The following is a 57,671-nucleotide window of genomic DNA, read 5'->3' as shown; positions in this document are numbered from 1 at the left end:
GAGCCTTCCAGGCGTTCCGCGTGTGATCCATGTCACAGAGGTTTGGTGATTGGGTAATGCGACGGGCGGATAACTCCGCAGTGGCCGAACGGAGGGCATGATGACCATTCCGGCACAACCGGTGGAACCGGTATTCCCGCAGCCCCTGCTGGACGCGCTGGCGCGCGAACCGGAACAGCCGGCCTTTGAGTTCGAGGGCCGCCCGGTGCCGCGCGGCGAGCTGCTGGAGCTGGTCCGGCGCTGCGCCGGGCAGCTGGCCGCGGCCGGCGCCGGCCCCGGCGGCGACGCGGACGGCCAGACGCCCGTGGCGGTCACCACCGCCGTCACGCCCGCCGGCTTCGCCGCGCAGATCGCCGCCCACCTGCTCGGCTGCCGCGTCACGGGCCTGCGGCCCGGCCTGACGGACCGCCAGCTGCACGACGTGCTCGCCGGCAGCCCCGGCCTGGTGCTCGCCGACGCCACCACCCGCACCGAGGCCCTGGTGTCCGCCGCGAAGGCGGCCGGCTCCACGCTTCTGGACGTCGACCGCGACCTGGTCGCCGCCGGCTCACCGCCGGGACCCGTGCCCGACCGGCCCGCAGCCCCGCTGCCCGCACCCCGCGGCCGGGCCGCCGACGTCGCCCTGATCACCCTCACCAGCGGCAGCACCGGCCGCCCCAAGGGCTGCGCCCAGACCTACCGGGCCCTCAGCCGCGCCTGGTCCTGGGGCCCGCGCGAGAACTGGAGCGACCGGGCCCGCGAACTCGCCGCCGGCTACCGGCGGTTCCTGGTCTTCGGCACCCTGACCAGCGCCGTCATGCTGGAACACCTCGCGCTCAGCCTGATCGACGGCGGCACCGCCGTCATACCCGAAGGACCGGTGTCCTTCCCGCACACCTGGCAGCGCCACCGCGTCACCGGCTGCCTGTGCACCGTCCCGCGCCTCTACCAGGTCCTCGACACGCTGCGGACCGAGGACGTCGACACCAGCGCGCTGCGCGCCCTGCTCGTCGCCGGCTCGCCCCTGCCGCCGCACCGCCTCGCCGAGGCCACCGCACGGCTCGGCCCGGTGGTCTACCAGGGCTACGGCCAGACCGAGACCGGCATGCTCACCCTGCTGACCCCCGGCGACCAGCGGGAGCTGGGCGAGCGGGCACTGGACGCCGTCGGCAGCCCGATGCCCGGCGTGGACCTGGAGGTCCGCGACGCCGAAGGCCGCCCGCTGCCCGCCGGCGGGGTCGGCGAGGTGTGGGTGCGCACACCCGGCGCCATGTCCGGCTACTGGCAGGACCCCGAGCAGACCGCCGAGGTCGTCCAGGACGGCTGGATCAGGACCAGGGACCTGGCCGCCCTCGGCGAGGACGGCTTCCTGCGGCTGGTCGGCCGGGCCCGCGACGTCGTCTTCGTCAACGCCATCCTGTACTACGCCGGCGCCATCGAGTCCGCACTGGCCGCCCACCCCGACGTCGACCAGGCGTACGTCGTCGCCGCGCCCGACGAGCACACCGGGGAGGCCGCGCACGCCTTCGTCGTCCCCGCCCGCCTCGGCGCCGCCCCCGACCCCGACGAGCTGCGGGCCGCCGTCCTCGCCGAACTCGGCGCCGGCGCCGTCCCGGCCACCATCACCGTCCTGGACACCGTCCCCGTCGCCCCCAGCGGCAAGCCCGACAAGAAGGCCCTCCTCGCCCGCCTCACCGCACCGCCGGCGGACCCCGCCTGAACCAGAGGGGCCGCGCCGGTCAGTCGCCGGGCTCGGCGGCCGGCCGGCCGGGCGGCGCGGCCGGCGGGACGAGCTCGCGGGCCAGCAGCGTCGCGCCGGCGACCGCGCCGGGCATCAGCACGACCGCCGCGAAGGGGACGAGGAACGCCAGCGCGAGCGGCACGCCGAAGCCGAGGACCAGCGGGAGGCGGGCCCGCATCAGGCGCAGCCGGGCCCGCAGGGCGATGTCGCGGCGCTGCATCGGCACCGCGGCGAGCTCCACGGTGAGGAAGAAGCCGGAGACGCAGAAGCCGAGGGCGGGGACGACGGTCTGGCCGACGGCGGGCACGAAGCCGAGCGCGAACAGCACGACGGCGAAGGCGGCGACCCGCAGCAGGACGCGCACGCTGTCCCGTACCCCGGTCCACAGCTCCCGCAGGAACGGGCGGTCCGGCGGATCGGGCGCGTCGCCCTGCGAGACGTCCACCCGGTGGGCGAGGGATTCGTAGAACGGCTGCCCCACCAGCAGTGTCACCGCCGTGAAGGACAGCACCGCCAGCAGCAGCCCGCCGCCGATCACCACCGCGGTCAGCAGGTCGCGGAACAGCCCGCGCCACACCGCGGCCCAGTCGTCGGCGAACGGCGTCGCCCACCGCGCGAGGTCGTCCGACCAGACCACCAGCGCGACCAGCGCGGCGACGTAGCCGGCGAAGGCGATGAGCGCCGGCAGCATCCCGAACCGCCAGTCCCGCCCGTGCCGCAGCACCCAGCGCTGCCCGCGCACCAGCAGCGCCAGGCCCCTCCCGAGATCGCCCATGCCGCGGATCCTATGGTGTACGCCCGTTCAGCCGCGGGCGGCCACCGACTCCACCAGGCGCACCAGGTCGTCGAGGTCGGCGGCGAACTCCGCGTCCCAGTCGACCGGCGGGTCCAGCCAGGCGGCGACCCGCGCGTGGCCGGGCAGGCCCCCCTCGGGCAGCCGGCCGCGGCGGCCCCGCGGGTCGAGGGTGCCCGGGCCGAACCGGCCGCCGGCCTCGGAGGCGATCCAGCCGAGCACATACGTGCTCACCAGCCGCTCCACCCGCGGCACCTGGGCCGGCGGCACGCCGGCGTCGAGCAGCGCGCGGTAGAGCAGGTCCACCAGCAGGACCGCGTCGGGCGTCACCGCGGGCCGGGAGAAGAGCAGCGTGGTGGCCCACGGGTGGCCGGCCGACAGCCCCCGCGCGGTGTCGGCGAAGGCCCGCAGCCGGGTGCGCCAGTCGGCGGCACCGGCCATCTCCGGCGACGCCTGCGTCACGGTGGACAGCAGCCGGCCGAGCATCGCGTCGAGCAGCCCCGCCTTGTCCCGGACGTGCGGATACAGGGCCATCGGCGTGACGCCCACCGCCTGGGCGACCGCCCGCATCGACACCCCCGCCAGGCCCCGCTCGTCGGCGAGGGCCAGGGCGGCGTCCAGGATCTCTTCCCGTTTCCCGGTCATGGCTCTACACTGTAGATCTATACGGTGTAGATCATTTAGCGGACGGGTTCACGGACGGGGAGGTGGCCGCGCGATGCTGACACTGCGCGACCTGCGCAAGACGTACGACGGCCGGCCGGTGCTGGACGGCTTCGGCCTGACGGTCCGGCCGGGGGAGGTCGTCGGGCTCATCGGGCACAACGGCGCCGGCAAGACGACCGCCGTCGAGATCGCCACCGGCCTGACCCGCGCCGACAGCGGCAGCGTGCGGGTGTGCGGGATCGACGCGCTCGCCCGGCCCCGCGAGGCCCGCGCGCTGCTCGGCGTGGCCCCGCAGGAACTGGCCCTCTACCCCGGCCTGACGGTGCGTGAGCACCTGCGGCTCTTCGCCGGCCTGGCCGGGCTGGGCCGGGCGGCGGCGGTGCGCGCGGTCCGGCGGACCGCGGCCGAGCTGCTGCTCACCGACGTCCTGGACCGCCGCTGCGGGGTGCTCTCCGGCGGGCAGCGCAGACGCGCGCAGGCCGCCGCCGCGCTCGTCGGCGGCCCGCCGGTGCTGCTGCTCGACGAGCCGACCGCGGGCGCCGACCCGCAGACCCGCGCCGCCCTGCTGGCCGCCGTCAGGGCCCGCGCCGCCGAGGGCGCCGCCGTCCTCTACACCACGCACTACCTGCCCGAACTGGTCGACCTCGACGCGACGCTGGCCGTCGCCCGGGCCGGCCGCGTCGTCGCCAGGGGCTCGCGCGCCGAGCTGACCGCCGCACTGCCCGGCGAGATCCAGCTGACCCTCGACCCGGCGCTGCCCCGCCCGGACCTGCCCGCCCCGCTCGCCGCCCGCACCCGGCCGCTCGGCGCGGACCGGCTGCGTATCGCCACCCGCAACCCGCCGGCCGACCTCGCCGCGCTGCTGGCCGCCGGCTGCGCCCCCACCGCCGTCGACGTCCGCCGCCCCGACCTCGACACGCTGTACGCGTCGCTCGCCGCGGCCACCCCGCGGGAGGCCCGCGATGCGGCCTGACGCCCAGCCCGGACGGGGCGGGCCGGGCCGCGCCGGGCTGCTGGTGCGGCACAACACCCTTCTGCTGCTGCGCGACCCCGGCCCGCTGGTCGGCCGGCTGGTGATGCCCGTCGTGGTGATGCTCGCCCTGCGCCCGCTGTACGTCGCCGCCGAGGGGCCGGCCGGGGCGGGGCAGGCAGCGATCGGGGCGCTGGTGACCTTCTCGCTGCTGGCGCTCTCGATCGTGGGCGGCTCGATCCTGTCCGAGCGGGTCTGGCACACCTGGGACCGGCTCCGGGTGGCGCCGGTGCGGCCGGTCGAGCTGCTGGTCGGCAAGGCGGTGCCGGTCCTCGGCGTGCTCGCCGTCCAGCAGGCCGTCGTCCTCACCGTGGGCGTGGCCTTCTGCGGGGTGAGCGTCCGCTCGCCCGGCCTGCTGGCCGCCGCCTGCGCCGCCTGGGGCCTGACGCTGCTCGGGATGGGCAGCGCCGTGGGCGTCACCGCGCGCAGCTTCGGCCAGTTGAGTGCGACCTTCGACGTCGGCGGGTTCTGCCTGACGACCGTCGGCGGCGCCATGGTGCCGCTGGCCGTGCTGCCCGGGTGGGTCCGGGACATCGCCCCGGCCTCGCCCGGCTACTGGGCGGCCACGACCATGCGGCACGCCGCGGCGGGCCAGGCGGCGCAGACGCTGCGGGGGGTCGCGGTGCTGCTCGCGGTCGCCGCGGCCTGCGGGGCCGTCGCCGTATGGCGGGTCCGCCGCGGCTGGGGACGGGCGCAGGCGGGGTAGGTGGGGAGTCCCGCGGCGGCGACCCGGGCCGGGGGCTCAACGGCCGCTCTGCTGCCGGCCGGCGTCCCGCTCCCGGCCTGGTCCCGGGCCGTCCGCGCCCTGCGGGACGTTGGACGGCCCGGTGAAGACGTCGGTGAGGGCCACGGCGAGCGCCAGCACCGCAAGGCCCGCCGAGGTCAGCAGGCCCGTCTTGAAGCCGGCGGCCCAGTCGGGGTGGGCCCCGCCGGCCTTGGAGAAGAAGACCGAGCCGACCGCGGCGATGCCGATCGCCGAGCCGATCCGCTGCGCGGTCTGGAGCACCCCGCCGGCGCTGCCCGCCCGGTCCACGGGCACCTCGCTGAGGGTCAGCGTCTGGTTCGGCGAGATCGTCAGCCCGCTGCCGACCCCGGCGAAGAGCAGCGGCAGCGCGATCGCGAAGCCCACCGACCGGTTGTCGTCCAGTTGCACCGCGAGCGTCGCGCCGAGCAGCCCGACGACCACCATGCACAGCCCGCCGGCCACCAGCGGGCGCCCGATCCGGGTCACGATCCGCCCGCCGACCGCCGCCGCGGCGCCGGACCCCAGGGCGAACGGCATGATCGACAGGCCCGCCTCCAGGGCGCTGTAGCGCATCCCGTTCTGCAGGAAGAGGGTCAGCACGAAGAAGATCGCCGTGAACCCGGCGAAGTACAGCAGCGACAGCAGCGTGCCCAGGCCGTACGAGCGGCGGCGGAAGAGCGCGAGGTCCACCAGCGGCTCCCGGCGCCGCCCGTGGTGCCGCTCCCAGCCGACGAAACCGGCCAGCACCAGCACGGCCGGCACGAGCAGCAGCCACTTCTGCGTACCCGGCCACTCGCGCTGCTGGACGAACGGCAGCAGCAGGACCACCGTCCCGGCGCCGAGCAGCAGCACCCCGACCGGGTCAAGGCTGCCGCGGGCGCCGCGCTCGCCCCGGCCGGCCGCGTGGCGGGGGAGCAGCCGGTGGGCCAGCGGCAGCAGCACCAGCCCGATCGGCAGGTTGACGTAGAACACCCAGCGCCAGCCCTCGTGCGCGCCGAAGAGCTGGATGAGCACCCCGCCCAGCAGCGGCCCGAGCGCCGTCGACACCCCGACCGTGGCGCCGAGCATGCCGAAGGCACGGCCGCGCTCGGCGCCGCGGAACATCTGCTGGATGAAGCCGGACACCTGCGGCACCAGCAGCCCGCCGGCGACACCCTGGAGCAGCCGGGTGCCGACCAGCCAGACCTCGTTCTGCGACGCGCCGGCCAGCGCGCTCGCGACGGTGAACAGCGACAGCCCGACCAGGAACATCACCCGCCGGCCGTGCAGGTCCCCCAGCCGCCCGGCCGGCACCAGCATCAGGCCGAACGCGAGGGCGTAACCGGACAGCACCCACTGCAGACCGCTCTGCGACGCCCCGATCCCGGTGCGGATGGACGGCAGCGCGACGTTGACGATGCTGACGTCCAGCAGTGTCATGAAACTCGCCGTCAGGCACACCGCGAGCGCCCGCCACCGGGAGTCGCCGCCGCTGCCGTCCTTGTCCTTGTCCTTGCCCTGCCGCGCGCCGCGGCCTCCTCTGACACGGATCGAGGCCACCGGGCGGGTCCCCTCTCGTCGCACCACTCGTCGGATCGTCGCCACGTCCCGCCCGCCGGCCGCCACTGCGGGACGAGCCACCGGCCCGGCGCGGCATCCGCCGCATCATATGCGGAAAGTCCGGATTTTACGGGTCAGGCCGGGCGATGGCGGCCCGGCGCACATGCGACGCGTCGACGAGGAGTGCTCGGGGGTGCCGGGGTGTGCAGGGGAATGTCAGGGCGTCAGGATCCACAGGGCGAACGAGCCGGCGGGGCCGGCCAGGCAGGAGAAGTTGACCGCCTGGCCGCTGGTCACCTTCTGGTTGCCGACGTAGACGCAGATCCAGTCCAGCGGGTAGGTCTCGCCGGTGTTCACCCACGCGCCGGTGGCCGGGCGCGCGGTGGCGGCGGGAGGTGCGACCGTCGCCGCGCCCGCCGTGGCGGCGAGGCCGCCGGCGGCCACCGGTGCGGCGGTCAGTGCGAGGGTCAACGCGGTGGCAGTGCTGAGTCTCCGCATGGCGATGAGCCTTCCGTGAGGGGGATGTCCGGGGACTTTGCCGGGAGGTGCCACGTGCCCGCCCAGGCTAGCCGAGAGCGCTCTCACGCAGAACGCCCCCGGCGCCGCCCCCGCCTGACGCCGGGTCCGGGAGCCGGCCCGCCGGGCGCGGCACGCTCCTGTGTTACGAACGGCGCTCGAAATTTTCGGACGCCCGATCCGCTGACCATCCGGAAGTTTCCGCTGCCGGTGACGGCCTCTTTCGCGGTGACGGGCGGCATCGGGTGATCCGAGGCGGTATTGACACCGTGTGGGATTGCTCATAAGTTGCCGCTCGCTGTCGGAATCATTCCGAAAGTTTCGGCTCGCCGGTGTGCCCGGCGCGCCGAGTCCCGAGCATGTGCGCCTCCGCGCACTTCCACGCACCTCCCCCTGCACCTCTCCGCACCTCCACGCATCTCGCGCACGGCCGAACGCACCCCCCACGCTGCCCGACCGCACGCAAGGACCTCACCGTGTCACCTAGGTTGCGCATCCCGCCCGCACTCGCCGGAACGGCCGCCCTGGTGCGGCTGCTTCCCCGGATCAGCCGCACCAGGGCCGCCTGGGGCCTGGCCGGGCTGGTGGTCGTCTCGCTGCTGCCCACCGTCGTCGCGGTGGCGACCGGCCTGCTCATCGGCGCGGTGCCCGACGCGCTGCGCGACGGGCTGTCCTCGCCCGCGGGGCGGCACCTGTTCACCCTGCTCGGCTTCACCGGCGCCCTGGTCGTCCTCCAGCAGTGCCTGCCGCCGCTGGTGAGCGCGCTGGCCGACACCCTCGGCCGCGACGCCGACCGGTTCCTGCAGCAGGAGGCGCTCGCCGCGGTCGGCCGCCCCGACCGGGTCGACCACCTGTCGGACCCCGGCGTGCTGGCGGCGCTGCGGGTGGTGCGCGGCCTCGGCGTCGCCGACAACGGCCGCCCCAGCCAGGCCGTCGCCGCGCTCGCCTATGTGCTGCCCGCGTGGCTGCGGGCGCTCACCGGCGCGGCCGTGCTGCTCGCCTTCCACTGGTGGCTCGGCCTGCTGTGGCTCGCCGCCTGGCCGCTGGCGGTGCACTTCATGCAGCGCGAGTACTTCCGGGTCGGCGAGCTCGCGTTCGGCCGCAGCAAGGCCCTGGAGGAGGCCGAATACCTGCGCGACCTCGCCGTCACCGCCGGGCCCGCCAAGGAACTGCGGCTGTGGGGCTTACTGGAATGGCTGACGGCCCGCTTCGAGACGACCTGGCGCTCGGCCATGGAACCCGTCTGGCGCGGACGCCGCCCCCGCGCCCGGCTCATCGCCGCCACCACCGGCATGCTCGGCGCGGTCAACCTGCTCTCGTACGGGCTGCTCGCGTGGGCCGCGGCCCACCACCACCTGGGCCTGGCCGCCATCGCGGTCTACACGCAGGCCCTCGCGCTCGCCAACAACTACACCGCCTTCGACGACCAGAACGCCCAGCTCGCCTTCGCCGCCGCCGCTGTCCCGCACGTCCTGGCGCTCGGCGACCGCGCCGAAGACGACCCGCAGCCCGGCCCGGCACAGCCCGGCTCCGCGCGGCCCGCGCCCCCGCCCGCCGAGGCCATCCGCTACCGCGCGGTCGCCCTGCGGTATCCCGGCACCGACCGCAGCGCCCTGCGCCGGGTCGACCTCACCATCCCGGTCGGCCGCTCGCTCGCGATCGTCGGCGACAACGGCGCCGGCAAGAGCTCCCTGGTCAAGCTGCTGTGCGGGCTGCACGCGCCGACCGCGGGACGTATCGAGGTGGACGGCCGCGACCTGCGCGACATCGACCCGCGGCAGTGGCGCCGGCATGTCAGCGTGCTCTTCCAGGACTTCGCCCGCTACCACCTCAGCGCCGCCGACAACATCACCCTCGGCGCGCCCCACCGCGCCGCCGACCGCGACCTCATGCGGGCCGCCGCCGACAGCGCCGGCATCCTGCCGCTCATCGAGTCGCTGCCCCACGGCTGGGACACCGTGCTGTCCCCCGGCTACACCGGCGGCACCGACCTGTCCGGCGGGCAGTGGCAGCGCGTCGCCCTGGCCCGCGCCCTGTTCGCCGTCCAGGCCGGCGCCCGCGTCCTCGTCCTCGACGAACCCACCGCGGCCCTCGACATCCGGGCCGAGGCCGAGATCTACGACCGCTTCCTCGACCTCACCGCGGGCCTGACCACCGTGCTGATCTCGCACCGCTTCTCCACCGTGCGCCGGGTGGACAGGATCGTGGTCCTGGACCACGGCGAGGTCGCCGAGGAGGGCAGCCACGACGAACTCATGCTGCTCGGCGGCACGTACGCCCGGATGTTCCGCATCCAGGCCGAGCGGTTCGCCCGCCCCGAAAGCCCGGAGAGCCCCGAAGGCCCGGACGACCCCGGCAGCACCGACAGCCTGGACGGCCCGGACGACCCCGGCAGCCCCGGCGCCGCCCCCGTCACCGTCCCGGACGCCGTGCCGGCCGGCGACGCCCTGGACGCGGAGGCCCCCCGTGCGTGACACCTTGCGCTCCTACGCCGCCCTGATGGGCATCGGCTTCCGCGCCGCCCCCTGGCACGCGACCTGCCAGCTCCTGACCGGCATCGTCTCCGCCGTGTCGTTCCCGATCGGCGCCCTCGGCGCCAAGATCATCGTCGACTCCGCCCGCTCCGGCGACCTGCACGCCGCGCTCGGCGCCGCGCTGCTGCTCGGCGCCGTCTGCGCCGGCGCGCTCGCCTCCGTCTTCTACTACGTGCACTGCCTGTTCACGGTGCAGGAGCGCGCCGGGGCCGTCGCCACCCGGGAGCTCATGGCGCTGGTCGGCGGCACCGACGGGCTCGCCCACCACGAGAGCCCGGACTACCAGGACCAGGTCCAGCGCATCCGCGAGGAGCAGGGACAGCTGGCCGGCATGGTCAACGCCACCGCCGGCGTCGTCCGGGTGACCGCCACGCTCGCCGTGACCGCCGTGCTGCTCGTCGGCATCGACCCCTGGCTGCTGTTCCTGCCGCTGCTCGCGCTGCCCTCGCTGTGGCTCGGCAAGGTCCGCCGCGACCTGCGCAAGCGCGCGGACGAGGAGACCAGCGAGGCCGAACGGCTGCGCCGGCACCTGTTCGAGCTGGGGACCTCGCCCGACTACGGCGCGGAACTGCGGGTCTTCGGCCTCACCGACGTCCTCGGCGCCCGCCACCGCGCCGTCGCAGAACAAGTAGCCCGGCGCCGCAACCGCGCCGACTGGGGCGCCGCGGGCCTCGCCGCGGTCGACGGCCTGGTCACCGCGCTGGGCTACATCGGCGCGATCACGCTGGTGCTGCTGCTGGTCGTGCACCGGCACGCGACCGCGGGCGACGTCGTCCTCGTCGTCGGCCTCGCCGGCCAGATGAGCGCCACCGTCGGCACCGCCGTCAACTACGGCACGTACTTCCTGCAGATCCTCACCGTCGGACGCCGCTTCACCTGGCTGCGCCGCTACGCCGCCGACGAGCGGCGGGCCGCCGGCGCCGCCCGCGCCCAGGCCGCACCACCCGGCGGCGCCGCGGCGCCGCCGCAGCTGCCCGCGCGGCTGCGCGAGGGCATCGAGCTGCGGGACGTGCACTTCGGCTACACCGGCGGTGGCCGCACCCGCGAGGTGCTGCGCGGGGTGGACCTGCGCCTGCCGCCCGGCTCCGTCGTCGCCCTCGTCGGGGACAACGGCGCCGGCAAGTCGACACTGGTCAAGATGCTGTGCGGGTTCTACCGCCCCGACCGCGGGACGATCCTCGTCGACGGCACCGACCTGGCCGCCCATCCTGCCGCGGCCTGGCGCGACCGGTGCGCGGGCGCCTTCCAGGACTACGCCCGGCTGGAGTTCACCGTCCGGGAGAACGTCGGCGTGGGCGACCTGCCCAGGATCGCCGACCGCGACGCGGTGGCCGCGGCGATCGACCGCGGCGGCGCCACCGCCACCGTCGCCGCCCTGCCCGCCGGCGACGCCACCCGGCTCGGCACCCGCTGGCCGGACGGCGTGGACCTGTCCGGCGGGCAGTGGCAGAAGCTCGCGCTCGCCCGCGGCCTGATGCGCGAGCAGCCCCTGCTGCGGGTCTTCGACGAACCCACCGCCGCGCTCGACGCGCACACCGAGCACGCCCTGTTCGAGCGGTTCGCCGCCGCCGCCCGCGAGGGCCGCGACACCGGCGGCATCACCGTGCTGGTCTCCCACCGCTTCTCCACCGTCAGCATGGCCGACCTGATCGTCGTCCTCGACGGCGGCCGGATCACCGAGACCGGGACCCACCGCGAGCTCGTCGCGCTGGGGGGGACGTACGCCGAGCTGTACGCCCTGCAGTCCAGGGGCTACCGGTGAACGCCGGCCGGTCCACGTTGCGGACCGAGGTCCCGCACCCGCTGACGGCCCGCCGGCTGGTGGAGCTGCGCACCTCGCGCGGCTGGACGCAGGAGCAGCTGGCCGAGCACTCCGGGCTGAGCGTGCGCACCATCCGCAACCTCGAACTCGGCCGGGTCCTCAACCCCCGCCGCTCCTCCCTCGACCTGCTCGCCCAGGCCCTCGACGTCGACGACGCCCGGGAACCGCCGCCGGACGACCGGCCCGGCGAGGGCGTGCCCTGGCACGGCCCGCGCCCGCCGGCCGGCAGCGTCGTGGGCGACCTGGCCGAACGCGAACGGCTCGCGCACGCGGTGCGGATCGACCGGCTCACGACCTTCCTGGGCCCCGGCGGCGTGGGCAAGACCCGGCTCGCCCTCGACACCGGCGCGCGGCTGTCGCGGCACTTCCCCGACGGCGTCGTGGTCGTCGAGCTCGGCGACCTGCCCCCCGAGCGGGTCCCGCACGGCGACCGGACGGCCGTCGTGCTGCGCCGGGTGCTGCGGCACCTGGACACCCACACCGCCGCCGCGCCGGACGACGGGCACCACCGCGACCCGCGCTTCCTGGTGGTCCTCGACAACGCCGAGCACATCCCCGAGACCACCGTCGGGGCCTCCCGCTACCTGCTGGCCGCCCACCCCGGCATGCACATCGTCATCACCGCCCGCCGGCGGCTGACCGAACGGCTCGGCATCAACCAGGAGATCAGGCCGCTGCCGGTGGACGGCGCCGGCCCCGGCGCCCCGGCGCCCGCGGTGGAACTGCTGCTACGGCACATCGGGCCGCACGCCGGGGCCGACCACGACCCGGCGTCGGTCACCGAGCTGTGCCGCCGGCTCGGCGGCCTGCCGCGCTACCTGGAGTTCGCCGCCGAGCGGCTGCGCACCATCCCGGTGCGGGTGCTGCTGGCCGACGGCCCGAGCGTGGACCTGCTGCGGTCCAACGACCACGCCCTGCTGCGCCACCAGCGCTCGGTCGCCGAGGGCATCCGGTGGACGCTGGACCTGCTGACCGAGGACCACCGCTCGGTGCTGGCCTGGATGGCCGCGTCCATGGCCCGCCGCTGGTTCACCCTCGACGACGTGGCCGCGCACGCCGGGCCCGGCTTCCCCGCGGCGGTGAACCCGCTGCTGCCCTTCCCCGACCTGCTGGACACCTCGCTGGTGGTGTGCGACCCGCAGCACCGCTACCGCTACCGGCTCGCGCCCTACGTCGCCGACGTCCTGCGCGAACCGGCCGACGCCCGCTGAGCGGCCGTACCCGACCCGGTACGTACGGCCGCTCCCGGCACGCCAGCATCAGCCGAACGGCGGCCAGTCCGCCAGGGCGTCGCCGTGCGCGTGCACCAGCGCCAGCACGATGCGCTCCAGGCCGAAGGCCGCGCAACTGCTGTGCGCCCAGCCGCCGGACGGCGAGCCGATGGCGAAGCGCTGGCCCAGGTGGTCGCGGTGCAGGTTCACCGACGCGATCGCCGTGCCCGGGTCGCCGGCGTGCACCGGGGCGACGAATTCGTACTTCAGGTTCTGCTGGAGCTGGCTGGAGCGCATGAAGCGGGCGCCCGGGCCGAAGAACGGGTCGCTCGCCGTCTGCACGGCGACGTCCACCCCGAGGCCGGCGAACAGCGTGCGGCAGCGCTCCAGCCAGTCCTGCTGCCAGCCGAGCGCGGTCTCCTCCGCGCCCACCGCGACGAACTCGCGCATCCGGAACGAGCGGAACCTGCCGACCTCGCTGGTCGCCTCGTGCCGGTAGCAGGAGGCGGCGACGTCGAAGTACCGCGGGGCGTCCGGCGTGCTGTCGGCGAGGGTGGGATAGACGCTGTAGCAGGCCGCCGGGGCGAGCACCGTGTCGGTGGGGACGCGCGCGTCCTCGCCGAGCCCCGCGTCCTCGGCGGTGTCGGCGGCCAGGGCGTGGACCGAGCCGAGCAGGTGCGGGAAGGCGGCGGCGTACTCGGCGCGCTCGATCTGCGCGCGCGGCACCACCGGCGGGTGCCAGGACGGCCCCGGCGTGCCGTGCGGGTGCGCGGCGGTCAGGGCGCCCTGGACGCGCGCGAGGGCGGCCTCGAAGCGGGCGGTGAAGCCGAGGACCCCGGCGACGCCGGTGGGCAGCAGCCAGCCGGCCGCGACCAGCCGGTCGGGGGACGCGCCCGGACGCGTGTCGCCGGCCGCCGGCTCCGCCGTGGTGGGCACGGTCACAACTCATCAGCTCCTTCGACGGCCGCCGCGGCACTGCGCGTCCGGCACTCGGGGTGGGTGCGGCACTTCATCGGGCCGCGGCCGGCGCGAGGCCGCCCAGCCGGTCCGGCAAAGTGCCCTCGACCGCCGCGGCGAGCAGGCCGAGATAGCGCTCGGCGACGGCACGGGCCGCGCCGGCGGTGAACAGCGAGGTGTTGTACTTCAGGACGGCGGCGGTCGCCGGGCCCCGCCGGGAGATCTGCAACGTCAGGTCGAACTGCCCCTGCTGCTGCGGCAGCGGGTAGGCCGCGAAGGACCGCCCGGCCGGCAGCGCGCTCGCCGCGGCCACCTGCGCCGGGTCCTCCTCGGTCACCACGAACAGCGCCCCCAGCAGCCCCGCCCGGTCCGCCGCCCTGGGCCGCCCGGCCGCCCGCGCCATCAGCGCGAACGGATACGCCCGGTGGAGCAGCGCCGCCCGCAGCTCGTCCGCGGTGCGCCGCAGCAGCACGGCGAACGAGTCGTCCGGCTCCACCCGCGCCGGGAACGGCAGGGTGTTGACGTAGTAGCCGGTCGCCTCCCGGTGCCGCGCCCCGGGACGTACCGTCGCCGGATAGCCCAGCAGGCGCAGCGGCTCGCCGGTCGCGGCGTAGAGCAGCAGCTGGAAGACGGCCAGCAGCACGGCGAAGGGCGTGGCGTTCGCCTCGGCCGCGAGCGCCGCGGCACCCGCGGTGAGACGGTCCGGGACCGCCAGCTCCACCTGGTCGCCGGCGAAGCGGTAGACGCCGGGCCGCGGCAGGTCGCCGGCGAGCGGCGGGTCGTGGGGGACGGCGCCCAGGACGCGCTGCCAGTGCCGGCGCGCCGACTCGCCGCGCGGCGAGCGCAGGAAGTCCTGCTCCCGCCGCACGAAGTCCGCGTACGCGCCGCCGGCGTCGGCGCCCGGGCCCGTGTCGCCCCCCGCGCCGGCCCCGCCGCCGGCCGCAGCCCCGGCCGTACCCCCGTCCGTACCGCCGGCCCTTCGCCCGTACGCCGTCAGCAGGTCGGCGAACAGCCGGACGTGCGAGACGTTGTCTAGCGCGATGTGGTGCGCGGTGACCACCAGCACATCGCCCCCGCCGCCGTCCGGGCGCAGCAGCGTGACCCGCACCGGCGCCTCCCGCTCCAGCCGGAAGGGGCGCCGCGAGGCCTCCAGCGCCGCCGCCCGCAGCCGGTCCGCGCCGACCCGCCGCAGCGCGAAGACCGACGCGTACGGCGCGGCGGCGCCCGGCAGCCGGCGCGGGCCGGTCCGGGCCGAGCGGAACAGGCAGTTGAGCATGCTGTTGCCCGCCACCGTCGCCAGCGCCGCCGACTCCAGCGCCGCGGCGTCCGCGGTGAAGTCCAGCCGCACCGCCCCGGCGATGTTGTACGCGCTGCTGCCCGGGGCCAGCGCGTACAGGAACCACAGCGCCTCCTGCCCGACGCTCAGGGCGCACCCGGCGCCGGCCGGCACGGCGGTGCTGCGGTCCATCAGCGACATGCGCCCCAGTACGGCACGCGCGCGCCCGGCGGGCCAGGCAGCGCGGCGGCAACTCGGCTGCCTGCTTCCTGCCGCCGCTCGGTCGCTCCCGGGGCATTTGCCGGGTCCGGGGCGGCGCCGCAAGCTGCCGCCGATTTGCCTGTTGCGGCGCCCCCGCGCTGCTTACGCTCTGCATTCGTCGGCCACCGAGGCGCCTTGAGCCCATGGAGGCTCGGATGGGGTTGCACTGGCACTCACCTGGGGTTGCGACGGTGATATTCGAGCACGCCTACGAAATGGTCCTGGACAACGTCTTCCTGCACCTGGGGGACGCGGTCGACAACGTCGACGTCTTCCTGAAGATGGAGGGCCTGAACCCGGCGGGCTCGGTCAAGCTCAAGACGGCCGTCGCCATGGTCGAGGACGCCGAGCGGCGCGGCCTGCTGCGCACCGGGAGCCGGCTCATCGAGTCCTCGTCGGGCAGCCTCGGCATCGCGCTGGCGATGGTGGCCGCGGCCAAGGGCTACACCTTCACCTGCGTCACCGACCCCAACACCTCGCCGCACAGCCTGGACGTGATGCGGGCACTGGGCGCCGAGACCGTCGAGGTCGACTGGCGGGACGCCAGCGGCGGCTTCCTCGGCAGCCGCATCTCCTACATCGAGGAGCGCGTCGCCGCCGACCCGGGCCTGGTGTGGCTCAACCAGTACGCCAACCCCGCCAACAGCACCGTCCACGACCGCTGCACCGCCGCCGCCATCACCGCCGAAGTGCCGTCCGTGGACTACCTGTTCGTCGGCGTCGGCTCGTCCGGCACCGCCATGGGCTGCGTGAGCCACTTCCGCCGGATGTCGCCCGCGACCCGGATCGTCGCGGTGGACGCGGTCGGCTCGGTGAGCTTCGGGACGTCCCTGCCCGGCCCCCGGTTCATCCCCGGCATCGGCGCCAGCCGGGTCCCCGAGCTCTTCGAGCCCGGCCTGTTCGACGAGCTCGCGTCGGTCGCCGAGGCCGACGCGGTACGCGCCTGCCGCTGGATGGCCCGCACCCGCGGGCTGTTCGCCGGCGGCTCGACCGGCGCGGTCATGGCCGCGGTGCTCCAGCGGGCCCCCGGCCTGCCCGCCGGCTCGCGCGTCGTGGCGATCTCACCCGACCTCGGCGACCGCTACGCACGGACGGTCTACGACGACGCCTGGGTCGCGCAGACCTTCGGGCCGCAGCCGCCGACCGCCCCGGCCGCCGGTGAACCCGGCCTGACCACGGCACGGAGGTGACCCATGCTGCCCTTCCACGTCATGGGCGGAACGGCGGTACGCGCGGTCGTCGCCCGCTCCCGGGCCCGGATCCACGCCCGGATCGACGACACCTACCGCGCACACCACCGCGGGGAGACCATCAACCCCGACAGCTACTTCCTGCGCTTCCCCGACAAGCCCGACGCGCGCATCATCGCGCTGCCGGCCCTGCTGCGCGGTGACCCGCCGGTCGCCGGGCTGAAGTGGATCGGCAGCTTCCCCGGCAACGTGGCCCGCAACCTGCCGCGCGCCTCGGCGGTGCTGATCCTCAACGACTACGCCACCGGCTACCCCTTCGCGTGCCTGGAGGCCGCGCAGATCAGCGCCGCCCGCACGGCCGCCTCCGCGGCGCTGGGCGCCGAGCACCTGCACGGGTCGCGCACCGCGGACCGGATCGCGGTCGTCGGCGCCGGCGTCATCTCCCGGAACATCCTGGAGTTCCTGCACGACCTCGGCTGGAGCGCCGGCGAGGTGGTCGTGCACGACACCGTCCCCGCCTACGCCGCCAAGTCGGCCGCGTACGCCCGCTCGCTGGGCTTCACCGCCTGTACGGGGGCGGACCTGCGCGGCTCGGTCGCCGGCGCCGACCTCGTCGTGCTGGCGACCACGGCGGCCGAACCGTACATCACCGAACCCGGCTTCTTCGCCGCCGGGCAGACGGTGCTGAACATCTCGCTGCGGGACATCGGGCCCGAGCTGATCGCCGACGCGCACAACGTCCTGGACGACGTCGAGCACTGCCTGCACGCCGGCACCTCCCCGCACCTGGCGGTGCAGAAGTTCGGCACCCGCGACTTCATCGACGGCACCCTCGCCGGGCTCGTCCTCGGCGAGTTCGCGCTCACCCGCGACAAGCCGCTGATCTTCTCGCCCTTCGGGCTGGGCGTGCTCGACATCGCGGTGGGCACCGAGGTGCTGGCGGCCGGCATCGCCGACGGCACCGCCCACGCCTTCGACGGCTTCTTCGCCGAGGAGTCACGGTGGTGACCCGGGCCCGGCACCTGGTCTCGCTGTCCGACCTGCCGGACGGCGCGCTGCGCTCGGTGGTGGCCCGGGCCGTCGCGCACGCCCGCCGGTCGGCCGCGGGCGGGCGGGCCGAGGCGACGCTCGTCGGGGCCGTCGTCGGGGTCTACTTCCGGCGGACCTCGACCCGTACCCGCACCGCCTTCTCCGCCGGCGCGCTGCGGCTCGGCGCGGGCGTCGTCGCGTACGGCCCGGGCGACCTGCAGACCAACACCGGGGAGACCACCGAGGACACCGGGCGGGTCATGGCCGGCATGCTGGACGTGCTGGTCGCCAGGACCGCGGGCGACCCGGCGGAGATGCGGGCGTGGGCGGCCGGGCAGCGGCGGATGGCCGTCGTCAACGCGATGAGCGCCGACGAGCACCCGACGCAGGCACTGGCCGACCTCACCACGCTCGCCCTGCACTTCGGCGACATCGAGGGCCTGCGCGTCCTCTACGTCGGCGAGGGCAACAACACCGCAGCCGCCCTCGCGCTCGCCCTCAGCCGCCACCGCGGGACGCTGCTGGACCTGCGCACACCGCCGGGCTACGGGCTGCTGCCCGCCGTCCGCGCGCGGGCCCTGGCGCAGGCCGAGCAGAGCGGCGCCCGGGTGAGCGAGCGGCACGACCTCGACCGGCTGCCCGCGGACCTCGACGCCGTCTACACCACCCGCTGGCAGACCACCGGCACCACCAAGCCGGACCCCGACTGGCGGACCGTCTTCGCGCCCTTCCACGTCGGCCCTGAACTGATGGCCCGCGCGCCCAAGGCGGTCTTCCTGCACGACCTGCCCGCGCACCGCGGCGAGGAGGTCGCCGCCGAGGTGCTGGACGGCGCCGGGAGCCTCGCCTTCGCCCAGGCGGAGAACAAGCTGCACAGCGCCATGGCCGTCCTGGAGTGGTGCCATGGCCTGGACTGAACGCACCGCGACCGGGCGCCGGGGCCTGCGGCTCCAGCGGATCGCGCCCTATGTGCCGCCCACCACCGTCGCCATCGCCGACCTCCAGGACCGCCTCGGCCTCACCCGCGCCGAGGTCCGGCTGTTCACCACCTACCTGGGCCTGGAACGCGTCCCCATGGCCGAGGGCATGACGGCCCAGGAGATGATGCTCACCGCCGGCGAGGCCGCACTCGACGGGGCCGACCGCACCCGGGTGCGGCACCTGGTCCACCCGCACACCGTCCTGCACGTCACCCCCGCGACCCACCGCCTGATGACCACGCTGCGCGACAAGCTCCAGCTCACCGAGGCGTCCGGGTTCGAGCTCGCCCACCAGAACTGCACCAGCGGGCTGTTCAGCGTCCGGGTCGTCGAGGCGCTGCTGCGCGCCGAGCCGCCGGGCGCCCAGGCGCTCGTGCTCGTCACCGACAAGATCACCACCCCGCTGGTGCAGAAGCTGCACGGCACCACGATCCTCGGCGAGGCCGCGGTCGCGGTGCTGGCCGGCCTCGACGGGCCCGGCGACGAGGTCGTCGGCCAGGCGCACCGCACCCTCGGCGAATACCACTCCTCGCAGGACATGCCGGCCGACGTGCAACGCCGCTACAAGCAGGTCTACATGCCGACGATGCTGGAGGTGCTGCACGAGGCCGTCGCCGACGCGGGACTGACCCTCGACGACATCGACCGCATCCTCCCGCACAACGTCAACCGCCACTCGTGGGTCATGAGCGCCAAGACCCTCGGTGTGCCCGTCGAGCGGTTCTACCTGGACAACGTGCCGAGGACGGGCCACTGCTTCGGCGCCGACCCGTTCGTCAACCTGCACACCGCCCGCGCCGAGGCCGCGATACGGCCCGGCGACGCCGTCGTCCTGCTGTCCGCCGGGGCCAGCGGCACGTTCTCCGCGGTCGTGGTGCGGGTGGACGACCTGCCGCCGCACGCCGCCGGCCCTGGAGGGCAGTGACATGACCGCCGACACATCCCCGCCGGCGGGCCCGCGCCCCGGCTTCATCGCCCGCCTCAAGGCCGCGGTGACCGGCGACCGCGACGCCCGCTTCGTCCACCTCAACAACTTCGAGGTCGAACGCGCCTGGGGCCGCGGCGACCCCGGGCTGCCCGGCGCCGGGCTGTCCTTCAACGCGCCGACCGTCAACCGGATGGAGGAGGTCGGCGTCCTGCTCGCCGACGAGGGCGACCTCGTCGTCCTCAAGGCGCCCGTGGAGCCCGCCTTCGCCGCGTACCTGCGCCCGCTCGGCCTCGCCGCCGGGCAGGTGCTCACCCCCGACCACGACCGGCCCGAGCAGCCGGTCACCACCGACGCCCTCGCCTCCCCGCGGCTCCTCGCGCAGCTCGCCGGCCTCGCCGACGGGCGCACCTACCTCATGCCGCTGGGCGTCTCCGCCGACGAGGAACGGCTCGCCGCCGCCACCGGGCTGCCGCTCGCCGGGCCGGACGCCGCCACCTGCAAGCGGGTCAACGGCAAGATCTTCAGCCGCGCGCTGGTCGACCGCAGCGGGCTCACCCCGGTGCCGGGCGCCGAATGCCGCACCGTCGGCGAACTCGCCGCCGCCCTCAAGGAGCACCTGGCCGGCGGCTCCGGCCCGGTCGTGGTCAAGGAGTCGCTCGGCGTCTCCGGGCGCGGCCTGGTCGTCCTGGACAGCGCCCGGCGCGGCGAGCAGCTGGTCCGGATGGCCGCGCGGCGCGGCGAGCGCATCGAGGTCGTCGTGGAGCGCTGGATCGACAAGGAGTACGACCTCAACTACCAGTTCGTCGTCGCCCGCGACGGATCGGTGGCGTTCGAGACGGTCAAGGCCGCCCTCACCGAGGGCGGCGTCCACCGCGGCCACCTCTTCCCGCCGCCGCTCGACCCCGGCCACACCGCCGCGCTGGAGGCTGCGGCACAGGTGCTCGGCAAGGGCCTGGCGCAGGCCGGCTACTACGGGGTGGCCGGCGTGGACGCGATGCTCGGCCGCGACGGCACCCTCTACCCGTGCCTGGAGATCAACGCCCGCTTCAACATGGCGACCTTCCAGAACCGGCTGGCAGAACGGCTGCTCACTCCGGGCCGGTGCGCGCTCGCCACCGTCTTCGACCTCGAACCGGTGCGCGCCCACGGCTTCGACGAGGTCCGCGCCGCACTCGGCGACCTGCTGCTCGACGCCGGCTCCGCGCGCGGGGTCCTGGTCACCAACACCGCGACGCTGCGGGCCGGCGTCACCCCCGGCCGCCGGTCGAAGGGCCGGCTGTACGCGGTCTGCCTCGGCGACGGGCCCGAGGACGTCGACGCCCTGCGGTCGAAGGCCGCCCGGGCACTGGAGGAAATGGTGGAGCGGGCATGAACGGCGCGACCTGGCACGAAGCGCAGTCGGCACCGGCCGACCTCTCCGGCCCCGACGGCTGGCGGGACCTCGCCGAGCGGTTCGGCACCCCCACCTACGTCTACGACGGCGACTGGCTCGCCGGCAACCTGCACGCGCTGCGCGCCGCCCTGCACCCGGCCCTGGAGGTCTTCTTCTCCCTGAAGTCCAACCCCAACCGGGCCGTCTACGACGTCCTGCGGTCGGCCGGCGCCCGCGCCGAGGTCTCCTCGCTCGCCGAGCTGCGCACCGTGCTCGACGCCGGCACCGACCCCGCCGACGTCGTCTTCCTCGGCCCCGGCAAGAGCGCGGCCGAGATCGAGGCGTGCGTCAGGGCCGGGCTGTACGCCGTGGTGTGCGAGTCGCTGCCCGAACTCGCCCTCATCGACGACGCCGCCGCCCGCCTCGGGGTCCGGCAGCGGGTGCTGCTGCGGATCAACCCCGCCTACTCGGTGGCCGGCTCACGGCTCACCATGGGCGGCAAGCCCCGCCAGTTCGGCATCGACGAGGCCGCGGTGCCGCCCGCGGGCGCCCTGATCCGCTCCTACCGGCACGCCGTCGCCGCCGGCGTCCAGGTGTACATGGGCACCCGCATCCTCGACCACGAGGTGATCGTCAAGAACACCGCGTACGTGCTCCGGCTCGCCGAGCACGTCGCCGAGTCCACCGGGATCGCGCTGGACGCCGTCGACATCGGCGGCGGCCTCGGCGTCGCCTACTTCGACGGCGAGCACGACCTCGACCTCGACGCGCTCGCCGCCGGCATCAACCCGCTGGTCGAGGACTTCGCCCGCCGGCACCCCGGCACCCGCCTGCTGATGGAGTCCGGCCGCTACCTCACCGCGCCCGGCGGCACCTACCTGATGCGGGTGCGGTACATCAAGGAGTCGATGGGCGACCGGTTCGCCGTCGCCGACGGCGGCACCCACCACCACATGGCGGCCGTCGGCATCGGCTCCTTCGTCAAGCGCAACTTCCCCGTCGAGCTGCTGTCCCGGCCCGTCCCGCCGGACGCCGAGGCCGGGCCCTGGACCGTCGCCGGGCCGCTGTGCACCCCCAACGACACCGTCGCCAAGGCGGTACGGCTGCCGGACCTCGCCGTCGGCGACCTGCTCGGCGTCCGGCGCTCCGGCGCGTACGGGCCGTCCGCCTCCCCGGCGTACTTCCTCAGCCACGGCTACCCGGCCGAGGTGCTGGTCCGCCGCGGGACGGCGTACCTGGTGCGGCGCCGCGACACCGTCGACGACCTGCTGTCGCGCCAGGCCACCCACCCCGACCTGACCGCGCCCGCGCTCCACTGAGCCCGCCCACCGCCAAGGAGAGCCCACCATGCCCGGCACGCAGACCGACGAGATCCGCACCGCCCTGCACGACGGCCTCACCGAGGTCCTGCGCAAGGACGTCCCCGAACTCCACGACGACATGCGCCTGTTCGGCGACCTCGCGCTGGACTCCACCGGCGTCATCGAACTGCTCATGGAACTGGAGGACTCCCTCGGCCTGCAGATCGACCCCGACGAGCTCACCCCCGAGACGTTCGAGACGGTCGGCGCCCTCATCGGCTACATCCGCGCCTGCCTGGAAGGCGCGCAGGACGCGGTGGGCTGAGCCGTGCCGCACTCCGCGACGACCGCCGCACAGGCCGACGGCCACGCCCACGCCGACGCCGGCGGCGCGCTGCACGTCGGGCCGCCGGTGGCCCGTACGTTCGGCCCGCGCCCGCAGGCGTACACCGAACGGGCCGCCACCTGCATGGCCGACTTCCTCGACCACTTCGGGCTGCCGCCGGGCCAGGCCCTGCTCGCCGCCGGGGGCGGCAACTCCTTCAGCGACATGGGCACCCGGCTGCTGCGCGACCTCGACCCGCCGCTGCCGGCGGTGGACCTGCTGGCGCTCGCCTTCCACACCCCCGACCTGGACTTCGTCAAGGTCGCCGGCTGCGCCCTGGCCGCGCAGTGCGCCGGACGGCCCGACGTCTTCTCCGTCTCCGGGCAGGGCGTCGGCGCCCCCTTCACCGCGCTGCGCGCCCTGGCCGCGCTGCACGCGAGCGGGCAGGGCGAAAGCGGCGCGCTCTTCGTCTTCGACCAGACGACACTGCCCTATCCCGAGCCGGACCTGCACGGCGGCGGGCGCGACGACGGCGGGGTGCTGCTGCCGGTCGCCTCGCGGCCCGGCGACCGCTCGGCGCGGCTGGTCTTCACCGACGAGCGCCCCGTCGACGGCCCGCGGCAGACCAGGGCGGCCCTGCGGGAGGCGCCGGGCACGCCGCTGTACGTCCTCGGCGCCACGCTGGCACGCCACTTGGCGGACGGCGAGCCGGTCGGGGAGGCCGTCGAGGGCTCGGCGCGGCAGCTGTGCACCAGCGCGTGGGCCGCGCTCGCCGGGCTCTGGGCCGGGCTCGCCCCCGGGCGGCTCGTCGTCGTCGCCGACCACGATCCGCACGCCGGGCGGCTCTTCCAGGCCGGGCTGCTGCCCGAGGGCGCGCCATGACGGCCCCGCCCGCCACCGGCGCCGGACTCGCGGCGGACCCGCGGCGCCTCGGGCGGGAGGCAGGGCTGGCCGCCGGGCTCGCCGCCGTCCTCGCCGGGCTCGACGCGCGCGCCCTCGCCCCGCGCGGCCGGGCCGTGCTGCCGGCCGCCGACGTGCCCGCCGAGGCGCAGGTCGTCCCGCACGTCCTCGCCGGCCGCGAAGGACTCGCCCTGGTGCGCTGGCCCGACGCGGGACCTGGCCGCGGGCTGCCGCCCGGGCGGGTGGCCGCGCTCGCCGCCGTCCGCTGCGGCGTCCTCGAAGCGCTGCTGGACACCGCCGCCCACCGGCTGGCCGGCCGGGACTTCGCCGGCACGCCGCTCAGCGAGTTGCAACTCGTCCAGGCCGCGACCGCCGACGTCGTCACCGTCCTGCACACCGCCGCCGCCACCCCGCCCGACGCCGGCCCCGACGCCCTGGCCGCCCTGCACGAGCAGCTCACCGGCGCCGGGTGGACGGTCGCCCGGTTCTTCGGCGCCGAGGGCTACCTCGCGACCCACCCGGCACGCGTCCTGCACCTGTCCGCGCTCACCGCCGACGTATGGGTGCCGCGGCCCGGCCACCCGGAGGGCCCCGCATGACCGCCTTCGCGCTGGACGAGCGCCTGGACCTGCTGCGCGCCGCCGCCGCCGACACCGCCCCGGAACTGCGGGCGCACGCCCTCGCCGTGGACGCCAACCCGTACGACATGCGCCCGCACCTGGGCGTCGCCGGCTACGACCTGGTCCGCCGCTGCACCACGCCCGCGCAGTACGGCGCCGGGCCGCTGCGGCTGGGACGGTACGCCTACGCGGCGGGACACTGCCTGGACCAGGTGGTGCTGCTCGCCGAACTGGCCCGCGGGGACGCCGGGATGATCCTGGCGTGCCCGGCGCCGAGCCTGTCGGGCGTGCTCGTGGACCAGATGGGCGACCCGGCCCAGCAGGAGCACTTCCACCGCGCCCTTGCCGACGGCGCCACCTGGGCCTACTTCGCCGTGACCGAACCGGCCCGCGGCAGTGACGCGAGCGCGATGCAGACCCGGCTCGACCGCACCGGCCCGGGCGCCGGCCCCGGCGCGGGCGACCACGAACTGACCGGCGTCAAGCGGTACATCGGCAACGGGGCGCGCGGCGCCGTCGGCGTGGTCTTCGCCCGCACCGGACGCGGCCCGCTGTCCGTCCGCGCCGCCCTGCTGGACGCCACCGCGCCCGGTCTCGCCGCCGAGGAGCTGGACATGGCGGGCCTGCGCGGCACCTGCCTGGGCGAGATGCGCTTCGACGCCGTGCCCGTCCCGTACGAGCGGCTGCTGGGGCGTCACCTGTCGCCGGCCCGGCAGGGCCTGTGGGCGGCCATCAGGGTCTTCCACCAGATGCGCGCCCAGGTCGGCGCGCTCGCCGTGGGCACCGCCGGCGCGCTCCTCGACCTCGTGCGCGAGCAACGCCCGCAGGCGCCCGGCGCCGCGGTCCTGGCCGCGCGCACCGAGGCGTGCCGCAGCCTGGTGTACGCGGCGGGCGCCGCCGTGGACGCCGACCGGGACGCCGGCCACGCCTCCAGCCTGGCCAAATACGCCGCGACCACGCTCGCCCGGGAGACCGCCCGCTGGGCCGTGCGCTCCCTGGGCCAGGAAGCTCTCGTCGACCTGCCCCTGCTGGAGAAGTGGACCCGCGACGTGGGCGCCTTCGAGTTCATGGAGGGCACCGCCGACATCCAGCGCCAGCACATCGCGAAGGCGTACCTCAAGGGCCGCTACGACCTGCGGCGCACCCCGCCGCCGGGCCGGGAGGGCGCACGGTGAGGCCCGGGGCGGACCCGCCGGCCGCCGGGCGGCCGAGCGGGCCGCGGAGGGTCCGCACGCCGGCGGAACCCGCCGGGCCCGAGGGCCCGCGCGCCGGACAGAGCGCGCAGGTCCCCGCCGGGCGGCGCCGCGCCGAGGGAGCCGCGGCGAAGGCGCCGGGCGGGAGGCCCGCCGGACCCGCGCCCGCCGTCCCTCCGCCCGTGCGGCCCGCCCGGCCGCACACGCGCCACGGCCCCTTCGCGCTCCGCCCGTGCTTCCGTCGTCCGCCCGCGTCCCCGGAAGGCCCGCCATGGACATGAGCCTGTTCTTCTTCGCCAGCAGCCCCGCCGCGCCGGCCGCGGGCCCCGCGGGCGACCCGTACCGGCTGCTCCTGGACAGCGCCGCCTTCGCCGACCGCAACGGCTTCGCCGCCGTGTGGACCCCCGAGCGCCACTTCCACGCCTTCGGCGGCCAGTACCCCAACCCCGCCGTGGTGGGCGCCGCGCTGGCCGTGACGACCCGGCGGATCGCGATCCGCGCCGGAAGCGTCGTCGCGCCGCTGCACCACGCCGTGCGGCTCGCCGAGGAGTGGTCCGTGGTGGACAACCTCTCCCACGGGCGCGCCGGGGTGTCCTTCGCCTCCGGCTGGCACCCGGTCGACTTCACACTGCGGCCCGACGCCTACCGGGACCGCAAGCAGGTCATGGCCGAGGCGGTGGAGACGGTACGGGCGCTGTGGCGCGGCGGGGCCGTCGCCCTCGCCGGCCCGGACGGCGAGCCGCACGAGGTGCGGGTCTTCCCGCGGCCGGTGCAGGCCGAACTGCCGCTGTGGATCACGGCCGCCGGCTCCCCGGACACCTTCCGGCTGGCCGGCCGGCTCGGCGCGGGCCTGCTCACCCACATGCTGAGCCAGGACCACGCGGCGCTCGCCCGCGGCATCGCCGCCTACCGCGCGGAGCTGGCCGCCTGCCACGGCGAGGCCGCCCGCGGCCATGTGGCCGTCATGGTGCACACGCTGATCGGGCCGTCCCGCGACGCCGTACGGTCGCTGGTGCGCGCGCCGCTGCGGGAGTACCTGCGCAGCTCCCTCGACCTGGTCCTGCGCTCCGCCGGCAGCCCGGCCGGCGCCGGCGGGGCGCCGCTCGAACTGTCCGCGCAGGACGAGGACTTCCTGCTGGACCGGGCCTTCGACCGCTACTTCGACGGGGTCGGCGTCTTCGGCACGGTCGACGACGGGGTCGCCGCGGTGCGGGCGCTGGAGGAGGCGGGCGCGGACGAGGCCGCCTGCCTCATCGACTTCGGGGTGCCCGAGGACGACGTCCTCGCCACGCTGCCCGCGCTCGCCTCGGTCCGCGAACGGCTCTCCGCCGCCGCGCCCGCGCCGGCCGCCCCGGCGTACTGACCGCTCAGCCGCCCAGCCGGAACCTGAGCACCGCCTCCCACAGCGTCCGCGGGGTGCGGAACATCTCCAGGAACGGGATGTCGTCCGGCACGGCCACGCCGTACGCCTGCTCGATCGCCACCAGCATGCCGACCATCCGGAAGGAGTCCAGGCCGGCGTCCGCGAGCGGGCGGTCCGCCGCGACCGCGTCGCCCTCCGGCTCCAGGCCCAGCGTCTCGCGCAGCAGCGCGTCGAACACCTCGTCCCACGGGCTCCTGTCCTGCCCGGCCGGGTCCGCGGCCGGCGCGGCGGGCTCCGGCAGCTCCTCGACCGCGAGCGTGCCGTCCGGCCGCAGCGGCCACCCGTCGGCGACGGCCCACAGCCGGGGCACGAAACGCCGCGGCAGCCGCCGGGCGGCGAGCATCCGGCCCAGGGCGTCCACATCCGCCGCCCCGCCCTCCGCGAGCCGCAGATACGCCGTCACGCACGCCGTGCCGTCCTCGCCCGGGCGGACCAGGACCCGGCTGTCGAGGACCGCGGGATCACCGTTGAGCAGCTCCTGGACCCGCAGCAGCACCGCCGCCGAGCCCTCCGGCCACAGCGCCGCGGTCGCCGCGTCGAGGTCCGCCGGGCCCAGCACCTCCAGGGCGCCGTCCAGCCCGGTGCGGGCGGCAAGCCCCGAGCGGTGCGGGGCGTCCCCCGCGCCGATCCACAGGTCGCCGGGCACCCCGCGCGGCACCGGCAGCCGGTCCGCGCCCAGCACCAGGGCGGCGGCCCCGCCGTCCGCCGTACGGCCGCCGCCCAGCCGCAGCCGTACGTCGTCCACCGCCCCACCGGGCCCGAGCGCCATCTCCTCGGCCACCAGCCGGTACAGCTCCAGCAGCACCGGCGCCGCGGCGGGCGAGACCGTGTGGTTGTCGGCGTTGATCCGCAGCGCGCCCGGCACGGTGAAGACGTGCAGGCCGAACTCGTTGACGTTGTCGTTGTACGTGGCGTCGCCGCGCACGAGGTCGTCGTCCACCTGGTGGAAGTCCAGGTAGTTGAAGAACACGTCCAGCAGCCGGTCGCCGCCGCCGAACTCCTGCTGGATCAGCGGCATCGGGTAGCGGCGGTGCGGCCACAGCCCGGTGAGCCGCTCGTGGACCGCGCGCACCAGCCCGCCCCAGGTGCGCGCCCCGGACGGCGCCGGGAAGGGCAGCGTGTTGAGGTACATCCCGAGGACCCGGTCCGCGCCCACCGCCTCCGGCCGCGCGTCGCACACCAGCCCGGTGAAGAAGTCCGCGGCGCCGCCGCCCAGCAGCCGCATCACCGTCAGGTGCGCGGCCAGCAGCACCGCCTTGGGCGACGTACGGGTCTCCTCGGCCAGCCGGCGCAGGTCGGCGTCCACGTCCCGCAGGTCCACCAGGTACTGGTCCCGGCGCCGCGGCACCTGCGGCGGGTCCTGCCAGGCGACCGGCAGCGCCGGCTCCGTACGGCCCTGCACCGCCTGCCGCCAGTACGCCCGGTCCGCGGCGTCCTCGCGGGAGCGCGCCTCGGCCGCGATGTAGTCGGCGTAGCGGAACGGCACCGCCTCCGGCGGCTCGGGCGGCCGGCCCGCGCGCAGGGCGCGGTAGCCGGTCAGGATCTCCATGAGCATGGTGTGGAAGCTCCACCCCTCCAGGATGGGGTGGCACTCGGTGATGGTGAGCCACCAGCTGGGGCGGTCCTGGCGGGCGTGCGCGTGCACCCGCACGAGCGGCGCCCGCGTGACGTCCATCGGCTCGCGCCGCTCGGCGGCCCCGAACTCCCTGAGCACCGGCAGCCAGTCCGCCGGCTCGCCCGCGGCCACGGTCGTCACGCCCACCGTGATCGGGGCGGCCCGGTGCACCAGTTGCAGCGGCACGGAATAGCCCGCCAGGTCGAAGGACGTACGCAGCACCTCGTGCCGGTCCACGACCGCCTGCACGGCACGCTGCAGCAGCGCGGCGTCCGGCGGGGCGCTGTCGCGGATCAGGAAGGAGGTGCTGTCCTGGTACGTCGTCCGGCCCGGGTTCGCGCGCAGCTCGACCAGCATGCCCAGCTGCACGGCGGCCAGCGGGTACGCGTCCACGACGTCCGCCGGCAGCGCCGCCCGGTCCTCCGGGCCGAGCAGCGCGAACGGCCGCACCGGGTCCGGCACCCGCTCCACCGCCGCCCGGCCGGCAACGATTTGAGCCAGCTCCGCCACCGACTGGTACGCGAACAGGTCCCCGGCGGCGACATCCAGCCCGCGGCTGCGCAGCCGCCCCGCGAGCGCGACCGCGCGCAGCGAATCCCCGCCCAGGTCGAAGAAGTTGTCGTCCGGCGCCGGATCCGCGACCCCGAGCACCTCGGCCCACGCCTCCGCGACGAGCCCGGCCACCCGGGCGGCGGATCCCACCGCGCCGACGGCGTCCGCCGGGCCGGCGGCATCAGCGCGGGCGGCGCGATCCGCCGGCGCGGAGCCGGCCCGCGCCGGCCCCGGCGGCCCGTCCGGCGCGGCGCTGACCGGCAGCGGGGCCGTTCCCTCCGCGGCGTCGCCCGCCCGGCCGGCGGCATCCGCGCGGGCCTGGGGAGCCTCGCCGGCCGCCGGCCCTGCCGCCGGTGACGCCGCCGCCCCCGGGGCGCGGACTCCCGCCTCCAGGACCGCGAGCCACAGCCGCGCCCACCGGGCCGCCGTGGCCTCGTCGAGGACCGCCGCCGCGTAGTCCAGGCGGGCCGCGTACCGGCCGTCCGGCAGGACGTCCGCGTGCAGGTTCACATCGAACTTCGCGGGCGTCTCCTGCCCGAGCCCCAACTGCTCCACCACCAGGCCCGGCAGGGCGAAGAGCCCCGGGTCCGCCGGCTCGTCCATGTCGAACGCCGCCTGGAACAGCGGGTTGACGCCCGGCGTCCGCACCGGCCGCAGCTCGTCCACGACCCAGGCGAACGGGGCGGCCTGGTGGTCCAGCGCCCCCAGCAGCGCGCCGCGCACCTCGTCCAGCAGCGCGCCGAAGGGCACCCCGCCGCCCGGCCGGGCCCGCACCACCACGGTGTTGACCAGGTAGCCGACCATGCCGGCCAGCTCCGGCGCGCTGCGCAGCGCCACCGGCACGCCCACCGTGACGTCTCCCGAGCCGGTGATCCGGGCCAGGGCCGCGTGGAAGGCGGTCAGCAGCACCGCGAAGGGGGACGTGCGGTGCTCGGCGGCCAGCGCCCGTACCGCCTGCGACACCGCCGCCGGCACCTCCACGGTGACGGCGCCGCCGCGGCTGTCGGGCCTGGCGGGACGCGGCCGGTCCAGGGGGAGCGGCAGCTCGGTCACGCCGTCCAGCTCGGCACGCCAGTACGCCAGGTGCGGCGCGAGCCGGCCGTCCGCGAGGCCCGCCCGCTCCCACGCCGCGAAGTCCGCGTAGTGCATCGGCACCCCGGGCAGCCCGGGCGGGCGGCCGGCGACCCGGGCCGCGTACAGCTCGCCCAGTTCGCGCCCGATCAGGCCGGGCCCGTCGCACGCGATGTGGTGGACGGTCACCACCATCAGGTGCAGCTCCGCGGCCAGCCGGACGAGCGTCACCCGCAGCGGCTGCTCGGCGGTCAGGTCGAACGGCCGGCGGCGCACCCACCCGGCCACCTGCCGCGCCCGCTCCTCGCGCCGCCCCGCCGGCAGATGCGTCAGGTCGACCTCCTGCCAGCCCGGCGCGGCGACCGCGTCCACCAGCTGCACGGCGTGGTCGCGCCCGCCGTCCGCCGCCGCGTACCGGGTCCGCAGCACCTCGTGCCGGCCGGCCAGGTCCGTCCAGGCCCCGCGCAGCGCCGCGCGGTCGAGCGGGCCCGCGATCCGTACCGGCCACGACATCAGATACGCCGGGCTGCCCGGGTCCATCCGGTGCAGCACCCACATCTGCTGCTGCCCCGCGGACAGGGCGCAGGGCCGGTCGCCGCCGGTCCGGGGCAGGACCGGGCGGGCGGCCGTGCGCAGGCGCCGGCGGACCAGGTCCTCCAGCCGGGCGTCCGCCTTCTGCGGGGTCATCGTCAGTCGCCTTCCTGCAGGAGGTGGGGGGGAGGGTCAGCCGGCGGAGGCGGCCGGGGCGTCCAGGTCGGCGCGCAGCAGCCGTTCGACCTCGCCGGCCAGCGCCGCCGCGGTGGGGCGGTCGAAGAACACCCGCATCGACACCTCGACCCCGAAGGCGTTCTGGACGTTCCACAGCAGCCGCGCCACCGCGAGGGAGTTGCCGCCGCGCCGCAGGACGTCGTCCGCAAGGCCCACGTCGTCCTGCTCCAGCACCGCGCGGACGAACCCCAGGACGGTCTCCGCCACCAGCGACCCCGCCGCCGGCCCGTCCCCCTCCTCCTGCGGGGCATCCTCCTCGCCCGCGGCCGGCGGGTGGTGCGGCTGCGCGCCGACCGCCGCCTCCGGGTCCGCGGCGAAGAGCGCCGCCAACACCGCGAAGTCCGCAGCCAGTTCCGCGGCGGCGGCGTCCGGCAGCACGCCCACCGCGTATTCCAGCGCGCCGCCGTAGCCCCCGTTGTCGCCCGGCCACAGCGTGAGCGCCACATCGGTACGGGCCACCCGCCACGCCTCGGCCAGCAGCCGCAGGTCCTCCGGGAGGACCCGCTGGCCGACGAGCCCGTCGCCGCTCAGCGTGAACAGCGTCTGGAACACCGGGGTACGGGACCGGTCGCGGACCGGCTCCACCTCCTCGGCGACCTGCTCGAACGGCACCGCGCTGTGCGCGAACGCCGCCCGGCACACCTGCCCGACCCGCTCGACGGCGGCACGGAAGGACAGCTCCGGCGCGAGACCGGCGCGCACCGCCACCACGTTGATGAACAGGCCCACCAGATCGTGCAGTTCGGGCCGGTCGCGGCCGGCGTGCGGGGTGCCGACCGCGAAGTCCCACTGCCCGGCGGCCCGGGCCAGCAGCACCGTCCACAGCGTCAGGAACACCCCGTGTGCGGGCACTCCGGCCGCCCGGCCCACCGCCAGCAGCGCCGCCGCGTCCCCGGCCGGCACCGCGACCTCCACTCCGGTGCCCTCGATCGCCCGGTGCCGGGGCCGCGCCGGCGCGCCGGGCAGCACCAGCGGCGGCACGCCCTCCAGCGCCGTGCGCCAGTAGCCGAGCTGCCGCGCGGCGACCGCGCCGGTGAGCCGGTCGCGCTGCCAGGCGACGGCGTCCCGGTGGCGCAGCGGCAGTTCGGGCAGCGCGGCCGGTCCGCCGCCGGCCTCGGCCGCGACCAGCGCCCGCAGGTCGCGTTCCAGCACCCGGGAGGACCAGCCGTCCGACGCGATGTGATGGCTCACCACCACCAGCAGCTGCTCGGGCCCGCCGTCGCGGACCAGCAGATGGCGCACCGGGGGAGCGGCGGCCAGGTCGAAGCCCCGCGCGAGGGCTTCCCGTACGTGCCCGGCCACCCGCTCCGGTGTCGTGTCCACGGCCGCGAAGTCCGGGACGAAGCCGTGCGGGCCGGGCGCGGGCAGCACGACGGCGTGCAGCCCGTCGCCGTCCATCGCGTACCGCGTCCGCAGCGGCTCGTGCCGGGCGGCGAGCCGGTCCACCGCCCGGCGGACCGCCGCCTCGGGGATGTCGGCGGGCAGCCGGCACAGCACCGGCAGCAGGTACTCGGGGCTGCCGGGGTCCTGCCGGTCCTGGAGCCAGAAGCGCTCCTGCGCCGGCGAGAGCGGGACCCGGGCCTCCTCCGGCAGCACGTCGATCGGCCGCACCCGGGCGGCCTCTACCAGCAGCCGGGCCTGCCCGCGCGGGGTCGCCGCGAAGAGCAGGTCCCGGAAGTCGACCTCCGCGCCGGCGGTCTCGGCCAGGACCGCCGCGAGGCGGGTCATGAGCAGGGAGTGCCCGCCGAGCCGGAAGAAGTCGTCGTCCAGCGCGACGCCGGTCACGCCCAGCACCTCCTCCCAGGCGGCGAGCACCAGCTCCTGCTCCTTGGTCACCGGTACGCCCGCCGTCTCGCCCTGCCCGGCGGGGCGCGTCCAGTCCGGTGCCGGCAGCCGCGAGCGGTCGGTCTTGCCGCTGCCGGTCACCGGCAGCGCCGCGACGGTCGTCACGACCGACGGCACCAGCGCGGCCGGCAGGCTGCCGCGCAGGAAGTCCAGCAGGCCGGGCGGTTCGCCGCCGTCGCGGGTGACGAGCCACACGCCGAGCCGGCGCACACCCGCCGGGTCGTCCACCGGCGCCGCCGCCGCGGCGACGACCGCGGGGTGCCGCTCCAGGGCGGCCTCGACCTCGCCGGGCTCGATCCGCACGCCGTTGATCTTCAGCTGGGCGTCCGCCCGGCCGGCGAAGGACAGCGTGCCGTCCGCGGACTGCCGCACCAGGTCGCCGGTGCGGTACATCCGGGCGCCGGGCGGGCCCGCGGGGTCGGGCAGGAAGCGCTCGGCGGTCTGCGCCGGGTCGCCGTGGTAGCCGCGGGCCACCCCGGGACCGGCCGCGTACAGCTCGAACAGTGCGTCGGGGTCGTGGTCCCGGCCGCCGGCCGGCGGTGTGCCGGGCATGGCACCCGGGGGCAGCAGCCGGACCCGCATGCCGTCGACGGGGCGGCCGATCGGCACCTGCCCGGTGCGCTGGGCGGGGTCAAAACGGGCGGCGGTGACGTCGATCGCGCACTCGGTGGGCCCGTAGGTGTTCCAGATCTCCACGTCCACGCGGGCGCGTACGGCATGGCACAGCTCGGCGGGCAGCGGCTCGCCCGCGCAGCACAGCGTGCGCAGCGCCGTGCAGTCCTCCAGGCCCGGCTCGACCGCCAGCAGCCGCAGCATGGACGGCACGACCTGGAGGACCGTCGCGCCGGTCTCCCGCAGCGAGGCGACCAGCTCGGTCGCGTCCCGCCCCGCGCCGGGCCGGCCGAAGACCACGGGCGCGCCGACGACGAGCGGCGCCAGCACCTCCCACGCCGCGGCGTCGAAGGTGAGCGGCGTCTTCTGCAGGACCCGGTCCGCCGGGGTCAGGCCCAGCGCCCGGACGCCCCACAGCACCCGGTTGGCGATGCCCGCGTGCTCGACGACGACGCCCTTGGGGGTGCCCGTGGAGCCGGACGTGAACACCATGTAGGCCGCCCGCTGGGGCGGGGTCCGCGGCGGCGGGAGAGGTGCGGAGCCCGGCGCCTTGACCCGCACCACCGGGACCGGCGCTTCGGGCAGCCCGTCCGCACGGTCGGTCAGCAGCGCCGCGGCGCCGGCCAGTCGGAGGACCCCGGCCTGCCGCTCGCGCGGCGCCAGCGGGTCGACCGGCACGTAGCAGGCGCCCGCGAGCCAGGCGCCCAGCAGCGCGGCCACCAGGTCGGGGCCGGGCGAGACCAGGACGCCGACCGCCGACTCCGGGCCGGCGCCGCGGGCCCGCAGCGCCGCCGCGACATGCCCGGCCCGGGCGCCCAGCTCGCGGTAGGTCACGACCTCGCCCGCGGCGAGGACGGCGGGGGAGCCGGGGTGGCGGCCGATCGACTCCAGGACCAGCTCGGGCAGCAGCGCGGACACCGGCTACCTCCCCGCGCGGGACGAGGGCGGCGCGGTCGTGCCGTCGCGGACGCCGAGCGGGCGCAGGTCGTGCCACACCTCGGCGATCCGGGCCAGGCACGCCTGCCGGCTGCCGGCCGGGCCCTCGCGCTCCCAGCCCGGCGGCGGCTCGCGCAGCGCCGGCCACACCGAATACCGCCCCTCGTGGTTGACCACCACGTGGTACGGCGGCTCGGCCGCCTCCCCGGGGGACTGGGCGTCCACGGTGCTCCCTTCCTCGCTGTCGTCGTCCGCCGCGCCGAACCACCGGCCGGCACCCGTACCGCCCCGGCCGGTCAGCCGGGCGGCCAGCGCCCGCCGGTCGACCTTGCCGTTCGCGGTCAGCGGGAAGCCGTCCACGACGACCAGCTCGGACGGGACCATGTACTCCGGGAGCCGCCGGGCCAGCGCGGCCCTGGTCCGCGCGGCGTCCGGTACCTGCCCCGGCGCCGGGAGCAGGAAGGCCGCCAGCCGCACCGGCTGCCCCACCGCCGCGACGACCGCGTCCGCGACCCCGGGCGTACGGCGCAGCGCCTCGCGCACCTCGCCGGCCTCGATGCGGTAGCCGCGGATCTTGACCTGGTGGTCGGTGCGGCCGAGGAACTCCAGCTCGCCCCGCTCCGTCCAGCGGGCCCGGTCGCCGGTCCGGTACAGCCGCGCGCCGGGGACGCCGTACGGGTCGGGCAGGAAGCGCCCGGCGGTGAGGGCGGGCTCGCCCAGGTAGCCGTGCGCGACGCCGGCACCGCCGACGTACACCTCCCCCGGCACCCCGACCGGGACCGGCTCCAGCGCCCCGTCCAGCACGTACATCGTGGTGCCGGGGATGGGCCGGCCCAGCGGGATCAGGCCGTGCGGGTCCGGGTCGGCCACCTGCTGGCCGGAGTTGCCCACGGTGATCTCCGTCGGGCCGTACTCGGTCGCGACCGGCGTCCCGTCCGGCCCGGCCAGCTCGATCCACCGCCGGGCCAGCGCGCCGGTGAAGGCGTCGCCCGCCGCGATGACCAGCCCGGCGAGATCGCGCGCCTGGGCCGGCGTCAGGTCCAGGCTCAGCATGTTCAGGTGCCCGGGCGTGCACTTGACGAAGCTGTACGGGCCGCCCGCCGCGAGCAGCGCCCCGAGATCCGCCGGGTCGAGCGGATCGGGCAGCAGGTGCACCGGCTGGCCGACGAGCAGCGGGGTGAACAGGTTCGGCACGCCGAGGTCGAAGCCGATGGAGCCGAAGAAGGGCGCGCCGCCGGTGCCCCGGGCGGCGTAGGCGCCGGCCGTCCAGCGCAGGTAGTTGGCGAGCCCGCCGTGGTGCACCAGCACGCCCTTGGGGCGGCCGGTGGAGCCCGAGGTGTACATCACGTACGCGGGGCTGGCCGGGCCGGGCCGCACCGCCGGGTCCGGGGCCGGCGCGTCCGGGACGGCGGCGTCCAGCACCATCGTTTCGACGCCCGGGACGCCGTCCCACAGCGGCAGGTGCTCCTTGTGCGTCACGACGAGGCGGCAGCGCGCGGCCGACGCCATGCCGTGCAGCCGGGCCGCGGGCAGGCCCACGTCCAGCGGCAGATACGCCGCCCCGGTCTTCCACACGCCCAGCAGTGCGGGCAGCAGGTCGGGCCCGGCGCGCAGCGACACGCCCACCGGCAGGCCGGGGCCCGCGCCGAGCGCCGCCAGCGCCGCCGCGACCCGCTCGGAGCGCGCGTCCAGCTCCCGGTAGCCGAGGACGGCGCCGTCGGCGCACCGCAGCGCCGGGGCGCCGGGGGTGCGCAGGGCCTGCGCCTGGAAGAGGTCCAGCACGGTGTCCGGCGACTCCTCGGCCCGGCCGCCGCGGGCCCGGCGCCCGAGCAGGTCGCGGCGCTCCTCGTCCGGGAGGCAGGCCGCCTGGACGTCACCCTCCGGGTCGGCGGCGGCCTCCAGCGCGCTGCGGTAGAGGCCCGTGAGCCGGTCGAAGCCCGGGGCGGAGAGCGCGCGCCGGTCCGCCGTCAGCCGCAGCCCGCCGGCTTCCACCGCCACGACGACCCCGTACGCCGCCCCGCCGCCCGCCCCGCCGCCGAGGTCCAGCAGCACGCCCGCCGCGCGGTCCTCCGCCCCGGGCCCGCCCGCCGCCCACCCGACCGCCCCGCTGGTGCCGCCGGTGCCGGTGCCGGCGAGCAGCCGGGCCAGCGCGGAGGTGAGCTCGCGCCAAGTGCCCAACGCGTCGAGCGCGACGGTGAGTTCACGCTCGGCGCCGCCTGCGAGGCGGACGGCGGCACGGAACCGCCGGTCCTCCGACAGCATGCCCAGGACCTTGAGGTGCGCCGCGACGACCATGGGCACGGCTGCGTCGGTGGCCAGCACGACGGTGCGGGGCGGCACGGCGTCCGGTGCGCCGCCAGCACCTGCCGGCCCCGCGGGGCTCTCGGCGTGCGCCGGGGCCTGGGCGCCGGCGGTGCCGGCCGGGTCGTGCGTGCCCGCCACGCGGGCCGGGTCCTGTGCGGCTGCCGGATGCCGGGTGTGTGCGGGGGTGCTTGCGTCAGCCGTGCCGGCCGGGCCGTGCGCGTCCGCTGCGTGTGCTGCCGGGTCCTGCTCGGCTGCCGGGTGCTCGGCGCGCGCGGGGGTGCCCACATCGGTCACGCCCGGTGAGTTCTGCGCGTCCGGCGCGTGCCCCGGGCGCTGCCCGTTCGCCGGGCGCACCGCGCCCGGCGGGCCTCCGACCGGAGTCGCGGCCGTCGACTGCACCGCGTCCCCCGCATCCGCCGGCCGCCACGCCGTCGGCAGGGTCACCGTACGCTCGCCGCTCACGCCCGCACCTCCGCGTCCGGCAGCGTCGCCAGCAGCTCCTCGACCAGGCCGGCCACGGCCGGGCCCGCGTCCGCGAGGAGGTAGTGCGGGGCGTCCAGCATGCGCAGCGCGAAAGCGGCCGTCGTCTCCGCGGCCCATGCGGCGAGGGCCGGCTCGGGGACGAAGCGGTCGCGCCGGCCGCCGATCACCGTGAGGGGGGCGGTCAGCGGCGGGCCGGGGGAGTAGTGCAGCCGCTCGACCACGCGGTAGTCGGCCCGCAGCAGCCGCTCGACCATCGCCCTCAGGTCCGGGTCGGCCAGCACCTGCGCCGGCATGCCGCCGTAGCCCACGACCCGGTCCAGCAGCTCCGCCCGGGGCAGCAGGTGCAACGGGTCCGCGATGTGCCGCACCGAAGGCCCCTCGGCCGACGACACCACCACCAGGGCCGGCGCCGGGTGCCCGCCGAGCTGCAGCCGGCGGGCGCACTCGTACGCCAGCACGCTGCCCGAGCAGTGGCCGAGCAGGACGAACGGCCGGTCCAGCAGCGGGAGCAGCGCGGCCAGCACCGCGTCCACGGCCTGCCCCGGATCGTCGAGCAGCGGCTCGTGCAGCCGGTTCTCCCGGCCGGGGAAGCGCACCGCGCACAACTCGACGCCGGGCGGCAGCAGTTCCGCCCACGCGTTGAAGGCCGCGCCGCCGGCGCCGACATGGGGGAAGCACAGCAGCCGCAGCGCCGGGTCCTGGACCTTGCGCGGCCGTGCGAACCAGCGCGACGGCGGCACCGCAAGGGCGCCCTCGCCGGGCGGCCGGGAAGCGTTCACGCCCCGCACTCCTTTCGCAGTGCCGCGGCCAGCCGCGGATCGCGCAACGCGCCGGTCGGCGAGCGCAGCCCGTGCTCCAGCCGGCACACCTCGACCGGGCCCAGGGCGGGCCGCCACACCTCCTCGGCCGCCGCGAGCCGCGTCGCGTCGGCGGCCAGCAGCGCGCGCCCCGCGAAGCCGCCGGGCCGGTGCCCGGCGACCGCCGCGGTCAGCTCCACCCAGGCCGCCTGCGCGGCGACCAGGTCCGCCGCCGACGCCACGTCCGTGAACCAGCCCGCCGCGTGGGCCCGTTCCAGCAACTCGCGCGGGCCGTCGTCGTCCCCGAGCCCGAACCTGGCGCCCAGCACCGCCACACGCTCGGCCGCGAGCGTGCTGCGCGGCGGCACCGGGGCGCCCGGCAGCGCGGGCGACACCAGGACCAGCGGCTCCACCCGCCGCCCGGCCGCCGACAGCGCGCATGCCGCCTCGTACGCGAAGACCGCCCCGAGCCCGAAACCGGCGAGCGCGACCGGCCCGCCGGGCTGCCGCGCCCGTACCGCCTCGGCCACCCGCCCTGCCGCCCGTACGACGCCCGGGCCGTCCGTGACCGTGCCGTCGAGGCCCGGCAGGCGGACGCCCTGCACGGGGCGGCCGAGCCCGAAGCGGAGCAGCGCCGCATGCTCGGCGGCGCGGTGGCTGTCGGAGTGCACGACGAACAGCGGCCTCCCGGCGCCTGCCTCCGGCGGCTCAGCACCGCCCGCGCCTTCCACCGCGCCCCCGGCCGCCGAGCCATCGCCCAGCCCGGGCCTGCCCGCCGCGGCCTCGTCCAGCGCCCCGCCCACCGCCGCCTCACCCGCCGCGGCCCCGTCCAGCGCCGCCGTCACCAGGTCGAGCAGCCGCCGCGGCGCCGGCCGGCCGGGCTCGGGCGCCGTCAGGGCCTCCGCCAGCCGCGCGGGCGTCGGGTGCCGCAGTGCCTGGGAGGCGCGCAGCTCCAGCCCGTGCTCGCGCGCGGCCGGCACGATGTCGAGTACGGCCAGGGAGTCGCCGCCCAGGTCGAAGAAGTCGTCGTCGGGCTCCACCGGGCGCCCGAAGTACCCGCTCCACAGCGAGCACATCAGGGTCTCGACGGCGTACGTGGGCAAGCCCGCCGGCAGTCCGCTCACCGCCCTGGTCACTTCGGTCACCTTCCCCTGCCGTCTCCCGCCGTGCGCCGACCGGACGGCGCCGGGGCGGGGCGGGGCCCGCACGCCGTACCGCGTGCGGCGCCGCGCCCTTCGCCGCGGAGCACCGGCTCGTGAGCTTCGCGCCCGCGTGCGTGTGCAAGCCAGGCAGCGGGGCGGCAAGTTGCCCCGGGTGATTTGCCGGTCGCCGTGCCTGGAAGCGCTGTGCGGTCGGTGACGAAGGTGTGACGCACGGAGCACGCCTGCGCCATCGCGGCGCGCACGGCCCGGGCGGCCCGGCCGACGACGAGGGGACACGGACGTGACGGCAGGACCGGCCACTGCGACGGACGCGCCGGCGCGCGGCAGCGTGCGGATCCGGCTCACGCCGGACGAGGCAGCCGGCGTCGCCGCCCTGGCCGACGGGCTCTCCCGGATCGAGCCGCGCGCCGTCGACGACCCCGGCTGGGTCGCCGCCGCGCGCGCCGCGAGCTGCGAACTGCCCCTCAGACTGCGGCAGACCGTCCGCGCGTACCGCAACGACCCCGGCGCGGACGGCCTGCTGCTCGTCGGCGGCCTGCCGATCGCCGCCGACGCGCTGCCGCCCACCCCGCACGTGCCGGAGTCCGCGGAACCCGACGCCACCCTGCCCGCGGCCGTCGCGATGCTCATCGGGCTGCAGCTCGGCGAGATCGTCGCCTACCGCGACGAGAAGCGCGGCTCGCTCGTCCAGAACGTCGTCCCCGTACGGGCGTTGGAGACCTCGCAGAGCAACGGCGGCTCGGTGTCGCTGGAGTTCCACACCGAGAACGCCTACCACCCGCACCGCCCGGACTACGTGGGCCTGCTGTGCCTGCGCCCGGCCCGCGAGGGCGTGGGCACCACGGTGGCGTCCGTGCGGCGCGCGCTGCCGCTGCTGTCCGACAAGGACGTCGCGGTGCTGCGCGAGCCGCGGTTCGAGACGGCCGCGCCGCCGTCGTTCCGCAACGCCGACCGCTCGCCGAGCCACCCGGTGCTCACCGGCCACCCCGACGACCCCGACATCCGGGTGGACTTCCACGCCACCCGCGCGCTCGACGACGAGGGCGCGACCGCCCTGCACCACCTGGGCGCCGCCCTGGAGTCGGTGCACGGCGATCCCGAACTGCGGCCGGGGGAGATGGTCTTCCTCGACAACCGGCTGGTCGTGCACGGCCGCGGCGCCTTCACCCCGCGCTACGACGGCACCGACCGCTGGCTGCACCGCGTGTTCGTCCACCTGGACAACCGCCGCAACCGGGAACGCCGCACCGGCGGCGGCGCCGTCCTGACCTGACCGGCACCCCGACTGGCGCCGACCGGCACTGGCCGGCACCACCCGCCCACGGAGGAAGCAGACGGTGACGCCGACGTACCTGACCCGCGGGCAGGAGGGGATGTGGCGGATCCACCGCGGCCTCGGCGACGCGCCCGTACCGTCCTGGATGCTGCAGCAGCTGACGGTCGACTTCGACGCGTCGCGCGCCGTCCTGCCGGCCGAGGACGCGCTGGCCGAGGTCGTACGACGGCACGAGGGCCTGCGCACCACCGTCGGCACCGACCCGGCCGGCACCCCCGTGCAGATCGTGCACGACGACGCGCATGTGCCCGTCGAGGCGGTGGACAGCGCCCCCGAGGGCTTCGGCAAGGCCAAGCGGGCGCTGCTGGACCGCCTCGCCCAGGAGCGTTTCGATCTCGCCGCGCACCCCCCGGTGCGCGCCGGCCTGGTCCGCTGCGGCGGGCGCCGGGCGCTGGTCCTGCTCTTCCACCACATCGCCACCGACCAGTGGAGCCTGCGGCTGCTCCACGACGAGCTGCTGGAAGCGCTCACCCGCGGCCGGGTGGAGCGGCCGTACCCGATGCAGCCGGGCGATGTCGCGGCGAAGGAGTCGTCCCCCGAGGGCAGGCGGCGCAACGAGCAGGCCCTGCGGTACCTCCAGCAGTGCCACGACCGGGCACCGCAGGCGCTCTTCGTCGAGGGCGGACGGGACGACGCGGCGCACTTCACCTCCACCTACCTCCACGCGCCCGCCGCCTTCGCCGCCGCCCGCGCGCTCGCCGCCCGGCACGCAGCCACCGAGCCCGCGGTGTGGCTCGCCGCCCTCTCGCTGCACCTGTCCCTCGCCACCGGGCTCGACCGCTGCCGCTTCCACATGCAGGTGTCCAACCGCACCGACCGGGCCGAGCACACCGTCGTGGGCCGGATGGCCCGCTCCGTCCCGCTCGCCGTGGACCTGTCCGGCGGCCCGGACTTCCCCGCCCTCGCCCGGCGCGCCCTGCGCGCCACGATGGGCGCGATGCGCAACGCCGGCTTCTCCAACCGGCAGTACGAGGACGTCGTCCGCGCCGCCGAGCGCCGCCGCGGCATCCGCTTCCGCGACCAGGTCTTCGTCAACTACCTGCCCGGCACCCCCGCGCCGCCCGGCGCGGGCGACGCCGGCGACCGGATCAGCGGCACCGCCTTCACCCGGCCGGCCGGCCACGGCCCGACGTGCGAGCTCAGCGTCGTGTCCGAGAAGGAGGCGCTCGTGCTGGCCGTCGACCGGCGGTACGTCGAGGACCCGGAAGCGGTCGTGCACTGGCTGGACGACACGCTCCGCCACCTCGCGGACACCGGCGGCACCTGCCTCGACGCGCTCCCCGCGCCCGCGCCGGTCCAGCCGGCGGCGGGGCTGACGCGATGCGACGGCTGCTGGATCAGCCTCCCGGAGATCGCCGCCGCGCTGGCCGACCACCCCGGCGTGCGGTCCGCCGAGGCCGCGGTCCGCGCGGAAGGCGGCCGGGAGGTCCTGGTGGCCCGGGTGCACACCGCGAGCGGCGTCTCGGCGGAGGAGCTGCGTGACCACATGGCCGAGCGCCTGCCGCGCAGGTCCACGCTGATGGTGCCGGGCGAGTTCGTCCTCCGGCCCGGATCGGCCAGCCCGGTCACGTAACCTAGACAATATGGATATATCACCCGCACGTGCCGGGCGTCCGGTACTGGCCGCACCAAGGCCGCGTACCGGTGCCATGACCTCGCGCGGGAGGCGGCGGTAACACATGCGTGCCGCCGGCACCCCCGCCCCGCGCGCAGGGTCCGACGCGCTCGTCGTCGTGGCCCGGGTACTGCCGTTCGCCGTACTGGTCCTCGCCGGCGTGCTGCTGCTGGTGACGCCGCCCGGCGACCACTACGGGCTGCTGCTGTCGGTCGTGCCGTTCCTGGCCGCCGCCGTGCACGGCGTCCAGCTGACCGCGCTGATCGGGACACTCACGGTCGCGCTGTACGCGGTCATGGGCCTGTCCCGGCACGATGACGACGACGTGGACGTGACGCTGATCAAGGTCGCCTTCCTCGCCGTGGCCTCCGCGACGGCCGTGCTGTTCAGCCAGGCCAGGGCCCGCGAGCGCAGACTCAACAAGGCGCAGGACGTCGCCCTCGGACTCCAGCAGGGGCTCATGCCCGCCTCGCTCGGCGGCAACCACGCGGTCGAGGTGTGCCACCGCTACGAGCCCACCGACAGCGAGGCCGGCGTCGGCGGCGACTGGTGCGACGTCATCCGGCTGTCCGGCGCCCGGGTCGCCCTGGTCGTGGGCGACGTCGTCGGCCACGGCGTGCACGCCGCCGCCACGATGGGCCGGCTCCGTACCGCGGTGCGCACCCTCGCCGACCTGGACCTGCCGCCCGACGAGCTGCTCTCCCGGATGGACGACCTGGCCGCGCAACTGGCCGAGGAGGACGAGACGCGCGACCTCGGCGCGACCTTCCTCTACGCCGTGTACGACCCGGTCGCCGGCACCTGCACGTTCGCCGCCGCCGGCCACCCGCCGCCCGCGGTGCTGCGGCCCGACGGCCGCGTCGACTTCCCGCAGCTGACCGAGCACCCGCCGCTCGGCATCGGCGGCACCCCCTTCGACGCCACCACGCTGGACGTCGCCGAGGGCACCGTACTGGCCCTGTTCACCGACGGGCTGCTAGACCTGCGCCACCGCGCGCCCGAGTCCGCGCTCGCCGAGGTCGCCGCGGCGCTCGCCCCGGCCGACCGGCCGCTCGCACGGATCTGCGACGACGTCTACGCCCTCGCGCCCGAGGAGAGCGACGACGACGTGACCGTCCTGCTCGCCCGCACCCACGCCGTGACCGCCGACCACGTGGCCGCGTGGGAATACCCCGCCGACGCCAGGTCGCCCGGCCGGGCGCGCGCGGCGGCGAGCCGGCAGCTGGCGGAATGGGGGCTGGACGACGAGGTGTTCGCCACCGAGCTGATCGTCACCGAACTGGTCACCAACGCCGTACGGCACGCCTCCCCGCCCGTCGTCCTGCGGCTGATCAGGACCGACGCGCTGATCTGCGAGGTCTCCGACACCAGCAGCACCGCACCGCACATGCGGCTGCCCCGCCTGCTCGACGAGGGGGGCCGCGGCCTCTACATCGTCGGCCGCCTCGCCCGCCGCTGGGGCACCCGCTACACCGACACCGGCAAGACGATCTGGGTCGAGCAGTCCCTGCCGGTGCCCCACCCGCGCCGGCCGGACGCCTGACCCGAGGGGACACCCCCCGGGGGCACCACCGCTACGGCGTGTCGCCGGCCCGGCCGCCCGCGGGCCGGCCGGCGGTGGCGGCCAGGATCCCCTGGAGCAGCCGTTCGAGCGACCACAGGAAGTCGTCCTGTGCGCCGTCCTGCCCCGGGTCCCCGCCGTCGCGGGAGTCCCCGCGGGTCCGGGCCGCGTGGTGCCCCACGGGGTGGGCGTTGAGGAGGTGGCCGAGCATCAGGTTCCAGGCCGCCCGGTACGCGCGGAACGCCTCGTGCCCCGGCAGCCCCAGCTCGGCCAGCCCTTCGAGGGCCCGGGCGGCGAAGGGCGCGGCCTCGGGGAGCACGTACTCGCCGCCGGCGATGATGCGCGGCGCCCAGGGGTGCGCGGCCAGGAAGACGTGCGCCTGCTGCCAGTAGGAGGCCATGGCCTGCGGCGACCGGCCGGGGGCCTCGCCGACCGGCAGGCTGACGGCGACGTCGTGGGCGAGCAGGCCGAGCAGTTCGCCGCGGTCGCTGATGTGCCGGTACAACGACGCCTGCCCGCCGCCGAGGACGTCCGCGACCCGCCGGACGGTGAGGCGGTCCAGTCCCTCCGCGTCGGCGACCTCCCGGGCCGCGGCCACGATCCGCTGCCGGGACAGCACCGGCGGCCTGCCCCGCCTCCTCGGGCCTGCGCTGCCGGGGTCGTCCGGGTCGTCGGTAGGAGTCGTCATCGAGCGCAGCGTAGCCGCAGCCGGCGGCGCTTGCCCGGGCAGGTACGGCTGAGCTATCGTCGAGCATATTGCGAACGCAATTCGCAAATTAGGGGCGCGGCTCTCCCCGGCCGCGCCCCCTCGGACGAAGGAGGACATGAGCCCCGTGCCTGTCGCCGACGGTTCACCCGGACGCCCCGGCGCCGGGCCCGCCTCACCGCAGGGCAGCCCCGCCCGGATCATGACCGCGCTGGTGCTCGCGGTCCTGTCGTACGCCCTGATGCAGACCATGCTCGTCCCGACCATCGGCGTGCTCCAGCGCGAGCTGCACACCACGGCCGCGGGCGCCTCGTGGGCCGTGCTCAGCAGCACCCTGCTGGCCAGCGCCGTCCTCACGCCCGTGGTGAGTCGCCTCGGCGACAGCCACGGCCGCCGCAAGGTGCTCGTGGCGGTCCTGGTGGTGTACCTCGCCGGGACGATCGGCTGCGCCGCGGCCTGGGACATCGGGGCCCTGATCGCCTTCCGGGCCGTCCAGGGCGTGTCGCTGTCGGTGCTGCCGCTGGCCTTCGGCCTGATCCGCGAGGCACTGCCCGCCGACCGGGTCGCCGCGAGCCTGGGGCTCACCTCCGGCCTGGTGGGCGGCGCGGCGGGCGTGGGGCTGGTGTGCGGCGGGCTGATCGCCGACCACGCCTCCTGGCGCTGGCTGTTCGTGGCCGGGGCCGTCCTGGTGGCCGCCGCGCTGCTGATGACCCGGGCCGTCCCCGCCGGTCCCCCCGGCCGCGCCGAGCGGCTGGACCTGCCGGGCGCCGGGCTGTTCGGCCTGTCCCTGACCGCGCTGCTGCTCGCGCTGACCGAGGGCTCGCCGTGGGGGTGGACCTCGGGCCGGGTGCTGGGGCTCTTCGGCGCGGCGGTGGCGCTGTTCGCCGCCTTCGTGGTGCGCGAGCGCATGGCCGCCGAGCCGATGATCGACGTCCGCCTGCTGACGCAGCGGCCCATCCTGGTGGCCCACCTCGGGGCGTTCATGCTGGGCGCCAACCAGTTCGTCTTCTACGTCCTGGTGCCCAAGCTCGCCGAACTGCCACGCGGGCTACCGCCGCAGGACGCCCGGCTGCTCGGCTACGGCTTCGGCATGAGCGTGACCGGCGCCGGGCTGGTGATGGTGCCCGGGACGCTGCTGGGCCTGGCGGCGTCCTCGTCGGCGGGACGGGCGGTGACCCGGCGCGGCCCGGCCGCGGTGCTCGGGCTCGGCCTCGCCCTGGCCGCGGCGGGCGGCGCGCTGCTGGCGGCGGCGCACGCCGGGGCGTGGCAGGTCACCGTCATCTACGCGCTGGTGGGTGCAGGGTCGGGCCTGGCGATGGCCGCTCTCCCGGCGCTCATCCATGCTCACACCCGCCCCGAGGAGGTCGCGACCGCCAACGGGGTGAACACCGTCGCCCGTACGGTGGGCGGCGCGGTGGGCAGCCAGCTCGGCACCGCCGTCCTGGCCTCCGCAGCCCTGCCCGGCACCGTGCTGCCGGCCGAGCACGGCTTCACGGCCGCCTTCGCCGTGGGCGCCGGCGTCGCCGCCGTCGGCGCCCTGCTGTGCCTGGCGGCACGGGTACGCGCCAGGGGCGGCCCGGTCCTGGCCGCCCCCGCTGCCGCCCCCGGCGAGGTGCCCACGGCGGAGAAGGCGTGACCGGGCCGCCCGCCGCGTCAGGCGTGCTCGGCCGGTGGCGCGCCGGGGGCGGCGGCAGGCGCGCCGCACGGACGGCCGCCGACGCCCCAGCGGTGGGCGGGCACCGGCTGCACGACGACCCAGGTGCTCTCCCTGACCTCCTCGCCCAGCACACGGGCCACGGCCCGGGTGCACTCCTCGATGAGCCTGCTCTCCACGCCGGGGGCGATCCGGCCCTCCAGCAGCTGAATCTGGACCAACGGCATGAGCTGTCCCTTTCCGGTTGTCGGTGTCCTGGCCCGCGCGCCCGGTCAGCGGGTGCGGGCGACCTGCGGTGCCCGGGCCGCCGCGGGGCGGCTGCGGTAGACCTCGGTGAGGCTGTCGGCGAACGCCTCGGTGAGCCGGTCCACCTGGGCGTCCGACAGCCCCGGGTGCGCGGGCAGGTTCAGGTGCTCCTCGAACCAGACCCGTTCGGCGACCGGGCACTCGCCGCGCCGGTGGCCGCGCGCCTGCCACTCCGGCACCAGGTGCAGCGGGAAGTAGCGCAGCTGCACCTCCACCCCGCGGCGGTCCAGCGCCTCCACCAGCTCGCGCCGCCGCTCCTGGCCGCCGGGCACGAAGCAGGTGTACAGATGCTGGGCGTGCCCCACCCCCGCCCTCGGGCGCTGGAGGCGGATCGGGACGTCGGGCAGCGCGCCGGCCACCTCGTCCAGCCGGGCGCAGATCGCCCGCCGCCGGGCGACGAAGCCGTCGAGCTTGCGCAGCTGCACCGAGCCGACCGCCGCCGCGGCGTCGGAGAGCGTGGCGTTCGTGCCGGCCCGGCGGTGCCGGTCGCACGTGCCGCGGTAGACGTACTCGGCGTACGGCATGTGCGCCAGCAGCGCGGGCTCGATGCCCGGCGGCGGGGCGACCGCGGTGAAGTCGGCGTCGACCCGGTTGTTGCGCAGCCGGTCGATGCGCTCGGCCCAGTCGTCCCGGTCGGTGGTGAGCATGCCGCCCTCGCCGAGCGTGGTGATGTTCTTCGAGGTGTGGAAGCTCCAGCAGGCGATGTCCGCGAGCCCTCCGGGGTGCCGCCCGTCCAGTTCCGCGCCCAGCGCGTGCGCGCAGTCCTCGACCACCAGGGCGCCGTGCTCGCGGGCGATCCGCAGGATGGAGGCCATCTCGGCGGGCCAGCCCCCGTAGTGGACCAGGATGACGGCACGCGTGCGGGCGGTGATCACCGAGGCGAGGCTGCCGGGGTCGACGTTGAGCGAGACGGGATCGACGTCGCAGAACCGTACGCGCACGTCACGGTCCAGCAGCGGCTGGATGGTGGCCTGGAAGGTCTGGGGCGTGACGACGACCTCGTCGCCGGGTTCCAGGTCGAGCAGGCCGAGGGCTATCTCCAGGGCCACCGTCCCGCTGGTGACCGACAGGGCGTGCCGGGTGCCGGTGTAGGCGCGGAACTCCGCCTCGAAGCGGGTGCGCCAGGGGCCGGCGGACAGGGGGTGGTCCGAGCGCAGCACCTCGGTGACCGCGGCCAGTTCCTGGTCGTCGAGTGTGCTCCCGCGGCGGGCGAACGGGACGTCGTACGGGCGAGCAGAGGGCATGGTGCAGCAACTCCCCGGGGATGGGGGCGCCTTCGGGCCTTGTCGAAGGCGCCGGTCCTGATGGGCAAGGGCCTGGGCCGGGCGGTCAGCCGGGGACGCGGGCGGCGTCGCGCGCCTGCACGTCGGCGACGAGCAGTTTCTTGTCGACCTTGCCGAGCCCGGTGAGCGGGAAAGTGTCGTAGACCTCCAGCCGGTCGGGCAGCTTGTACTCGGCGAGCCCGCGCTCCAGCAGCATCCGCTTGAGCTCGACCAGCCGCGGCGGCCGGCCGCCCGGCACGACGCACGCGCAGGTGCACTCCCCGAGCAGCGGGTCGGGGACCGCCACGACGGCGACCTGCCGTACGGCGGGGTGCTGGACGAGCTCGCCCTCGATCTCGGCGGCGGAGATCTTGTCGCCGCCCCGCACCACGACGTCCTTGACCCGCCCCTCGTGGACGAGTTCGCCGCGGCCGGTCAGCCGCACCAGGTCGCCGGTGCGGAACCAGCCGTCGGCCGTGAACGCCCGGGCGTTGTGCTCGGGCGCCTTGTAGTAGCCGAGCAGGGTGTACGGCCCCCGGGTGAGCAGCTCGCCGACCGCGCCGTCGGGCACGGGCCGGCCGGTCACCGGGTCCGCGACGGTGAGGCGGTCGGCGGGGGAGAGGGGACGGCCCTGCGTGGTCAGGACGCTCTCCTCCGGGTCGTCGTGACGGGTCATGGTGAGCAGGCCCTCGGCCATGCCGAAGACCTGCTGGAGGCGGCAGCCGAAGGCCGGCCCGATGCGCTCGGCGACCTCGCGGTGCAGCTTGGCGCTGCCGATCTGGAGCACCCGCAGGCTGCTCAGGTCCGGCGGCGGCTCCAGGTCCCGCAGGGCCTCCAGCCAGACATGCGCGACGGTCGGCACCACGGAGGACAGGGTCACCCGCTCCTGCGCGATCAGCGCGAAGCACGTCTCGGGGCTGGGGTCGCCGGCGAGGACGGCGGTGCCGCCGGCCTCCATCGTGCCGAGCACCCCGGGGCAGCCCCAGGTGAAGTTGAAGGCGACCGGGAGGACCGCGAGGTAGACCGCGTCCGGGCCGAGCCGGCACAGCTCGGCCGCGGCGCGCAGCTGGTAGCCGTAGTCCTCGTGGGTGCGCGGGATCAGCTTGGGCAGCGCGGTCGTGCCGCCGGACAGCAGGAAGAACGCGACGTCGGCCGGGTCGCCCGGGGGATCGGGGGCGCCGGCCTCGGAGCCCGGCAGGTCCATCTCGGCCAGCGCGCGCTGTCCCGGGCCCGGTTCCCCCACCACCACGACCTGCCGCACGCTCGGCACCGCGTCGCACACCTCGGCGGCCATGGCGCGGTGGTCAAAACCGCGCAGCACGGCGGGCACGATGATTGCCGACGCCTCCGCTATTTCGGCCAGGTGGCGGATTTCTCTATTCCGGTGGGCGGGCAGTGAGAAAACCGGGATCGCACCGCACCGGAATAGGCCGAAACAGATGGCGACGAATTCCGGAATGTTGGGGAGTTGTACGACCACTCGCTCACGTGGCCTGATTCCGGCGGCCTGGAATCCCGCGGCCAGCCGGTCCGCCCAGGCGTCGAGTGCCGCGTAGCTGAGCCGCGTCCGCGAACCGACGAGTGCGGTGCGTTTGCCCTGTTCACGGGCCCATCGACGCAGGGAAGAGCCGAGCAGCTCCCCCTTCCAGTAGCCGGATTGGCGGTACTCGGTCATCTCAGACTGGCATCTTGCGGTGCAGCCGTCAAGCATCGATCCCCTCCAGGATCCTCACCCGCGGGAACTTTGCGAACGATATTCGCACGTCACGGGTACTGTCCACCAGATTATTGCGGAAGTATTTCGGCAGGTGTCGCGCGGGGTGCTGAATTAGGCTAGCCTAACTCGCGCTGAAGTTCCGCTGCGAAGACAAATCCGCGGCTGCGTGCGCCCCCCCGGGCGGACCACGCAGCCGGGCCGTCCCGATTCCAGGAGGAACCGCGTGTCCGACGCGCACGGACGCCCCGCCGAGGCCGCCAGCGCCGCTGCCCCCGGCGACCGCGAGGAACTGCGGGCCCAGCTTGCGGCGCTGCTGGACCTGGAGCCCTCGGAAGTCGCCGACACGGACAACCTGATCGCGCTCGGGCTGACCTCCGTCACCGCCATGCGCCTGGTCACCGGCTGGCGCCGGGCGGGCCTGCCGGTGACGTTCGCCGAGCTGACCGAGCAGCCCACCCTCGGCGCGTGGTGGCAGGCGCTGCGACCGGCGGCCACGCCCGCGGCCGGAGCCCCCGCGCCGGCCGCGCCCGTACCGGCCGTGCCCGCGCCGTCGCCGGAGGGCGGCGAGACGGGCGAGCCGTTCCCGCTCACCGCCGTCCAGCGGGCGTACTGGCTCGGCCGCAAGGACGGCATGCCGCTCGGCGGGGTGGGCTGCCACGCCTACTGCGAGTTCGACGGCGCCGGCGTGGACCCCGCGCGGCTGGCCGCCGCCGCGCGGCAACTGGTCGCCCGGCACGCGATGCTGCGCGGGCAGGTGCTGCACGACGGCCGGCAGCGGATACGCCCGCAGCCGGACTGGCCCGGGCCCACCGTCCACGACCTGCGGGACGAGACCACCGCGGGCGGCGCGGCGAAGGCCGCGGAAGCGATCCGCGAGCAGCTGTCCCACCGGCGGCTGGACGTCGAGGCCGGCGAGATGTTCGACCTGCGCCTGACGCTGCTGCCCGGCGGGGCCACCCGGCTGCACCTGAACCTGGACCTGATCGCCGCCGACGTGCTCAGCCTGCAGATCCTGCTGGCCGACCTCGCCGCGCTGTACGACGGACGCGCCCTCCCGCCGATCACCACGGCCATCGCACCGCACCTGGCCGGCCCGGACGCGGCGGAGGCCGCGCGCGCCCGCGCCCACTGGGCCGCCCGGCTGGCCGACCTGCCCGCCGGCGGGCCGCGGCTGCCGCTGGCCGTGGACCCCGCCGCCCTCGGCCGCGCCCCCCGGTTCACCCGGCGCCTGCACCGGCTGCCCGCGGCGGCCTGGCAGCGGCTCGCCGAGCGCGGTCGGCGGCGGGGCCTGACACCCTCCATGACGCTGGCCACCGCCTTCGCCGAGACACTGGGCCGGTGGAGCGACCGGTCGCGCTTCCTGCTCAACGTCCCGCTGTTCGACCGCCACGGCGACCACCCCGAACTGGCGCGGCTCGTCGCGGACTTCACCGGCCTGATGCTCCTTGAGGCGGACACCGGCCCGATGGAGGGCGAGGACACCTTCACCGCGCGCGCCGCCCGCCTCCAGCGCCGGTTCCAGCTCGACGCCGGCCACAGCGCCCACAGCGCCGTGGAGGTCCTGCGCGACCTCGGCCGGCTGCGCGGTGAGCCGCCCGCCGCCGCGCCCGTGGTGTTCGCCAGCAGCCTCGGCGGCGAGTTCCTGGACCCGGCCTTCCGGGAGCGCTTCGGCCCGCTGGGCTGGATGGTCACCCAGACCCCGCAGGTCTGGCTGGACCACCAGCTCTACGAGATGGCCGGCGAACTGCTGCTGACCTGGGACAGCGTGGACGCGCTCTTCCCCGCCGGCCTGGTCGACGACATGTTCGCCGCCTACACCGGCGCGGTGGACGCGCTGGCCCGCGCCGGGGACGCCGCCGCGTGGGACCGCCCCCTGCCGGCGGACCTGCCGCCGCGGCAGGCGCGGGTGCGCGACCGCGCCAACGACACGGCCGCCCCCGTGCCCGGCGGGCTGCTGCACGACGCCGTGATCCGGCAGTGCCGGGACACACCGGACAGGACCGCGGTCGTCGACGGCGAGGGCCCGGTGACGTACGGGGAACTGCTGCGGCACGCGCAGGCGGTGCGCGACCTGCTGCACGGCCACGGGTGCCGGCCCGGTGTCCCGGTGGCCGTCGCCCTGCCGAAGGGGCGGCACCAGGTGGCGGCCGTGCTGGGCACACTGCTCGCGGGATGCCCCTACCTGCCGCTGGACACCGCCCAGCCCCGCGCCCGCCGCGACCGTATCCTCGCCGACGCCGGGGTGCGCCACGTCCTCGCGCCCGCCGCCGAGGCGGCCCGGTCCCGCCCGGCGGACCCCGGCCGGCCCTGGCCCGCGGCCGTGCAGGTCCTGGGGTGCGACCCGGCCGCACCGCACGCGGCGCCGGCACCGCCGCCGGCAGGCCCCGCGGCACCGGGCGACCTGGCCTACATCATCTACACCTCCGGCTCGACCGGCACGCCCAAGGGCGTGATGATCAGCCACCGGGCGGCCCTGAACACCGTCGCCGACGTCACCGGCCGCTACCAGGTCGGGCCGGACGACCGGGTCCTGGGACTCGCGGGCCTCGGCTTTGACCTGTCCGTCTACGACATCTTCGGGCCGCTGTCCGTCGGCGCCGCCCTGGTGCTGCCCGACCCCGAGCGGCGCGGCGACCCCTCGCACTGGGCGCGGACCGCGGCCGTGCACCGGGTCACCGTGTGGAATTCGGTGCCCGCCCAGCTCCAGGCCCTGGAGCGGTATCTGGGCCACGACCCGGACCACGACCTGTCCGCGCTGCGGCTGGCCCTGCTCAGCGGCGACTGGCTGCCGGTCGGCCTGCCGGACGCGATCCGCGGCAGGATCCCCGGCCTGCGGGTGGTCAGCCTGGGCGGCGCCACCGAGGCCGCGATCTGGTCCATCGCCCACCCGGTCGGCGAGGTGGACACCCGCCGGCCGAGCATCCCCTACGGCCGTCCGCTGGCCAACCAGACCTTCCACGTGCTCGACGCGCAGATGCGCGACCGCCCCGACTGGGTGCCCGGCGAGCTGTACATCGGCGGCGAGGGGCTGGCCGTGGGCTACCTTGGCGACGCGGCCCGCACCGCCGAGCGCTTCCCCACCCATCCGGTCACCGGCCGCCGGCTCTACCGCACCGGCGACCTCGGCCGCTACCGGCCGGACGGGGTCATCGAGTTCCTGGGCCGCGCCGACGCCCAGCTGAAGATCCGCGGCCACCGGGTGGAGCCCGGCGAGGTGGAGGCCGCCCTCGCCGCCCATCCGCAGGTCGGCGCCTGCCGGGTGATCGCCGACACCACCGGCGGCGACCGGCGCCTGGCCGCCTTCGCCACCCCCGCGCCGCTCCCGGCGGGCGCCGCGCCGGCCGGGGAGGACGCCGGCTGGGCCGCCGCCCGCGGCGCGTACCGGCGCCTCGCCCGCGCGGCCGACCCGGCGGCGCTGCGGCGCTCCTCGGACCTGCTGCGCGCGGCGGTGCACGCCTCCCTCGCCCATCTGCTCACCGAATGCGGCGTGTTCGCCGCCGGGGACGTGCGCGAGGAGGACGAGGTGCTGGCCGCGCTCGGCGCCGCGCCCGAGCACCGGCCGCTCGCCCGGCGCTGGCTCGCCGCCCTGGCGGACGCCGGCCGGCTGCGCCGGCTGCCCGGGGCGCGCTGGGAGGGCCTGCGGACCGCGGACGCCGCGGACGCCGAACGGGCCTGGGACGCCGCTGTCGAGGGCACGGTCGCCGACCTGTGGCCGCGCGAGGTGGTGGAGCTGTTCCGTTCCGCCGCCGGGCAGCTGCCCGCCCTGGTCCGCGGCGAACAGCAGGCGGCGCAACTGCTGTTCCCGCAAGGGGACTCGCGCACCGCCCGCGCCGCGTTCGGCGGCAGCCTCGCCGTACGCGCCCTCAACGGGGCGGTGGGAGCTTTCGTACGGGCCGAGGCCCGCTCACGCGCCGGGACGGGGCGGCCGTTGCGGGTCCTGGAGGTGGGCGCGGGCGTCGGCGCCACCACCGACGAGGTGATCGCCGCGCTGGACGGCACCGGGACCGGGCCCGCGGCGGACGCCGGGACCGCGCCGTACGTGGAGTACGTCTACACCGACGTGTCGCTGTTCTTCCTGAACGCCGCGCAGGAGCGCCACGCGCACCTGCCGTGGATCACCCACACGGTGTTCGACATCGACGCCGACTACCGCGCGCAGGGCTTCGAGCCCAACACCTTCGACGTGATCCTGGGCGCCAACGTGCTGCACAACGCGCGGGACCTCGGCCGGTGCCTGGCCCGGATGCGGGGACTGCTCGCCCCCGGCGGCGCGCTGGTGCTCACCGAGGCGACGCGGGAGCGTCCCGAGCTCATGGTCTCCATGGACTTCCTCATCGGCGCCCAGCTGGGCGGGGAGGGCTTCGCGGACGACCGCGCCGGCAGCGGCGGGGCGCTGCTGGACGCGGGGCAGTGGCGCGAACGGCTGGCCGCCGCGGGCGGGGTGGCGCCGCCGGCCCTGCCGGAGTCCGCGGCCGACCCGCTCGCCGGGTCGGGCATGGCCCTGGTCGCCGCCCGCTTCAAGCCGCGGCTGGCCGCACCGGACCCGGGCGAGCTGCTGGACCACCTCGCCGAGCAGGTCCCCGCGTACATGGTGCCCGCGCACCTCCAGGTCGTCGACGAGCTCCCGCTGACCGCCAACGGCAAGGTGGACACCGCGATGCTGCGGTCCTGGCTCCCGCGCAGCGCGCCCGCGCGGAGCAGCGGGTGGGTGCCGCCGCGGGGCCCGCTGGAGGAGCGGATCGCCGAGGTGTGGGCCGCGCTGCTCGGCAGCGAACGCGTGGGCCGGGACGACGACTTCTTCCACAGCGGCGGCGACTCGCTGCTCGCCGCCCGGTTCGCCGCCCGGCTGCGCGAGACGCTGCCGGCAGCCGCGGCGCGGCCCTTCGACGCCGTGCTGCGGCAGCTGACGGCCGGCCCGACGGTGGCCGCGCTCGCCGCCTGGCTCGCCCTCGGGGCCGAGGACGCGCAGGAAGCGCAGGACGGGCAGGGCGCGCGGTGAGCGTCCTGGTGCGGCACCGCGGCCCGGCCCGGCCGCGTACCCGGCTGGTGTGCTTCCCGCACGCCGGCGCCCCGCCGGGCTTCTTCACCGCGTGGGGCGCCGGCCTGCCCGCCCACACGGAGGTCCTCACCGCCCGCTACCCCGGCTCGCCCGCCGAGGGGGCCGCGCTCGGCGACGTCGCCGCCCTGGCCGCCGCCGCCCTGGACGCGCTGGCGCCGCGCCCCACCCACCTGTTCGGCCACAGCATGGGCGCCCTGGTGGCGTACGAGACCGCGCGCCGGCTGCGGCGGCCACCGGCCCGGCTGTACGTCTCGGCGTGCGACGCCCCGCCGGTGGGCCGGGCACCCGTCGACGTCAGCGGCGACGACGCGCTCCTCGGCGAGCTGCGCAGGATCGGCGGCACCGACCCGGGCCTGCTCGGCGACGAGGCGGCGCTCGCGGCCCTGCTGCCCCGCATCCGCCACCACTTCGACCTGCTCAACGGCTACGCGTTCAGCTCGGGCCCGCCGCTGACGTGCCCGGTGACGGCCTTCCACGCCCACCAGGACACCGAGGCCACCGCGGACGCCGTCGGGCGCTGGCGCGAGGTCACCGCGGCGGGCTTCGACCTGCGCGGCTTCCCCGGCGACCACTTCTACCTCGTCGCGCAGCGCGACCAGTTGCTGGCCGAGATCGGCACCCGCCTCGACGCCCCGGCCGCCGACTGGCAGCTGGCCCCCTGACCGTCAGGACACCTGGAGAACCCATGGACTTCGGCATCAACTTCTTCCCCGTGCTGCCGCCGGAACGCAAGAGCGCGCAGGACTACTACCGCGAGGTGATCTCGCTGTCCCGGCACGCGGAGCGACTCGGTTTCGAGCATGTGCAGACCGTGGAGCACCACGGAACCCCGTACGGCGGCTACTGCCCGGACCCGGTGACCCTCCTGGCGGCCGTCGCGGCCCGCACCGACCGGATCCGTATCACCACCGGCGCGGTCATCCTGGCCTTCGACCACCCGCTGAAGGCCGCCGGGCGGCTGGCCATGCTGGACAACCTGTCCGGCGGGCGGCTGGACGTCGGGTTCGGCCGGGCCTTCCTCCCCGACGAGTTCGACCTGTTCGACGTGCCCATCGAGCAGAGCCGGGCGCGTTTCGCCGAGGGCGTGGAAGCCTGCCGGCGGCTGTGGACCGAGCAGGACGTCGAATGGAAGGGCACCTTCCACCGGTTCGGCCCGGTCACGGTGCTGCCGCGGCCGGTGCAGCAGCCGTGCCCGCCGATCTTCGTCGCCTCCGCCAGCAGCGCCGAGTCCTGCGCCGCCGCCGGACGCTCCGGCCACCACCTCCAGGTCGTGCCCTCCCTCACCACCCGGCAGCAGCTGCGGGAGATGCTGGACGCCTACCGCGACGCGCGGGCGCGGGCCGGGCACCGGGGCGCCGGCCGCATCCAGCTGAAGTACACCTGCTACCTCGCCGAGGACCGCGACGACGCCCTGGCCGCCGCCCGGGTGTTCGAGCAGAACTACACCGCCTTGATGGCCGACGCCATCGCGTCGTGGAAGTCCGCGCGCAGCGACCAGTACCCGGGCTACGAGGCGATGATCGACAAGGTGCGCCGCTACGACTTCGACGCCTCCCTGGCCGCCGGGAAGTTCCTGGCCGGCACCCCGGACGACGTCGCGGGCCGGCTGGCCGCGGACCGGCAGGAGCTGGGCGCCGACCTGACGGTCAGCCTCCAGTTCAACCCGGGCTGGACCGACGCCGGCCGGGCCGCGCACGGCATGGACCTGTTCGCCGGCCATGTCGTGCCGGCGCTGGGCGGCGGGGTGCGGGACGGGCTGCTGTACGCGTGAGTGCCCGGCCGGGGCGGCGGGGGAGCGACCCCGCCGCCCCGGCCGGTGTCACCGGCCGGTGAAGCGCGCCGGCGCGGTGAACTCCAGCGGCACGGTCGTACGGCCGGTCGTGGCGAGCTCGGCAAGCGCCTCGCCGACGCCCAGCGCGTGCTTGCCGCCGTGGGCGTTGCACCCGCCCGCGACGATGATCCGCGGCTCGGCCGGCAGCGGCCCCAGCACGAACTGGCCATCGGGCGTACGGCCGAACCGCCCGACCGCCGCCCGCTCCGGCACCGGCGGCAGGCCGGGCGCGTACCGTGCCAGCAGCCGGGACAGGCTCTCCCAGTCGGTACGGGCCACCGAGCGGTCGGTGTCCTCCGGCTCCACCGTCCTGAAGCCCTCCCCGGCGTACTCCAGCCCCAGCTTGACCGGGTGCCCGCCCTCGCTCCCGCAGCCCCACAGCACGGCGCCCGACGGCAGTTCGCGCATGAACACCGGGAAGCGCTCCAGGGTGAAGCGCCGCCGCGCCCGGGCGTCCGGCGCGTACCAGGTCAGCGGCATGCGGACGGTTTCCAGGGGGAGGCCGGGGACCAGCGTCTGGAGCCACGGCCCGGCGCTGACCACGACCCGCCGCACGTACAGCGAGCCCGTGGCGGTCGCCACGCGCACCCCGCCGGGTTCGGGGACCAGCCCGGTGACCGTGCTGCCGGTCAGCACCCGCGCCCCGGCCCGGACCGCGCAGTCGGCCGCGGCCCGCGCCGTCGCCTCGGGCCGCACCAGGCCGGCCTGCGGTTCCCATACGGCGATGTCGTGCGGGTCGAGCCCGGTGTGCGCCGGGAAGCGGTCGGCCAGTTCGCCGGGGGTCAGCCGTTGCACGGCGATGCCGTGCCGCTCGGCGGCGCGCAGTGTCCCGCCGGCCACCGGACCACTGGGCGGGCCGATGAGCAGGCCGCCGCCGGGCACGAACAGCCGGGTGCCCGCGGCCTCCTGGAGGACCTGCCACAGCTCCAGCGAGCGCCGCGCCAGGGGCACGAGACCGGGGTGCTCCAGGCACGTGGTCCGGAACATCCGGGAACCGCCGTGCGAGGCGCCGAGGGCGTGGGCGATGCCGTAGCGCTCCAGCCCCACGCAGTCCACGCCCCGTTCGGCGAGCTGCCACAGTGCGGCCGTACCCCAGGCGCCCAGGCCGACGACCGCCACCTCCGCGTCGTACGCGTGCATGATGCCCTTCCTCCGGTCGGGGGACGTGCCAGGTCAGTGCCGCCGGTCCGGCGCGGGCATGCCGTCCAGCGCGACGGTCCGGTCGGCGTAGCCGGCCACGAGCGCCGGGTCGTGCGTGATCATCAGGACGGACAGGCCCTGCTGCTCGCCGAGCCGGGCGAGCCGGGTGTGCACGGCCCGCGCGGTGGCCCGGTCCAGCTGCGAGGTCGCCTCGTCGCACAGCAGGACCGCCGGGCGGGCGCACAGGGCGCGGGCGAGCGCGACCCGCTGCTGCTGGCCGCCGGACAGCCGGCCCGTGGTGCGCCGGGCGACGGCGGCGGGCAGCTGCAGCAGGTCGAGCAGCCGCGCGGCCTCCTGCCGTGCGTCCTCGCGGCCCAGCCCTGCGAGCCGGCGCAGCGGCCGGGTCAGCGTCGCCTCGACGGTGCGGTGCGGGTTGAGGGCGCCCGCGGCGTCCTGCGGGACCAGCTGGACCAGGTGGCGCAGCGGAGCGGGCCTCTCCCGCAGCGGGAAGGGGAGGTGCCGCCCGTCCAGCAGCAGCCGCCCGGCGACCGGGCGGTGCAGCCCGGCCAGGCACCGGGCCACGGTGGTCTTGCCCGTCCCCGACGGGCCCAGCAGCGCCACGCACTCGCCGGGCTCCAGGCGCAGCGACAGGCCCTCGGCCACGCCGCGGGTGCCGTGGGCGGCGCTCAGGCCGACGGCTTCCAGGCCGGCCCGGGCGCCGGCCGCCCGCCCGGCCCCGTCCGGGCCGCCCGTGCGGGGCGGCGGGGCCGCTCCGTGCTCGCCGCGGTGCGGTTCGCGCAGCCGTCCGCGGTCCAGCACGAGGGTCCGGCCGGCGAGCCTGCGGGCCACGTCCGGGTCGTGGGTGATCACCAGCAGGGTGAGCCCGCGGGCGGTGACGGCGGCGTCGACGGCGCGCAGCGTGGCGTCGGCCGCCGCGGCGTCGAGGCCGGAGGTGGGTTCGTCCAGGACGAGGAGCCGCGGCTGCGCGGACAGCGCCCGCACGAGCG

General features: G+C 76.5%; 41 protein-coding genes and 2 pseudogenes (1 of these 43 cut by a window edge). 26 read left to right on the top strand and 17 right to left on the bottom strand.

The window, feature by feature from the left end; translation table 11 throughout:
• Window positions 1–121: 121 nt before the first annotated feature.
• Window positions 122–1,699, top strand: a complete 1,578-nt coding sequence (locus HCN08_RS09290; RefSeq protein WP_322974339.1) for a class I adenylate-forming enzyme family protein — start codon at window positions 122–124, stop codon at window positions 1,697–1,699.
• Between the two features lie 19 nt (window positions 1,700–1,718).
• On the opposite strand, the gene HCN08_RS09285 is transcribed toward HCN08_RS09290, so the two are convergent.
• Window positions 1,719–2,495: an EI24 domain-containing protein gene (locus HCN08_RS09285; RefSeq protein ID WP_167982454.1), complete on the bottom strand. Its 777-nt coding sequence runs from the start codon at window positions 2,493–2,495 to the stop codon at window positions 1,719–1,721.
• Between the two features lie 27 nt (window positions 2,496–2,522).
• Entirely contained in the window at window positions 2,523–3,158 is a 636-nt protein-coding gene (locus HCN08_RS09280; protein WP_167982453.1) for a TetR/AcrR family transcriptional regulator, read from the bottom strand.
• A 73-nt stretch (window positions 3,159–3,231) separates the two neighbouring features.
• On the opposite strand from HCN08_RS09280, the gene HCN08_RS09275 reads away from it, so the two are divergent.
• Together HCN08_RS09275 and HCN08_RS09270 are read left to right on the top strand one after the other, a co-directional pair.
• A complete protein-coding gene (locus tag HCN08_RS09275; protein WP_167982452.1) occupies window positions 3,232–4,152 on the top strand; it encodes an ABC transporter ATP-binding protein in 921 nt (306 codons plus the stop codon).
• Window positions 4,142–4,915 carry an ABC transporter permease gene (locus tag HCN08_RS09270; protein WP_167982451.1) on the top strand — a complete coding sequence of 258 codons (774 nt, stop codon included), beginning with the start codon at window positions 4,142–4,144 and terminating at the stop codon, window positions 4,913–4,915. Before HCN08_RS09275 ends, HCN08_RS09270 begins: the two co-directional genes overlap by 11 nt.
• A gap of 36 nt (window positions 4,916–4,951) precedes the next feature.
• Here HCN08_RS09270 and HCN08_RS09265 read toward each other — a convergent pair whose 3' ends face one another.
• Together HCN08_RS09265 and HCN08_RS09260 are read right to left on the bottom strand one after the other, a co-directional pair.
• Window positions 4,952–6,484, bottom strand: coding sequence for an MFS transporter (locus HCN08_RS09265; protein ID WP_407648722.1), 1,533 nt, complete (start codon window positions 6,482–6,484; stop codon window positions 4,952–4,954).
• 225 nt (window positions 6,485–6,709) lie between these two features.
• Window positions 6,710–6,991: a hypothetical protein gene (locus HCN08_RS09260; RefSeq protein WP_167982450.1), complete on the bottom strand. Its 282-nt coding sequence runs from the start codon at window positions 6,989–6,991 to the stop codon at window positions 6,710–6,712.
• Between the two features lie 494 nt (window positions 6,992–7,485).
• Between HCN08_RS09260 and HCN08_RS36505 the strand changes: the two genes are divergently transcribed.
• The 3 genes from HCN08_RS36505 to HCN08_RS09245 are packed head-to-tail and all read left to right on the top strand — an operon-like array spanning window position 7,486 to window position 12,576.
• Window positions 7,486–9,483: an ABC transporter ATP-binding protein gene (locus HCN08_RS36505; RefSeq protein WP_167982449.1), complete on the top strand. Its 1,998-nt coding sequence runs from the start codon at window positions 7,486–7,488 to the stop codon at window positions 9,481–9,483.
• On the top strand, window positions 9,476–11,305 hold the full coding sequence (locus HCN08_RS36500) for an ABC transporter ATP-binding protein (protein ID WP_167982448.1): 1,830 nt from the start codon (window positions 9,476–9,478) through the stop codon (window positions 11,303–11,305). Before HCN08_RS36505 ends, HCN08_RS36500 begins: the two co-directional genes overlap by 8 nt.
• A complete protein-coding gene (locus HCN08_RS09245) occupies window positions 11,302–12,576 on the top strand; it encodes a helix-turn-helix domain-containing protein (protein WP_167982447.1) in 1,275 nt (424 codons plus the stop codon). The genes HCN08_RS36500 and HCN08_RS09245 overlap by 4 nt, the downstream gene beginning before the upstream one ends.
• A gap of 48 nt (window positions 12,577–12,624) precedes the next feature.
• Here the strand turns inward: HCN08_RS09245 and HCN08_RS09240 are convergent, their stop codons facing one another.
• Window positions 12,625–13,518 carry a class-II aminoacyl-tRNA synthetase family protein gene (locus tag HCN08_RS09240; RefSeq protein ID WP_322974337.1) on the bottom strand — a complete coding sequence of 298 codons (894 nt, stop codon included), beginning with the start codon at window positions 13,516–13,518 and terminating at the stop codon, window positions 12,625–12,627.
• A gap of 67 nt (window positions 13,519–13,585) precedes the next feature.
• A complete protein-coding gene (locus HCN08_RS09235; protein ID WP_167982446.1) occupies window positions 13,586–15,010 on the bottom strand; it encodes a condensation domain-containing protein in 1,425 nt (474 codons plus the stop codon).
• 251 nt (window positions 15,011–15,261) lie between these two features.
• On the opposite strand from HCN08_RS09235, the gene sbnA reads away from it, so the two are divergent.
• The 11 genes from sbnA (at window position 15,262) to HCN08_RS09180 (ending at window position 26,271) form a co-directional block, all read left to right on the top strand.
• A complete protein-coding gene (sbnA, locus tag HCN08_RS09230; RefSeq protein WP_167982445.1) occupies window positions 15,262–16,260 on the top strand; it encodes a 2,3-diaminopropionate biosynthesis protein SbnA in 999 nt (332 codons plus the stop codon).
• Between the two features lie 3 nt (window positions 16,261–16,263).
• Window positions 16,264–17,268 (top strand): 2,3-diaminopropionate biosynthesis protein SbnB, encoded by a 1,005-nt coding sequence (sbnB, locus tag HCN08_RS09225; protein ID WP_167982444.1) that lies wholly within the window; start codon window positions 16,264–16,266, stop codon window positions 17,266–17,268.
• Window positions 17,265–18,206: an ornithine carbamoyltransferase gene (locus HCN08_RS09220; protein WP_167982591.1), complete on the top strand. Its 942-nt coding sequence runs from the start codon at window positions 17,265–17,267 to the stop codon at window positions 18,204–18,206. Before sbnB ends, HCN08_RS09220 begins: the two co-directional genes overlap by 4 nt.
• Complete coding sequence (locus HCN08_RS09215) at window positions 18,193–19,194, top strand: 3-oxoacyl-[acyl-carrier-protein] synthase III C-terminal domain-containing protein (RefSeq protein WP_167982443.1); 1,002 nt, start codon at window positions 18,193–18,195, stop codon at window positions 19,192–19,194. The genes HCN08_RS09220 and HCN08_RS09215 overlap by 14 nt, the downstream gene beginning before the upstream one ends.
• Window position 19,195: 1 nt before the next feature.
• Window positions 19,196–20,569, top strand: a complete 1,374-nt coding sequence (locus tag HCN08_RS09210; protein WP_167982442.1) for a preATP grasp domain-containing protein — start codon at window positions 19,196–19,198, stop codon at window positions 20,567–20,569.
• Window positions 20,566–21,888 carry a type III PLP-dependent enzyme gene (locus HCN08_RS09205; RefSeq protein ID WP_167982441.1) on the top strand — a complete coding sequence of 441 codons (1,323 nt, stop codon included), beginning with the start codon at window positions 20,566–20,568 and terminating at the stop codon, window positions 21,886–21,888. Before HCN08_RS09210 ends, HCN08_RS09205 begins: the two co-directional genes overlap by 4 nt.
• Before the next feature lie 28 nt (window positions 21,889–21,916).
• Window positions 21,917–22,195 carry an acyl carrier protein gene (locus HCN08_RS09200; RefSeq protein WP_167982440.1) on the top strand — a complete coding sequence of 93 codons (279 nt, stop codon included), beginning with the start codon at window positions 21,917–21,919 and terminating at the stop codon, window positions 22,193–22,195.
• Between the two features lie 3 nt (window positions 22,196–22,198).
• The gene (locus HCN08_RS09195) at window positions 22,199–23,077 is read left to right on the top strand and encodes a hypothetical protein (RefSeq protein ID WP_167982439.1); all 879 of its coding nucleotides are present in this window, start codon (window positions 22,199–22,201) and stop codon (window positions 23,075–23,077) included.
• Window positions 23,074–23,694, top strand: coding sequence for an acyl-CoA dehydrogenase (locus HCN08_RS09190; RefSeq protein WP_167982438.1), 621 nt, complete (start codon window positions 23,074–23,076; stop codon window positions 23,692–23,694). Before HCN08_RS09195 ends, HCN08_RS09190 begins: the two co-directional genes overlap by 4 nt.
• Window positions 23,691–24,890, top strand: coding sequence for an acyl-CoA dehydrogenase family protein (locus HCN08_RS09185; protein ID WP_167982437.1), 1,200 nt, complete (start codon window positions 23,691–23,693; stop codon window positions 24,888–24,890). Before HCN08_RS09190 ends, HCN08_RS09185 begins: the two co-directional genes overlap by 4 nt.
• A gap of 289 nt (window positions 24,891–25,179) precedes the next feature.
• Window positions 25,180–26,271, top strand: coding sequence for a MupA/Atu3671 family FMN-dependent luciferase-like monooxygenase (locus tag HCN08_RS09180; protein WP_167982436.1), 1,092 nt, complete (start codon window positions 25,180–25,182; stop codon window positions 26,269–26,271).
• Between the two features lie 4 nt (window positions 26,272–26,275).
• Here HCN08_RS09180 and HCN08_RS09175 read toward each other — a convergent pair whose 3' ends face one another.
• Genes HCN08_RS09175 through HCN08_RS09155 form a run of 5 tightly spaced genes read right to left on the bottom strand, consistent with a single transcriptional unit; the run spans window position 26,276 to window position 38,450 of the window.
• A complete protein-coding gene (locus HCN08_RS09175; protein WP_167982435.1) occupies window positions 26,276–30,256 on the bottom strand; it encodes a condensation domain-containing protein in 3,981 nt (1,326 codons plus the stop codon).
• Window positions 30,257–30,292: 36 nt separating this feature from the next.
• The gene (locus HCN08_RS09170) at window positions 30,293–33,712 is read right to left on the bottom strand and encodes a non-ribosomal peptide synthetase (protein WP_167982434.1); all 3,420 of its coding nucleotides are present in this window, start codon (window positions 33,710–33,712) and stop codon (window positions 30,293–30,295) included.
• Between the two features lie 3 nt (window positions 33,713–33,715).
• Window positions 33,716–36,496: an amino acid adenylation domain-containing protein gene (locus HCN08_RS09165; RefSeq protein ID WP_167982433.1), complete on the bottom strand. Its 2,781-nt coding sequence runs from the start codon at window positions 36,494–36,496 to the stop codon at window positions 33,716–33,718.
• Window positions 36,493–37,296: a thioesterase II family protein gene (locus tag HCN08_RS09160; protein WP_167982432.1), complete on the bottom strand. Its 804-nt coding sequence runs from the start codon at window positions 37,294–37,296 to the stop codon at window positions 36,493–36,495. Before HCN08_RS09160 ends, HCN08_RS09165 begins: the two co-directional genes overlap by 4 nt.
• Window positions 37,293–38,450 (bottom strand): phosphopantetheine-binding protein, encoded by a 1,158-nt coding sequence (locus tag HCN08_RS09155; RefSeq protein ID WP_167982431.1) that lies wholly within the window; start codon window positions 38,448–38,450, stop codon window positions 37,293–37,295. Before HCN08_RS09155 ends, HCN08_RS09160 begins: the two co-directional genes overlap by 4 nt.
• 307 nt (window positions 38,451–38,757) lie before the next feature.
• On the opposite strand from HCN08_RS09155, the gene HCN08_RS09150 reads away from it, so the two are divergent.
• From HCN08_RS09150 to HCN08_RS09140, 3 genes are all read left to right on the top strand, one after another.
• Window positions 38,758–39,750: a TauD/TfdA family dioxygenase gene (locus HCN08_RS09150; protein WP_322974335.1), complete on the top strand. Its 993-nt coding sequence runs from the start codon at window positions 38,758–38,760 to the stop codon at window positions 39,748–39,750.
• A 64-nt stretch (window positions 39,751–39,814) separates the two neighbouring features.
• Window positions 39,815–41,386: a condensation domain-containing protein gene (locus HCN08_RS09145; RefSeq protein ID WP_167982430.1), complete on the top strand. Its 1,572-nt coding sequence runs from the start codon at window positions 39,815–39,817 to the stop codon at window positions 41,384–41,386.
• Window positions 41,387–41,492: 106 nt separating this feature from the next.
• Complete coding sequence (locus tag HCN08_RS09140; RefSeq protein WP_206318562.1) at window positions 41,493–42,971, top strand: ATP-binding SpoIIE family protein phosphatase; 1,479 nt, start codon at window positions 41,493–41,495, stop codon at window positions 42,969–42,971.
• Window positions 42,972–43,002: 31 nt separating this feature from the next.
• On the opposite strand, the gene HCN08_RS09135 is transcribed toward HCN08_RS09140, so the two are convergent.
• A complete protein-coding gene (locus tag HCN08_RS09135; protein ID WP_167982429.1) occupies window positions 43,003–43,677 on the bottom strand; it encodes a TetR/AcrR family transcriptional regulator in 675 nt (224 codons plus the stop codon).
• A 136-nt stretch (window positions 43,678–43,813) separates the two neighbouring features.
• Here HCN08_RS09135 and HCN08_RS09130 point away from each other — a divergent pair, with 136 nt between their 5' ends.
• Window positions 43,814–45,331 carry an MFS transporter gene (locus HCN08_RS09130; protein WP_167982428.1) on the top strand — a complete coding sequence of 506 codons (1,518 nt, stop codon included), beginning with the start codon at window positions 43,814–43,816 and terminating at the stop codon, window positions 45,329–45,331.
• A gap of 17 nt (window positions 45,332–45,348) precedes the next feature.
• Here HCN08_RS09130 and HCN08_RS09125 read toward each other — a convergent pair whose 3' ends face one another.
• From HCN08_RS09125 to HCN08_RS09115, 3 genes are all read right to left on the bottom strand, one after another.
• Window positions 45,349–45,576: a tautomerase family protein gene (locus HCN08_RS09125; protein WP_167982427.1), complete on the bottom strand. Its 228-nt coding sequence runs from the start codon at window positions 45,574–45,576 to the stop codon at window positions 45,349–45,351.
• 45 nt (window positions 45,577–45,621) lie between these two features.
• On the bottom strand, window positions 45,622–46,899 hold the full coding sequence (locus HCN08_RS09120) for a DegT/DnrJ/EryC1/StrS family aminotransferase (protein ID WP_167982426.1): 1,278 nt from the start codon (window positions 46,897–46,899) through the stop codon (window positions 45,622–45,624).
• 85 nt (window positions 46,900–46,984) lie between these two features.
• Window positions 46,985–48,592 (bottom strand): (2,3-dihydroxybenzoyl)adenylate synthase, encoded by a 1,608-nt coding sequence (locus tag HCN08_RS09115; protein ID WP_240969924.1) that lies wholly within the window; start codon window positions 48,590–48,592, stop codon window positions 46,985–46,987.
• Between the two features lie 208 nt (window positions 48,593–48,800).
• Between HCN08_RS09115 and HCN08_RS37060 the strand changes: the two are divergent.
• The 5 genes and pseudogenes from HCN08_RS37060 to HCN08_RS09100 all read left to right on the top strand — a co-directional run.
• A pseudogene (locus HCN08_RS37060) lies at window positions 48,801–50,135 on the top strand (phosphopantetheine-binding protein); the annotation flags it as partial.
• A 183-nt stretch (window positions 50,136–50,318) separates the two neighbouring features.
• Window positions 50,319–51,878: pseudogene (locus tag HCN08_RS37055) on the top strand (amino acid adenylation domain-containing protein); the annotation flags it as partial.
• A 15-nt stretch (window positions 51,879–51,893) separates the two neighbouring features.
• Window positions 51,894–53,633 (top strand): methyltransferase, encoded by a 1,740-nt coding sequence (locus HCN08_RS37050; protein ID WP_456319006.1) that lies wholly within the window; start codon window positions 51,894–51,896, stop codon window positions 53,631–53,633.
• Complete coding sequence (locus HCN08_RS09105; protein WP_167982423.1) at window positions 53,630–54,355, top strand: thioesterase II family protein; 726 nt, start codon at window positions 53,630–53,632, stop codon at window positions 54,353–54,355. The genes HCN08_RS37050 and HCN08_RS09105 overlap by 4 nt, the downstream gene beginning before the upstream one ends.
• 23 nt (window positions 54,356–54,378) lie before the next feature.
• On the top strand, window positions 54,379–55,464 hold the full coding sequence (locus HCN08_RS09100) for an LLM class flavin-dependent oxidoreductase (RefSeq protein WP_167982422.1): 1,086 nt from the start codon (window positions 54,379–54,381) through the stop codon (window positions 55,462–55,464).
• A gap of 48 nt (window positions 55,465–55,512) precedes the next feature.
• Here HCN08_RS09100 and solA read toward each other — a convergent pair whose 3' ends face one another.
• Both solA and HCN08_RS09090 read right to left on the bottom strand, forming a co-directional pair.
• Window positions 55,513–56,664 carry an N-methyl-L-tryptophan oxidase gene (gene solA, locus HCN08_RS09095; protein ID WP_167982421.1) on the bottom strand — a complete coding sequence of 384 codons (1,152 nt, stop codon included), beginning with the start codon at window positions 56,662–56,664 and terminating at the stop codon, window positions 55,513–55,515.
• Between the two features lie 33 nt (window positions 56,665–56,697).
• Window positions 56,698–57,671 carry the 3' portion of an ABC transporter ATP-binding protein gene (locus HCN08_RS09090; protein WP_167982420.1) on the bottom strand. The gene runs 466 nt beyond the window's last position, so only the last 974 of its 1,440 coding nucleotides appear in the window; its start codon lies off the right edge, out of view; its stop codon occupies window positions 56,698–56,700.

It is taken from the genome of Actinacidiphila epipremni (assembly GCF_012034175.1).
GTDB lineage: Bacteria > Actinomycetota > Actinomycetes > Streptomycetales > Streptomycetaceae > Actinacidiphila > Actinacidiphila epipremni.
This window is presented reverse-complemented; position numbering and strand designations above follow the sequence as displayed.

Excerpts from the sequence above, each read along its gene's own strand:
- HCN08_RS09190 (WP_167982438.1), top strand. The coding sequence starts at position 23,074 with ATGACGGCCCCGCCCGCCACCGGCGCCGGACTCGCGGCGGACCCGCGG.
- sbnB (WP_167982444.1), top strand. The coding sequence starts at position 16,264 with ATGCTGCCCTTCCACGTCATGGGCGGAACGGCGGTACGCGCGGTCGTC.
- HCN08_RS09100 (WP_167982422.1), top strand. The coding sequence starts at position 54,379 with ATGGACTTCGGCATCAACTTCTTCCCCGTGCTGCCGCCGGAACGCAAG.
- HCN08_RS09210 (WP_167982442.1), top strand. The coding sequence starts at position 19,196 with ATGACCGCCGACACATCCCCGCCGGCGGGCCCGCGCCCCGGCTTCATC.
- HCN08_RS09205 (WP_167982441.1), top strand. The coding sequence starts at position 20,566 with ATGAACGGCGCGACCTGGCACGAAGCGCAGTCGGCACCGGCCGACCTC.
- HCN08_RS09130 (WP_167982428.1), top strand. The coding sequence starts at position 43,814 with ATGAGCCCCGTGCCTGTCGCCGACGGTTCACCCGGACGCCCCGGCGCC.
- HCN08_RS09215 (WP_167982443.1), top strand. The coding sequence starts at position 18,193 with ATGGCCTGGACTGAACGCACCGCGACCGGGCGCCGGGGCCTGCGGCTC.
- HCN08_RS09185 (WP_167982437.1), top strand. The coding sequence starts at position 23,691 with ATGACCGCCTTCGCGCTGGACGAGCGCCTGGACCTGCTGCGCGCCGCC.
- HCN08_RS09180 (WP_167982436.1), top strand. The coding sequence starts at position 25,180 with ATGGACATGAGCCTGTTCTTCTTCGCCAGCAGCCCCGCCGCGCCGGCC.
- HCN08_RS09140 (WP_206318562.1), top strand. The coding sequence starts at position 41,493 with ATGCGTGCCGCCGGCACCCCCGCCCCGCGCGCAGGGTCCGACGCGCTC.
- HCN08_RS09115 (WP_240969924.1), bottom strand. The coding sequence starts at position 48,592 with ATGACCGAGTACCGCCAATCCGGCTACTGGAAGGGGGAGCTGCTCGGC.
- HCN08_RS09235 (WP_167982446.1), bottom strand. The coding sequence starts at position 15,010 with ATGTCGCTGATGGACCGCAGCACCGCCGTGCCGGCCGGCGCCGGGTGC.
- HCN08_RS09200 (WP_167982440.1), top strand. The coding sequence starts at position 21,917 with ATGCCCGGCACGCAGACCGACGAGATCCGCACCGCCCTGCACGACGGC.
- solA (WP_167982421.1), bottom strand. The coding sequence starts at position 56,664 with ATGCACGCGTACGACGCGGAGGTGGCGGTCGTCGGCCTGGGCGCCTGG.
- HCN08_RS09270 (WP_167982451.1), top strand. The coding sequence starts at position 4,142 with ATGCGGCCTGACGCCCAGCCCGGACGGGGCGGGCCGGGCCGCGCCGGG.
- HCN08_RS09285 (WP_167982454.1), bottom strand. The coding sequence starts at position 2,495 with ATGGGCGATCTCGGGAGGGGCCTGGCGCTGCTGGTGCGCGGGCAGCGC.
- HCN08_RS09175 (WP_167982435.1), bottom strand. The coding sequence starts at position 30,256 with ATGACCCCGCAGAAGGCGGACGCCCGGCTGGAGGACCTGGTCCGCCGG.
- HCN08_RS09275 (WP_167982452.1), top strand. The coding sequence starts at position 3,232 with ATGCTGACACTGCGCGACCTGCGCAAGACGTACGACGGCCGGCCGGTG.
- HCN08_RS09120 (WP_167982426.1), bottom strand. The coding sequence starts at position 46,899 with ATGCCCTCTGCTCGCCCGTACGACGTCCCGTTCGCCCGCCGCGGGAGC.
- HCN08_RS09125 (WP_167982427.1), bottom strand. The coding sequence starts at position 45,576 with ATGCCGTTGGTCCAGATTCAGCTGCTGGAGGGCCGGATCGCCCCCGGC.
- HCN08_RS09260 (WP_167982450.1), bottom strand. The coding sequence starts at position 6,991 with ATGCGGAGACTCAGCACTGCCACCGCGTTGACCCTCGCACTGACCGCC.
- HCN08_RS09135 (WP_167982429.1), bottom strand. The coding sequence starts at position 43,677 with ATGACGACTCCTACCGACGACCCGGACGACCCCGGCAGCGCAGGCCCG.
- HCN08_RS09280 (WP_167982453.1), bottom strand. The coding sequence starts at position 3,158 with ATGACCGGGAAACGGGAAGAGATCCTGGACGCCGCCCTGGCCCTCGCC.